Source organism: Catenuloplanes atrovinosus (assembly GCF_031458235.1).
GTDB lineage: Bacteria > Actinomycetota > Actinomycetes > Mycobacteriales > Micromonosporaceae > Catenuloplanes > Catenuloplanes atrovinosus.
Window position 1 is genome coordinate 6,538,430 of sequence record NZ_JAVDYB010000001.1, and the last position, 55,370, is coordinate 6,593,799.

Genomic DNA, 55,370 nt, shown 5'->3' on the forward strand with positions numbered 1-55,370 from the left:
CCCCTTCGCCGACGTCAGCCGCACCGGCCGCCAGCGCTACTGCTCCACCACCTGCGCCAACCGCGACGCCGTCCGCCGCCACCGCGCCCGCACCACCGCCGCCTGACGCGGCCTCACCGAGAGGCCGATCGCTCAGTCCCGCTTCGACTCCAGCCGGCCGAGGTCGCCGAGCTCGCCGTCGGCCGGTGCGTCGGCGGGGAGGTCGAGTGCCTGCCGGAGGTAGGCGGTGGTGACGCGCTGGATGAGCGCCACCCGCTCCGGGTTCTCGTCCGTCGTCTCGGTGACCCGGTAGCCGGTGATCCCGCCCAGCGAGTGTTCCGCGCCGTACAGCGTGAGCAGGCTCTTGGGGGCCGGGCTCAGGTGGTAGGCCTCGGTGAACCACTCCGGGCCGCGTACCGACAGGAAGGACTGGTCCTTGTCCCCGGCCACGATCAGCGCCGGCGTGGTCATGCCGGTGAAGTCCGGGTGCATGAACGGGAAGTGCTCGGCCGCGAACGGCGACAGGTTCTCCCCGCCGGTGCCGGTCAGCGCGAACAGCACGCCGGCGCTGATCCGCGCGTCGCGCTCCGGCACGTCCATGCCGACGACGCCCGCGCCGAGCAGCACGCTCACGGTCTGCGCGCCCCAGGAGTGCCCGGCCACCGCGATCCGGGTGCGGTCCAGGCGGCCGGGGATCAGGGTCTCCAGCGTGTCCAGTTGGTCGAGCACGCGGGTCACGTCGTCGATGCGGGTGCGCCAGATGTCCGGCGTGCGCGGGTCGTCCTGCGGCAGCCCGAGCCGGCGCGAGTCGAGATGGGTCGGCTGGATGACCGCGAAGCCGTTCGCGGCCCAGTGGTCGGCCAGCGGCGCGTATCCGATCGCCGACTCGCCGAAACCGTGCGAGAAGATGACGACGGGCAGATCGCCGTCGGTCGCGGGCGCGGAGATCCGCACCTGGAGGTCGTCGCCGCGTCCCGGCGCCGGCAGCGGGACCGGGTGCATGGTGATGATGGTGGTGGTCATGGCGTACCTTCCGATGCTGACGGCCCACGAAGCGGAACCGCGTTCCGCTCAACCGTACGGAACCATGTTCCGTTTGCCAAGCGGAGTGACGGAGGCAACGTGGCGACAGACGCACCGGCGGGCTCGGCCAGGCCACGGAAACGCGCGGACGCGGAGCGCAACAAACAGGCGCTGCTGGACGCGGCCGCCGCCGCCTTCGTCGAGTCCGGCGTCGACGTGGCCGTCCGCGACATCGCGGCCCGGGCCGGCGTGGGCGTCGGCACCATCTACCGCCACTTCCCCACCCGCGCCGACCTGATCGTCGCCGTCTACCGCCACCAGGTCGAGGCGTGCGCCGAGGCCGGCCCCGCACTGCTGGCCGCCGGCCCGTCCCCGCACGCCGCGCTCACCGCCTGGATCACACTGTTCGTCGACTTCCTGGTCACCAAGCACGGCCTCGCCGCCGCGCTGCAGTCCGACGACGCCGCCTTCCAGGCGCTTCACGCGTACTTCATCGACCGCCTGCTCCCGGTCTGCGCCGAACTGCTCGACGCCGGCACCGCCGCCGGCGAGGTCATCCCCGGCCTCGACCCGCTCACCCTGCTCCGCGGCGTCGGCAACCTCTGCATCGGCGCCGAGGACCCCCGCTACGACGCCCGCGGCATGGTCGCCCTGGTCATCGAGGGCCTTCGGCCTCGCTGAAAACCTTCCCATCCACCCGCTCCCGGCCTGGCCGCGATCCGCATGCCCGGAGCGGGCACCGGCCCCGCGGCCGGTCATCACGACCCCACGGACGCCCCGGCCGGGACGCGGGCACGGACGTCACGTGGCGCAGGTGCTCCCGGTCGATGCCGGGGCCCGGCAGCTCCGGAGGACCGCCGGGCCCCGGCCGAGCAGGTCAGTGCCGTGGGATGGAGTCCGCGTTCGCCGCCAGCCAGGTCTCGAAGGTCTGCAGCGCCGGGTTCAGCCGCCGGACCTCGTCGAGGTCCCGCACGCCGGTGAAGTAGTCGGCCGCCTCCGTGTAGTACTGGAACATGTTGCCGAGCTCGTCCGCCCCCGGGAATCCGAGCCGCCGGTACGCGTCGTGGCTCAGCGGCCGGTAGGCGACCGGCTCGCCGAGCACCCGGCCCAGCGCCGCCGCGATCTCCTCGCCGGTCAGGTGCTCACCCGCGATGTGCACGGTCCGGCCGACGTACGCGTCCCCGGCCTTGAGGATGCCGTACGCCGTCCGCCCGATGTCCTCCGCCGCGATGCCCGCGAGCCGCGCCTCGCCCAGCGGCAGGTTGAACACGAGCGTGCCGTCCGCGTCCCGGACCGGCTCCCAGCCGAAGCCGGCCAGGTTGTCCCAGTACGCCGTCGTACGCAGGAACGTGGTCGGCACCCCCAGTTCGGTGAAGACGCCGTCCGCCTCCGCCTTCGCGTCGAAGTGCGGGACCCGGTAGCCGCCCTGGAGCACGGGCATGCGGGTGTCCGTCACCGGGAGGTGGTCGCGGGTGTCCTCCAGCGTCGACCAGATGACGTGCCGGAGCCCGGCCTCCTTCGCCGCCCGCGCCAGGTTCGCCGCCTCCTCCCGCTCGCGCACCACGGACATGTGCGCCCAGAAGTTGGTGACCAGGTACGCGCCGTACGCACCCCGGAACGCCGCCGCCAGGCTCTCCGGATCGACGTTGTCCGCCTGCATCACCTCGGCCCCGAGTTTGACCAGTTCCTGTGCCGCCGGTGAGGTCGCGTCGCGGGTGAGCGCGCGCACCGCGAAGTCGCCGTCGGGGTCGTCCAGGATCGCGCGGACCAGCCCGCCGCCCTGCGCACCGGTGGCACCGACGACCGCGATGATCTTCTTCTCGCTCATGACGAGTCTCCGCATCTTCAGGCGGGCCGACTGTCTTTCGGCCCTTCCATTGACACCTGAACTAGATCGCCACATCGAAGCTTCCCGATCGATGACGCATCAACCTGTGACGCGTACCATGGGAATGTGACCATCTGGCTGACCGACGACGAGCAGCGCGACTGGCGCCGGTTCGTCACCATGCAGAGCCGGCTGATGGCCCAGCTCGCCGCGCACATGCAGGCCGAGGGCGGCATGTCGGTCCCGGACTACGAGGTGCTGGTGCACCTCACCGAGGCGCCGGGCGGCCGCATGCGCTCCACCGACCTGCTGGAGCTCACCTGCTGGGAGAAGAGCCGCCTGTCCCACCACCTCACCCGGATGGAGAAGCGCGGCTTCGTCACGCGCGAGACCCGCCCGGACGACCTGCGCTACTCGGACGTGGTGATCACCGCGGAGGGACGGGCCGCGATCGAGGCGGCGGCGCCGATGCACGTGACGCACGTCCGGTCGTGGTTCGTGGACGCGCTGACCGCGGAGGAACTGGCCACGTTCGCGGCGTTGTGCGACAAGGTGACGACCCGACTGGACGAGGCCACGCCGGCCTGCCCGGCCGGGGCGTGAGGACGGTCAGGCGCGGCCGAGCAGGCGGGCGGTGAGCCCCGCGATGACCTCGCGGCGCTCGTCGTCGGTGAGCGGGTTGCCGCGCGCCGACGGCCGGGACTGCCAGGGCAGCGGCCCCTCCGGCCGGCGGTACTCCACGCCGAGCGCGTCCAGCCGCGGGTAGTGGCCGGTCAGGCGGCGCGCGAAGTCGTCGCCGTCGCGTTCCGGCGCCGACCAGACCACCTCGGCGAGCGCGCACAGCCGCGGGAAGGCCATGTAGTCGACCGCGCGGGCGTCCGGCATGTGCTCGGTCCAGATGTTGGCCTGCGCGCCGATGATCCGCGCCGGGTCGGCCACGCCGGGCGGCACCGGCTCGAAGGCGTACACGTCCTCGACCGTGAGGCGGGTGCCGACCGGCGCGGGTTCCGCCGGGTCGTCGGACTGCCGGTAGTCCAGATAGACCTTCATGTCCGGGCACGAGACGACGTCGTGGCCCGCGTTCGCGGCGAACGCGGCGGCCTCCGGCCCGCGCCACGCCCCGATCAGCGCGCCCGCGGGCGCGCCGCCCTCCAGGATCTCGTCCCAGCCGTACGGCCGGCGGCCACGCGACGCCAGCACGGCCGCGAACTGAGCGACGAACCAGGCCTGCAGGTCGTCCGGGTCGATGCCGAGCGCGCGGGCCCGCTCCACCGCGGCCGGGCTGGTGCGCCACTCCTCCCGGTCACACTCGTCGCCGCCGATGCCGATCACCGGGGACGGGAACAGGTCGCAGACCGTGTGCAGGACCGTGCGGCAGAAGTCCACCGCCTCGTCCGACACGTTGAGCGTGTGCGCGGAGATGCCCCACGCCTCGCGGACCGCGGGCGAGGAACCGTTGCCGAGCCGGGGGTACGCCGCGAGCGCGGCCTGCACGTGGCCGGGCAGATCGATCTCGGGCACCACCGTGACGTGCCGGGCCGCCGCGTAGGCGACGATCTCGCGAATGTCGTCCGCGGTGTAGTAGCCGCCGTGCGGCCGGTCGTCGTACTCGTCGTGGATGCGTGACCCGCGCATGCTGCGCGGGCGCCACGCGCCGACCGTGGTCAGGCGCGGATAGGCCGGGATCTCCAGCCGCCAGCCCTGGTCGTCGGTCAGGTGCAGGTGCAGCACGTTGAGCTTGTGCAGCGCGAGCAGGTCGATCAGCCGCAGCACACCCGCGACCGGCATGAAGTGCCGCGCCACGTCGAGCATGCAGCCGCGCCACCGGAACCGCGGCCCGTCCGCGACCTCCACGGCGGGCAGCGTCCACGGGCCGCCGGCCACCGGCGCACGGCGCAGCGCGGCCGGTGGCAGCAGTTGCCGCAGCGTCTGGAGTCCGTAGTGGACGCCCGCCGGATCGCCGCCCGTCACGGTGACCGCGGACGGCGTGACCACCACGCGGTACGCCTCCGGCCCCAGCGCGGCGTCGAGGCGCAGCGCGACGGCGTCCGAGTCCGCGGTGCCCGGCGGGAGGAAGCAGCCGGTCGGCGGCCCGAGCGTGGCCCGCAGCCAGGCCGCCTCCGCCAGCAGCGGGGCCGGCGCGTCCAGCACCGTGCCCGGATGCAGCGTGAACGTGCCGCCGGACGCGACGACCGACACCGGGCGCGGGATCATCAGTCCTTCACCGCCCCGGCCAGGCCGGACACCAGGCGCCGCTGGACGAGCAGGAAGAAGATCAGCACGGGTACGGTCATCAGCACCGACGCCGCCATGATCCCGCCCCAGTCGTTCTCGTCCGGCTTGAAGAAGACCAGCAGCGCCATCGGCAGCGTCTGGTTCTCGGTGGCGCTGATGATGAACGTGCGCGCGAACAGGAAGTCGTTCCAGGCCGTGATGAACGAGAACACGCTGGTCGCCGCGAGGCCGGGGGCGACCAGCGGGAACAGGATGCGCCACAGGATCTGCCAGCGGGACGCGCCGTCCAGTTGCGCGGCCTCCTCGATCTCGTCCGGGATCGCGGCGACGAAGCCGCGCAGCATCCACACCGCCAGCGGCAGCGTGAACGCGAAGTGCACCAGGATCAGCGAGAACAGCGTGTTCAGCGCGCCCAGATCACGCACCAGGAAGAACAGCGGGATGGTGAGCGCCTCGATCGGCACCATCTGGGCGATCAGGAACAGCACCAGCAGCGTGGTCCGGAACCGGAAGCGGAACCGGGTCAGCGCCACCGCGGCGAGGAACGCCACCAGCCCGGACAGCGCGACCACGGCCAGCGCCACGATCAGGCTGTTGATGAAGTAGCGGCCGAAGTCGTTGACCTGCAGCACCCGCTGGAAGCTCGACAGCGTCGGGTGCAGCGTCCACGGTACGGGCGACGCGGACTGGATCTCGCCGGCCGGCTTCAGCGCGGACAGCACCATCCAGTAGATCGGGAACGCGACGACCAGCGCGACGATCAGCGCGACGGCGTTCGGGAACAGGCGACGGCTCACAGCGGCTCCCCGGAGCGGCGCAGCATGCGCAGATAGACCAGCGTGACGGCGAGCAGGATCAGCATCATCACCACGCCGATCGCGGAACCGAGGCCGTACTCCGAGGAGGCGAAGGCCTGCTGGTACGCGTACACGTTGAGGGTCAGGTTCTGCCCGGCGATGCCGCCGCCGTTCGTCATCACGTAGATCTGGGTGAAGATCTTGAAGTCCCAGATGATCGACTGGATGACCACGATCGCGATGACCGGGCGCAGCATCGGCACGGTGACGCTCCAGAACGACCGCCACGGCCCGGCGCCGTCCAGCTGCGCGGCCTCCAGCACCTGCTCCGGCAGCGCCTTGATCCCGGCGTAGAGGGTGACCATCACGAACGGGAACGAGTGCCACACCACGACCGCGCCGACCAGCGCGAACGCGGAGAACCGCTGGTACGTCCAGTTGTGCCCCTCCCAGCCGAGCACCCGGTTCACCAGGCCCAGGTTGGTGTCGAAGAGGAACATCCAGACCGTGGAGCCGGTCATCGCGGGCGCGGCCCACGCGGCCATCGCGGCGAGCGACAGTGCGTACCCGGCCCACCGGCTGACCTTGGTGAGCAGCACCGCGAGCGCGGCGCCGACCGCCAGCGTGACCACCACGCAGCCGGCCGCGAACAGCACGGTGGCCCACAGCACGGACCAGAACTTCGGCGCGGACATCAGCTCCGCGTAGTTGTCCAGGCCGACGAACCGGGTCGGCTGGCCGCCGCTGACCTGTGCCTGCCGGAAGTCCAGCACGGAGAGCAGGCCGAGCTGGTAGATCGGGTAGACGAACAGCGGCACCAGCACCGCGGCCGCGGGCAGCAGCATCCACAGCGGCGCGAGCTGCCGCCCCTTGCGGGTGCGGGCCCGGCCGGCGACGGCCGGGCCCGCGTCGATCGCTGTCACTTCTCCAGGGCCGCGCTCACCGCGGCGGCGGCCTCGTCGGTGGCGGCGTCCACGGTGGCTCGCCCGGTCGCGATGTTCTGCAGCATGGTGGGGATGACGGCCTGGCTGTCGATCGCGCCCCAGCCCGGGTCGACCGGGACGAACTTCGTGCCGGCCGCGATCGTGTCCAGGTACGGCTTGAGCGACGGGTCGGACGCGGCCAGCTCGGTGCGCGCGGCCGTGAGCGTCGGCAGGTTGCCCATCGCCTCGTACATCTTGAGCTGGTACGTCCTGCTGCCGAGCAGCTTCAGGAAGTCGGCGGCGAGCGTACGGCGCTGGGTGTTCTTCATGATGCCGAGGTTGTTGCCGCCGGCGAACGCGGGCGCGACGGTGCCGGCCTGGACGCCCGGCAGCGGCACGACCGCGTACTTGCCCTTGGCCGCGCCGGCCTCGACCGCGGCGCGGTTGAAGTTGCCGAGGATCGCCATGCCGGCCTTGCCGCCCGCGAACAGCTCGACGGTCTTGCCGCCGGTCAGGTCCGCGCACTGCTGCGGCGGGCAGTTGTCGTCCTTGAGCAGGTCGGTGTACGCGGTGACGCCGGCCCGGGACTGCGCCGAGTTCAGCGCCGTGATGTCGCCGCCGTTGGCCCACACGAACGGCAGCGCGCCGAACGTGTACTTGCCGCCGACCGCGATGCCGAACAGCTCCGGCTTCTTCTCCCGGATGGTCCGGGCGGTGCTGGTCAGCTCCGCCATCGTCGCCGGCGGCTTCAGGCCCAGTTCGGTGAAGACGTCGGTGCGGTAGTAGAGCGCGCGCACGCCGACCCACCAGGGCAGGCCGTAGAGTTTGCCGTCGACCGTGACGCTGGCGCGCAGGTCGGAGCCGAGGTCGGCGCCCTCGGACCAGCCGTCGATGTCGGCGGTCACGTCCGCGAGGCCGCCGGCCGCCACGTACTCGGCGATGTCGGTGTTGCCGAACTCGACCACGTCGGGGGCGCTGGCCGGGTCGTTGAACGCGCCCTTGAAGCGCTCGCCGCGCGTCTCGACCGCGATGTACTGCACGTCCACGGTGACGCCGGAGTGCGCGGCCTGGAACTCGTCGATCGCGGCCTTGATCACCGCCTCCTTGGGGGCGCGGTTCGGCTCGTCGAAGAGCCAGACGCGCAGCGTGCCGGTCTTCTCGTCGGCGCCGGACGACGCCGGCGAGTTGGTGGAGGGGGCGCAGCCGGTCAGCAGCGCCGCGGCGAGGGCGACGCCCGCTATCCGCTTCTTCATCGGGCCTCCGTCGGGAGAATATTCCGTGCCTGGTTCGTAAATGGTTCGTTGACGCGTGGCACATAGCGTGGGACCGGGCGGTTCAGCACGTCAAGACCCTCGGAGGTCACAAATGAGGCCGCAGCACGCCGGAAACCCGCCCGTCATGATCGACAACGGGGATCGCGCGCCACTTGTCGAACGCGGTGCACGGGTGCGAGATCCCGAACAGCACCAGCTCACCGGGGACGAGGTGGGCGCCGCCGGTGGCCACGTAGGCGTGGTGGTCGTTCACCTTGGTCACGCGCGCGCCGGTGATCTCGCGCTCGGCACCGTCGGCGCCGCGCACCCGCTGCGGCTCGGGCAGGCCCTCGTCGTAGGGGACCTCGCGCTTGCCCATGCCGACCAGCGCGAGCCCGGGCTCCGGCGTGGAGAGCACCAGCGCCCAGACGCCCAGCGCGGCGGTCAGCGCGCCCTCGCCGGCCAGCCGGCCGAACGGGTCGCGCTCCCGGTAGATGCCGTCGTCGTGGGTCACGTAGGCGCCGGAGCGCAGCAGCCCGACGATGGTGCGGCCGGGGATCCACTGGCCCTGAAGACGGTCGGCGACCACGTCGAACCAGGCGCTGCCGCCCGCGGAGACCACGATGTCGCCGTCGATCAGCGGGGCCACCGCGTGCGCGGCCTCGCGCAGCCGGTCCAGGAACGCGGCCACCGCCTCCGCGCCGGACAGGCCGCCCTCGTACCCGGTGACGCCGGCCAGCCGCAGGCCCGGGCGCGCCTGGACCGCCTCGGCGGTCCGCACCAGTTCCCGCACGGTGCGGGCGCCGGTGCGGCCGTTGTCGTGGCCCAGTTCCACCAGCACCGGCAGCGTGCCGGCCGAGGCCGCGCCGGCGATCTCCGCGCCGGTCACCGAGTCGATCGTGATCATCACGTCGTGCTCGGCCGCCCAGCGCAGCGCGACCGGGTCCATCACCTGGTTCGCGACCAGGATGCGGGGCGCGCCCATCGCGTGCGCGGCCAGCGCCTGGTTCGCGGTGGCGACGGTGACCGCCCAGGCGCCGGCGTCGAGCTGGGCCCGGACCAGCGTGGGGCTCATGTGGGTCTTGATGTGCGGCGCGATCTCCAGGCCGCGCCGGGCGCAGAACGCGGCCATGGTCGCCACGTTGGCGTCGAGCGCGGGCTGCCGGGCGAACATCACCGGGTACGTGAAGGAGCCGTCGAAGAGCGTGTGCCCGGCCGCGATGAAGTCCTCGTCGGTGATCGGCGGACCCGGGTTGAAGAAACCCTTGGTACGCCAGTCGATCGTGCTCATTGTGACACCCTTCTCGCAGGACGGGCTTGACCCGGGCGGGCCGAGGCCCCACTCTTAGTCGAGCTTTAGCGCACTATTTACGAACCTGCTCGAATATCGGTTCTGATCGTAGGTGAGGGGCGGCCCCGTGGCGATGGTCATCGGACTCGTGATTCACGCGAGTCACCGGGCCCGGTTCGACGCGGCCGCCCGCACGCTGACCGGCGCCACGCTGGAGTGGATCACATACGAGCACGAGTCGGAGATCCGCCCACGCGTCGGCGAACTGCTGCGCCGCACGCACGTCGACGGCCTGCTGCTCGGCCCGGTCCCGTACGCCCGGGCCCGCGAGGTGATCCCGAACAGCCTGCCGGTCGCGGTCACCCGCTCCGCGCCGCTCGACCTGGCGCTCGCCTGGGGGCGCGCGCTGGCCGCCGGCATCCCGGCCACGCCGGTCAGCGTGGACACGTTCGGCCAGGAGACCATCGACGAGGTCGCGGACGCGCTCGGCCTGGACCGCGGGCAGATCACCGGCCTGCCGTTCGACGAGGCGCAGACCGTGGAGGAGATCGTCGCGTTCCACCGCCGCGCCGCCGCGCCGCTGGTGATCAGCGTGCGCACCGGCGTGGTCGCGGCCGGCGTCGAGGGCGCTACCGTGCTCAGCGCGCAGCCGGAGATCGCCACCATCCGCGCGGAACTGCACCAGCTCGCGCTGCGCGTGAAGTCCAAGCAGGCCGACGAGCTGCGGTTCGCGGCCGGCGTGTTCCTGGTCGCGCCGAACTCCCCCGACCCGGACCGCGCCCGAATAGGCCTGATGAACCTGCTGCTCAACACGCCCGAGTTCGCCGACTGCTGGATCGAGAACCGGGACCGGCGAGGCGTCGTCGTCTTCGCGCACCGCGCGCTGTTCGAGGCGGTCACCCACCGCTGGGTCGACCTGGACGTGCTGTCCAGAGCCCAGGAGACTCTGGGGGTACGGGTGGTGGCCGGCTTCGGCATCGGCGCGTCCGCCCGCACCTGCGTGGCGCTGGCCGAGCGCGCCGCCGCGCGGGCCGAGTCCGAGCCGGCCCCCGGCGCGTACCTGATCGAGGACTCCGGACTGGTCATCGGCCCGATGGGCGCCGGCGGCACCGCACTGACGTTCACCTACCGCTCGCACGACGCCGGCCTGGAGGACCTGGCCGCGGAGGTCGGGCTGAGCGCGGGCACGCTGTCCCGGCTGGCCGCGATCGAGCGCGGGCTGGCCGGGCGCGCGGTGTCCCCGGGCGAACTGGCCGCGTCGTTGGGCATCACCGACCCGAGCGGGCGCCGGCTGATCCGCAAACTGAGCGAGCGCGGGCTGGTCGTGGACGAGGGCAGCGCGCAGGTGAGCCGCAAGGGCCGGCCCACCCGGCTCTACCGGCTGGCGATCACCTCCGCGGTGGCCGCGCCGTGATCCTCGACCTGGCCCTCACCGGCGGTCACGTCGTCGACGTCGGCGGCGATCACGTCGGTACGTTCGACGTGGGCGTGCGGGACGGCCGGATCGCCGCCGTCGCACCGCGCCTGGACCCGTCCACCGCGCGCGAGGTGGTCGACGTGCGCGGAAAGATCGTCACGCCCGGCCTGGTCGACCTGCACACGCACGTGCACGCGGGCGGCGGCTACTGGGGCATCGACCCGGACCCGGTCGCCTGGTACACCGGCGTGACCACGTGGGTGGACGCGGGCTCCGCGGGCGCGTTCACGCTGGGCGCGTTCCGCGAGGCGGCGGCGCGCAGCCGGGTGCGGATCGCGTCGCTGCTCAACATCTCCGCGGTCGGGCTGGCCGGGCGCACCGGCGAGGCCCGCGACCTCGCGCACTGCGACGTGGACCTGGCGATCGCCACCATCACCGCCCACCGCGAGCTGGTGCGTGGCGTCAAGGTGCGGATGGACCGGGACACGGTCGGCGGCAACGGCCTGGAGCCGCTGCGCCGCGGCCTCACCGTGGCCGCGGAGACCGGCGTGCCGCTGATGGTCCACATCGGAACGACGCCGCCGGCGCTGGACGACGTGCTGGCGCTGCTGCGCCCGGGCGACCTGGTGACGCACTGCGCGAGCGCGATCGCGGCCGGGTCCACGCTCACCCATCCGGCGCTCGTCGAGGCGTACCGCCGCGGCGTGCTCTTCGATCTCGGCCACGGGTCCGGCGGGCTCGCCTTCGACGTGCTCGACGCGCAGCTCGACGCCGGCCTCGTGCCCCACACGCTCAGCTCCGACCTGCACGCGCGCAGCCTCTACGGCCCGGTCTTCGACCTGCCGACCACGCTGACGAAGATGCTCGCGCTCGGCATGCCGCTGCCCGACGTGATCGCGCGCGCCACCGTACGGCCCGCGCAGGTGCTCGGCCTGCCCACCGGCACGCTGGCCGTCGGCGCGCCCGCGGACCTCGCGGTGTTCACCCTGCGCGAGGGCCCGTTCGAGGTGGTCGACGCGCACCAGCAGCGCCGGACCGCCGCGCGGCGGCTGGTCAACGAGGCCACCTACGTCGGCGGCCGGCTGCTTCCCGCCCGGCTGCCGGAGCCGCCACCGTCCTGGATTCCGCTGACCCCCGCACAGCGGCAGGCGCTGCACGACCGCACGGCCGCGCTCCGATCGCTGCTGCGCGATCCGCTGGTCGGCGCGGACGGCCTGACCGAGCAGTTCCCCCGCTTCCCGCACGCATAGAAAGGTTCCGCACCCATGCCCAAGAAGATCATCGCGACCGACCAGGCCGCCCCGCCCGGCGGCCCGTACTCCCAGGCCGTCGTCGCCGGCGACTTCGTCTATCTGGCCGGCGCCTGCCCGGTCCACCCCGACGGCACCTGGATCCGCGACGACTTCGAGGCCGCCGCCCGCCTCGCCTTCACCAACCTGGCCGCCGTCGCCGAGGCCGCCGGCGCGTCCCTCTCCCAGGCCGTCCGGGTCGGCGTATACCTGCGCGACTTCGCCGACTTCCCGAAGATGAACGAGATCTACACCGAGTTCCTCGGCACCGACAACCTCCCGGCCCGCACCACGCTGCCGGTCCCGCTGGAGGGCTTCCAGATCGAGATCGACGCGGTCCTCTACACCGGCGCGTAACCCGGGCCCGCCGCTCGTCACCCTCACGGCGAGCGGCGGTTTCCCTCGCGGCCCCGACGAATCGATCCAGCGGCGGCTCGCGCGGCGCGTCATCAAGGGGTACGGAGTAGACGTCCGTCCTCCGAATCCGCGAAGGTGTGTCCCTCAGGCCAGATGGCGCCGATATCCGCAGCTTCGAGTAGCTTCATCAGGTCGGCCGAGGGATGTGTCGGGACGAGCACGGCGAGATCAACGGGAAACGCGAGATAGCGGCGATAGTCGTATAGCTGCCCGACCGCGAGTCGGAGATGATTCCGGTCGGCACGGGCCTTCACCTCGATCAACACGTTCGTGAACTCATCGAACAGATCGACGCGGAGCTTGCCATCGGAGACGTCGATCTCGATGCCACTCAGCCGTTGCCCGCGAGGGTCCCGCCACTGACGGAATTGCTCCCGGAGAACCGCCTCCAACTGTCTGGCCCGACGTTCTCCGTCGTGCGCGGCGACCTCGACGGTTTCGGTGCTGGGCACCTCAGGCGGAACGATGCGCACACTCCCGCCTTCAACGTCTTGCACGCCTCGGGACAACAGGCCCAACCGTCGGCGAGCCTCGTCGAGTCGCGTCGCGAGGAGGTCGGGATCGTGGCGAATGCTCTCCCATAGCCGCAGGGCCTCACCTGTGATGGGCTTGAGACCGGTTCCGGGCTCGTCCGTACCCTTGAAATTTCCGATCCGTCGGCTGATCGACGCCGGCGTACGACCGAGCAACGCCGCGATCTCACGCACCTCAGCCGTACCGGTGCCCACCGCGCGTCCACGGCGAAGCCAGAGATCACCGACTACCACGTACTCGTCGAGCAACCACGGCTTACCCTCGCGCGACTGCACGTGCGACCTCCCCGGCTATCCGATGTGATCAGGTTAGCCGCGGCATCCGGGACTCGGTGAGGCTCGCCCGGGTCAGACGACAGCGCGGTAGTGCCGGCGGAAGTCGTCGCGAACGGGGCCGGTGCGCGGGATGCGGTGCCACCACCAATCGCGGGTCGAGTCGGGGTCGTCGGTGGCGCGGTCGACGAGGCCGTCGATGTCGGGCTCGGTGAGGGCGAGGAAGCGGGCGTCGAGGTCGGCGACGGCGCGGTCGAGGCGGTGGCGCGGGCCGGTGGGGAGCACGGCGCTCGCCTGGGCGATCCAGTCGCGGAAGTACAGCGCGGCGACGTAGTCGCGGGCGCCCCGCGCCGGGCGGCCACCGGACGGCGCCAGCAGATCGGCCTCGAATCGCGCCACCTGCGCCCGCCACGCCGCGATCAGCGTGAGCACGTCGAGCTGCCGACCCGGCGCGACGGTGACCGTGACCATGGCCAGATCCACGTCATCGCTCACGGCAGGATCTCCGCGTCGATCGCGCGCGGCACGCCGGCCCGCCGGCAGTGGTCCAGGATCGGCGCCATGGCCTCACGATAGATGGCCAGTTTCAGCGCGACCGTGCCGGCGTCGCGGAGGTATCCGCGACGCCGGAGCCGGGCGGGCCGAGCACGGCGAGGCGCACGGTCAGCGCTCGGACCAGACGCCGAGCTCGTTGCCGCTGGGGTCGGTGAAGTGGAAGCGCCGGCCGCCGGGGAACTCGTAGGGGCCCTCGACGACGGAGCCGCCGGCCGCGCGGACCGCGTCGACGCTGGCGTTCAGGTCCGAGGAGTAGAGCAGGACCAGCGGGCCGCCTCGGCGCACCTCGCCGTCGGTGCGGATGCCGCCGGCCTCGGGGGCGTCGTCGTGCGGGCCGCGGATGCCGGCGTACGCGGGACCGTAATCGTTGAACCGCCAGCCGAACGCGTCGGCGTAGAACCGCTTCGACCGCTCCAGGTCGGTGACGATGAACTCGACGTAGTCGATCGCGTGGTGAGTGTGGACCATGACGCCGATTGTGCCCGGTGCCGGCGCGCGCCGCGACGGTACCCTGACGGCACTGCCTCGCGGCCGGCTGGGCCGGGCCGCGGCCGTCGGCGACCTGGGCGGCTACACCGATCTCAAGGACCCGGTGATCGTGGCCGCGGAGGAGTGGGCGGCCGCTACCGGCCGGGCGCCGTGAACGAGGACGCGGCCTCTATCGCGTACCGGCCGGTGGGGTCGATCTCCATGATGGCGCGGCGCGCCTCCGCGTGCCGGCCGCGCGCGTGGTGCAGGCCGACCAGCAGGTAGAACGCGAGCCGGTCGCCGCCCAGCGCGCGGCGGCGCAGCGCGGTGGCGCGGCCCTTGCGGTAGAGCAGCCGGTTCAGGCAGCGGCGCGCGTGCTCGTCGGTGCGGCTCAGCTCCTCCAGCTCGGCGAGGCGCCCGGCGCGGCCGAGCAGGTCCACGTGCCAGAGGTGCGCCTCGTGCCGGTCGAGGTCGTCGCTGAAACACTCGCCGAACGGCCCGACCAGCGCGATCGCCGTGGCGAAGTCACCCCGGTCCTCCGCAACCCGTGCCGCTGCCGCATCGAACACCGCCGTCTTCACGGCGACAGTATGACGATCTTCCGGCGGGTACGGTCGGCGCCGCCCCCGGCGATTCGCCCGGCCCGGCGCGGGCCGGTCCCGGCACACTGTTCCGAATTGTATTCACACCAGAGATGAATGCGATTATTGGATACCATTACCATGGTCGAGTCAATAGCTCCGATTGCCATCCGACATTGCAATTAAATGCGATTAGAGGACTGCGGCACGGGTATTGAGACGCTGCGGCCGCAAGCGCACCAAATCCCCCAGACATACATTCTTCTATCAGTGGAGGAAATGAACATGCGTCGTATCTCCAAGGTTGTCGCTGGTTTCGCTCTCGCCGGTGTGGCGACGTTCGGCGGGCTGTCCCTCGCCGGGCCGGCCTCGGCGGGCGACAGTGGCCCCCTGGTGAACGTGGTGGTCGAGGACGTGCTGACCGGCAACGAGGTCACCGTCGCCGAGAACGTCGCCGTGCCGGTCGCGGCCACCCTCTGCAGCATCGACGTCAACGTGCTCTCGAACATCCTGAGCAACACCGAGGTCACCGAGTGCAAGGCGCTCAGCGTCGTCGGCAAGAAGGCCTGGATCAAGAAGCACTGAGCATTCTTCCCCCTGTGAACGGGCCCGGCCACCTCGCCCAGGGTGGCCGGGCCCGGCCCGTCATCGCCGGCCGCACCGACGCGCCGATCGGACGAGGCCGCCGGCATCCGGCGGTATTGAGGCGTCATGATCGGCGAATGCCGACACGCTAAAGGTGATCACACCGGCTCGCGGTGCGATCGGGATGAGCGGTGTGCCGGCGGCACGAATTCCACTGCTGACCCGGCTTGCTGGAACGTCTCTTTCTAGAGCGCGCGCAGCCCGACCAGCACGCGGCGCAGCAGCTTCTCGGTGGGCGCGGCGGTGGGTGGTTCCCAGGCGGCGACCAGGCCGGCGCCGACCAGGTCGCCGAGGAGGACGCGGGCGGTGCCGAGCGGCAGGCCGGCGTTGGCGGCGGCCTCGGCGACGGAGTGGGGGCTGTGGCAGAGGCGCAGAATCTCGCGCTGTTCCGGCGGGAGCGTGCGGCGGACCCGCGCGCCCTTGCCGGTGGTGATCATGAGGGTGACCAGGTCGAGGTCGCGGGCCGGGCGGGTGCGCCCGCGGGTGACCGCGTAGGGGCGCACCACCGGGCCGGCGGCGTCGTCGTACCAGGCCTCCTCACCGGATGACATCGACGCCTCGCCGGGGCCGGGACGGGCCGGAGCCGACCACGTGGCCGGACCGGGCCGGCCCGGCACCGGCCGCGGCGGGTTCGGTAGGTGGCGACGGAACCGTGAGCAGGTCGCCGGGGATCAGTACGGTGGCGGTGCTGCCCTGCGGGCTGGTCTGCAACGTGACCGTGATGCCACGCCGCTGGGCGAGCCGGGACGCCACGTGCAGCCCGTGCCCGCGCTGCTGCTCGGTGGCGGTCGCGGGCGCGCGGAGCAGCTCGTTCGCCGCGGCCAGCGCACCCGGGTCGATGGCCGGCCCGACGTCGCGGACCGTGATCAGCACCTCGCCGCCGATCGGCGTGCAGACCACGCGGACCTGCTGGCCGGGCGCGGCCTCGAGCGCGTTGTCGATCAGTTCGGCCAGCAGGTGGGTGACGTCGATCAGCGCCCGGCCGAGCAGCACCGGCCCGCTGACCGGGGCCACGTCCACCCGGTGATAGTCGGTGGCCTCCGCGGCGGCGGCGCGCAGCACGTCCAGCATCGGCACCGGCTTGCGCCAGCGGCGGGCCGGCGTGCTCCCGGAGAGCGTGAGGTGCTTCTCCACGTTGCGGCGCATGCGGGCGGCGAGGTGGTCGATGGTGAACAGCCGGGCAAGTTCGTCCGGGTCGGTCTGCCGGCTCTCCACCTCGTCCAGCATGGTCAGCTGCCGGTGCAGCAGCGTCTGGTTGTCCCGGCCGACGCGCAGCGCGAGCTGCTGGGCATCGCGGCTGATCGTCTCCGCGGTGACCGCGTCGACCGCGTGGCAGGCGAGCGCGTGCAGCGCCTCGCCGAGCTCCGCGAACGGCCCGTCGACCGGGGGCGGCAGCGCGGTGGCGGGGTCGACCGGCTCGCCGGCCCGGACGCGGCGGGTCAGCTCGGGGACGCGTACCGCGGCGAGGTCCTCCGCGTAGGCGGCGGCCGCCCGGACCTGGCGGGCCAGCCAGACGATCACGGCGGTGGCCGCGAGCACCAGCACGCCGAGGACGGCGGCGAACACGATCTGGAGCGAGAACGGCGCCGCGCCGGAGCCCGCGCGGGCGGCGGCGTTGCCGGCGGCGTACGCGAGCAGGCCGGCGCCGGTGGGGATCAGGACGACCAGCGCGAGCGCGGGTCCGGGGCTGAGGTTCTTCATGCCGGCGCCTTCCCGGTGGTGGTGGCGCGCAGCCGGGCCAGCAGCTCCGCGCGGTTGGGCGCGCCGAGGCGGGCGCGCATGCGGGCGACGTGGTGTTCGACGGTCTTGGGGGTGATGAAGAGCCGGTCGCCGATCTCCTTGTAGGTGAGCCCGGCCAGCAGCAACTCCGCGACCTCCTGCTCGCGGGCGGAGAGCTGGCCGGTCGGCGTGGGCTCGGACGCGCCCTCGGCGCGCGGGCCCGGCACCCGTCCCTGGAGCAGGCGCGCGGTGTCGAGCAGCGTGACCATGGCGCGGCGGTCGGCGGTGCGGGCGGCGGCCTGGCCGGCGAGCCGGGCCGCGTCCCAGGAGAGCCCGGTGCGGGCCAGGTCGCGGGCGTGCCGGACGACCTGGTCCGGGTCGATGTCGCCGGCCAGCAGGCGGCACCAGCTGGTGGCCGCGGCCGCGAGCACAGCGGTGTGCGCGGTGGCGCCCGCGTCCGCTGCGAGCGCGTCCGCGTGCACGGCCGCGGTGGCCGCGTCCTCGCCGACCACGGCGGCCTGGAGCAGGTACCAGTGCAGCGTGGCGTGCCACAGCGGCGGGCGCCCGAGCCGGTCCAGAAGATCAAGAGCCTGCCGCACCGGTACGTCCAGCGCCGCGCGCTCCCCGAGCCGGGCGCCGGCCACCGTCAGCTCGCCCAGCGGCAGCAGCGTGAGCAGGTCGACCGGGTGGCGCAGCACGGTCTCCCGGGCGGCCGCCCAGCCGCGGTGCATCTCGGGCAGGTCGCCGGTGCGCCGGGCCAGGCCGATCTGCAGCGCGGTGGCGAACAGCCCGTCGCGCAGCTGGATCGGCGCGCCGCCGGTGGTGGCCGCGGCGAGCAGTTCGTGCGCGGCCGCGGTGTCGCCGCGGAACATCCGGATCCAGCCGGCCAGCAGCCGGTGGCGGCGGGCCATCAGCACCGAGCCCATGCCGGCCGTGACCGCGCGGTCGAGCACCGCGTCGGCCGCGTCCAACTCGCCGTCGTGCAACGCGACCAGCGCGGCCAGCGCGGCCGGGCTGTCCGGGAGCAGGACCGCGGGACCGGCCGGCTCCAGCAGCGCGGCGGCCTGCACGAGCGTGGCGAGCGCGGCCGCGGGCGTACCGCCGATGCTCTCCCGGATGCCGTCGGCCATCATCGCGGCCGCGTTGGTGAGCAGCGTGGGCGGCCCGTCCACGGCGTCCGGCGCGGCCGCGTCCGGCGAGACGCCGGTGACCTGCGCCGCGAGCGCGGCGAACGACCGCGACGTGGGGGTACGCGACCAGCGGTACCGCTCCGCGCTGTGCGCCAGCTGGCCGCGGTGCGCGAGCACCGCGGCGGCGACCGCGGCGCCGGCGGCCCGGTCGGTCTCGGCCGTGGGGCCGGTGCCGGGCGCGCCGACGAGCCGGTCGGCCAGGCGCAGCGCGGTGTCCAGGTCGCCGCCGAGCGCGGTGGCGAGCGCGTGCCGGGCGCCGGTGGGCGCGCCGCTGGCAGCCGCCGCCGCGAACAGCCGCGCCGCCACCTGGGGCGCGGCGATCAGCGCCTCCTCCGCGCCGGCCTGGAACGCGGGCGCGAGGCCGCTGCCGCCGATGCCGGCGTCGAGCAGCGAGCGGGCGACCGTGAGCGTGCCGTCGCCGCGGGCCAGTTGGAGCGCGGCGAGCCGCTGCCACAGGTCGGCGCGGTGCGCGACCGGCCCGAGCGCGGCGACGGCCTGCCGGGCGGCCGGGACCAGCGTGTCGTCCAGCCCGAGCAGCCCGGTGGCGCGCGCGGCCTCCAGCAGCTCGTCGATCCGGGCCGGCTCGCGGTCGAGCAGCTCGGCGAGCACGTCGATGGGGAGCGCGCCGCCGGCCGCGGTGGCCAGCAGCAGGCGCCGGACGTCCGGGTCGAGGTGGTCGAGGTCCGCACGGAACTGGAGCAGCGACGTGTCGGTGAGATCCGGCCCGGCCGCGAGCACCGCGGTGATCCGGTGCGCGATGCCCGGGACGCCGCCGCTGAGCCGGTGCACGCGGGCGGCCAGGCCGGGCGCGGGCGCGTCGCCGGTCCAGGCGTGCACGGCGCGCGCGGTCTGGTCCGGCGTGAACGGGCCGAGCAGCACGGGCGGGCGTTCCCGGCGCAGGATCGTGGTGAGCGAGGCCAGGCCGGCCGGGCGCGGCCAGGGGCGGTACGCGAGGACGAGCCGGCGACGGCCGCCGATCAGCGGGTGCAGCGCGGCCAGACGGCCCTCGTCGAGCAGGTGGGCGTCGTCCACGATCAGCACCGTGTTCTCGCCGTCGTCGCCGGCGGCGTCGCCGAGCGGGTCGGTCCAGGCGTCCAGCACCGGTACGTCGTGCTCGCGGAGCAGCCCGGCCAGGTAGGAGAGCAGCGCGGTCTTGCCGTACCCGCCGGGCGCCTGGAGGCAGAGGCGCAGCGGGCCGGTGGGCACGGCCGCGAGGTCGTCGCAGATCCGCGCGACCTGTTCGTCGAGCACCAGCCAGGACGGTGTCATGGTGCGGATCGTCACCGTTCTCCTCAACCGATCGGTGTGACGGGCGCGAGCGCCCCTATGGCGAGTACGAGAGCGGTCGCGCTCGCGTTCATCCCCTGTGCCCGGCGGATCCGGCGACGGCCGGGCAGCTCCGGCGTGCTGATCTTCACGGGCGGCCGGGGCGGCGCGTCGGGCAGTTGGCCGCGGGTGCCGGTCGCCGGGGCGGGCAGCACGGACGGCTCCTGGCCCGGCTCCGGCTCCCAGACCGCGTTGTCGCGCCGGCCGGTGTCCGGTGGCGCGTCGTGCAGCCCGGCCGCGAGCTGGGCCGCGACCGCGGCGGCGCCCTCGGCGACCAGCGTGCTGCCGCCCGGCGGGAGCAGCGTGACGCCGGGCAGGTGGCCGGCGACCAGCTCGGCGAGCAGCGGTGTCTGCGCGAGGCCGCCGGTGAGCAGCACGCCGGCGAGGTGGTGCGGGGGTACGCCGGCCGCCTCCACCACCCGGGCCAGCGTGGCGGCCGGGTGGTCGAGCAGCGGCCGGGCGAGTTCCTCGAACGTCGCGCGGGTGACGGTGAGCCGGGCCTCGCCGGGGTGCAGCGGCAGGATGATCTCGGCCTCGTCGGCGTGGCTGAGCTGCTCCCGCGTGTACCGGCACTCGGCGCGCAGCTCGTGCAGGATGCGCAGGTGGCGCTCGTCCGCCGGGTCCAGCGGGCCGGTCTCGCGCCGGAGCTGCTCGGCCGCGTGGTGGGCGAGCGCCTCGTCCAGGTCGGCGCCGCCGAGCTGTTCCGCACCGGTGCGGGTGGCGCGTACCGCGTAGGTGATCGGGTTGGTCCGGGTCACGACCGAGGCCTCGTAGCCGGTGCCGCCGGCCGCGAGCACGGCGAGCGCGCGCCCGCCGGTGCCGCCGCGGGCCGCGTGCCCCTCGGCCGCGAGGACCGGTTCGGGCAGCGGCTCGGCGGCGAGCGCGACGTCGGCGAGCGCGGCGCGCAGCGCGGCGATGTGGTGCGCGGTGAACGTGGCCGGGTGCGCCAGCACGACGCGGACCGGCGGCTCGCCCTCGCGGCCGTGGATCAGGTCTGTGACGCGGCGGGCCACGATCGCGGTGAGCGTCTGCGGGGACCAGCGTTCGCCGCGCAGCAGCACGGGCGCGTCCGCGCCGATCCGGCCGGCGAACTCGCGGGCGACCACGCCGGGGCGCAGCACCGGTCCGCGCTCGGCCGGGTCGCCGACCTGGAGCGAGCCGTCCGGGTCGACGTGCAGGACCGCGGGCGCCTCGTCGGAGTCGCCGCGGAGGCGGACCGGGGCCGGGCGTTTCCAGCTGCCGTCGACGAGGCGGCCGATGGCGGCCGTGACGTGCGTGCCGCCGATGTCGATGCCGAGCACGTACGCCATGCCGCCCCCTCCTCGTCATCGCGAGCGGGCGCCCGTAGGACCTCGGGCGCCCGCCCCATCCCTCGTGTGTCCCCTCTCGAGCACCCCTACCCGGGAGAGGGAGCCCTCCGTGGAGGCGCGTGGGCACACGCTCGCACGGCCGGCCAGGCAGACGGAGTCCGGCCGTGCCCACGGTGGGCTCGGGCCCGCCGGAGCCGCAGCGGGATGGCTGCCGCCGCGGCTCACGATGATCGGCGAGCTGCATAGTTCGTACCAGAGAGCGTCCAGGGGACGGACCCCACAAAATCGGCGGCGCCCGGAGCCCCTAATCCCCCATCCCCCACCCCCGGGGTCCCCCAGGGGTCCGGTACGGAACCCGGTCTCGTCCCCGATGTTCCGGGTACCGCACGGCACTAGCTTCGTTCTCGGCAGCCGCTGCCGACCACCGCGTATCACTGAGAGGCTCCCCCAATGACTTCGACGCTGCACGACTTCGTGCTGAACCTGATCACCGACCCGCAGGCGCGGACGGTGTTCGAGCTGGACCCGGAGGCGGCCCTGTGCGCGGCCGGCCTGGGCGACATCACGCCGGCGGACGTGCAGGACGTCGTGCCGCTGGTGGTCGACTACGTGGCCGTGCCCGGCCTGGCCGGCCTGGCGCTGCCGACCGCGGCGGTGGAGGCGGAGGCGGGCGCCACCGTGTCCGCGACCGCGGTGGCGCAGCTGCAGTCGGTGACCGCGCACCTGTCGGCCGGCACGCACGCCTCCGGCGACCTGGGCAGCACCGCCGCCGCGGCCGGCCTGGCGATCGACCACAACGGCGTCGAGGTCGGCGTCGGCGCGCTCTCCGGCCTCGGCCTGGACGTGGCCGCGGACGCGACGGTGGAGGTGCCGCTGGAGCTCGGCGCGGAGAGCGACCTGTCCGCCACGCTGGACGCGGACGTGACCGGCGTGGTCACCTCGCCGGTCAACGAGGTCGCCGGCACGGTCTACGACGTGGCGGACACCGCGGGCCTCGGCTCCACGGTGACCGGCGTCGGCGGCACGGTCGGCGAGCTGGACGGCACGGTGGCCGGCCTCGGCGGCACCGTGTTCGGCACGGTCGGCCTGGGCCTGGACACCGTGGGCACCTCGCTGCACGGCGTGACCGGCACGGTCGGCGGCGTGACCACCGGCGTCACCGGCCTCACCGACGGCCTGACCGGGGGCACCGGCCTGGACCACACGCTCGACGGCGTCACCTCGACCGTCGACGGCCTGACCGGCACCGCCGCCGGCAGCGGCCTGCACGACGTCACCAGCACGGTCACCGGCACGGTGGGCAACACGCTCTCCGGTGGTGCCGAGCAGCACGGACCGGATCTGTCGGGCGTCACCGACATTCTGTTCTAATGAGCTTTTTTCAGCCGGGCTAGGATTGCCAGCCAGGTTGAAGAGGCTCGATCACCACGCCTGCCGCGCGGCCCCGGACTCCGGTGCCGCGCGGCAGGCGTGGGGGCGCGGAACAGCCGGTGAAAGGAGCGCGCATGGGCGGTCTCGGCTCAGTCGCGATGCCGATGTGGGTGGACGTCCTCGACGCGGCGGTGCAGGCGTGCCTGGTGCACGGCCGCACGGACCTCGCCGCGACGCTGCGGGCCCGGCGCGCCCAACTGCTCGACCCCGCGCTGTGGGTGGTGGTGCTCGGCGAGCCCGGCCAGGGCAAGAGCCAGCTCATCAACGCACTGATCAACGCGCCGGTCTGCCCGGTCGGTGACGCCGGCACGACCGGCACCCCGACCGTGGTCCGGCACGCGGAGCAGCCCGGCGCGCTGCTGGTGCGCAAGACCGCCCGGACCGCGCTCACCGTGGCCGAGGCGGCGCCGCACATCCGCGGCCGGGAGGCGCTGCGCGCGGAGATCGGCGTGCCGCGCGCGCTGCTGGCCGGCGGCATGACGCTGGTGGACACGCCGGCGAGCGCGGCCGTGCCGGGCAAGGACTGGCGCGCGCGGCTCGGCGGTCTCGGCGACCATCCGCCGGCCGACACCGTGGTGCTCGTGTCCGCCGCGACCGCGGAGCTGAGCGTCGCGGAGCTGGACCTGCTGCGCGAGGCGGCGTCGACCGTACCCAACGTGCTCGTCGCTCTGACCAAGACCGACCTGGCCGCGGACTGGCGCGCGGTCGCGGACCGCAACCGGCAGCGGCTCGCCGCGGCCGGGCTCTCCGCCGCGGTGATCCCGGTGTCCGCGGTGCTGCGCCTGCAGGCCGCCCGCACCGGCGACGCCGAGCTGAACGCGGAGTCCGGATTCCCGGAGCTGATCGGCCGGCTCAGCCGGGACGTGGCGGCCAAGAGCCAGGGGCTGGCCCGGACCGCGGCCGCACAGGCCACCCGCGCCGCGCTGGAGCAGGTCGCGACGCCGTTGCGGGCCCGGCTCACCTCCGGCTCCGCGCCGTCGCAGGCGATGGCCCGGCTCACCGAGGCGCAGCGCGCGCTGGACGACGTGCGCCGCCGGCAGGTCCGCTGGCAGAACACGCTCAACGACGACATCGCCGATCTGGTGTCCAACGTGGAGTACGACCTGCGCGACCGAACCCGGCAGATCCTGCGCAAGGTCGACGCCGCGTTCGAGACCGCGGACCCGCTGACCGCGTGGGACGAGTTCGCCGCGTGGCTGGACCGCGAGCTGAAGGAGGCCGCGGAGGCGAACTTCGGCTGGCTGATCGCGCAGTGCGAGTGGATCTCGCACCGGGTCGCGGCGCACTTCGGCGAGTACGGCCAGGACGCGCTGCCGACCTGGCGCATGCACGTGCCGGACGACCTGGACCGGCTGGTGCCGGACATCGAGCAGCCCGGCGTGGAGAAGTTCACCATCACGCAGAAGGCGCTGACCGGGCTGCGCGGCTCGTACGGCGGGATCCTGATGGTGGGCCTGGCGACCAGCCTCGCCGGCATGCCGCTGATCAACCCCGTCTCGGTCGGCGCGGGCGCGATCCTCGGCGGCAAGACCGTGCACGACGAGAGCAAGACGCTGCTCAAGCGCCGGCAGGCCGCCGCGCGCACCCGCACCCAGCGCTACGTCGACGACTTCTTCCTGCTGGTCAGCAAGGAGGGCAAGGACACGGTCCGGCAGGCGCACCGGCTGCTGCGCGATCACTTCCTGGACTTGACGGACCGCTTGCAGGACGCGATCGTGCACTCCGTGCGCACCGCGAAACTCGCCGCCGACGCGGACGTGGCCGAGACCGAGCGCCGCCAGCGGGAGATCGAGCTCAGCCTCCGCGAGCTGGCCGGCCTCTACCGCCAGGCCCAGCAACTCGGCGACATCGCACAGCCCCTACTCAAGATCGCATGAGCCTCGCCGGCACGGTCCAGGCCCTGCTCGACGACACGCTAGCCGCGTACCCCCGGGTCGTGACGCTGCGGCACCAGCGGCACCGGTGGACCGAGCCGCTGCGGGTCGCGGTCGCCGGCCGGGCCGGGGCCGGCAAGTCAACGCTGGTCAACGCGCTGGTCGGGGACCGGGTCGCGCCGGTCGCGGCGCCCGGCGACAATTGCACGGTCTGGTATCAGGACGGCTCCGGGCCGCGCGCGACCGCGTACCCGCGGGACGGTGAGCCCTTCGAGCTGCCGCTCACGGTCACGCCGGACGGGCCGCGCACCGGCCAGATCGACGGCGACCTGGTGATCCACTGGCCGAGCCGGGCGCTGCGCCAGATGACGCTGCTGGACACGCCCGCGGAGGGCGCGAGCCTGGACGACGCGGACGCGGTGCTGCACCTGACGCCGGCGGCCCGGCCCGCCGACCTGACGCCGCTGCGCGCGCCGCAGCAGAGCGCGGTCGCGCGGGCCACACCGATCGCGACCGTGCTGGTGCTGTCCCGGGCCGACGAGGTCAACGGCGGGCGTACGGACGCGTTCGTCACCGCGCGGCAGATCGCCCGCCGGCACGGCCGCGACCCGGCCGTGCGCGACGTCTGCCTGCGCGTGCACGCGCTCGGCGGGCTGGCCGCCGCCACCGCCCGCACGCTCACCGACGCGGACTTCGAGACGATCGCGCACCTGGCCGCGCTCCCCCGCACGGACACCGACGGCGCGCTGCTGAGCACGGACCGCTACCTGCGCGCGGGCCTGCCTCCGGATCTGCTGCACCGGCTCGGGCTGCCCGGCGTCCGGCTGGCGACCGTGCTGGTGCGTACCGGCCACGACACCCGGCTCACTCTCGCGGGTGAACTCGCGCGCCGCAGCGGCATCACGGAGCTGCGCGACACGATCAACCGTGGGCTGGTCGCGCGCACCGAGGCGCTGAAGGCCCGCGCCACGCTGCTGGCCATCGAGTCCGCGCTGGACGGGCAGTGGACGCCGCGCACGGACGCGCTGCGCGCCCGGCTCGGCCGAATCCTCGCCGAGGCGACCGAGTTCCGCGAGATGCGGCTGGTCGCGGCCCTGCCGGAGCTGCCGGTGCGGTTCACCGCCGAGCTGGAGGCGGAGGCGCACCGGCTGGCCGGCGGCGACGGCACCGACATCCCCTCCCGCCTCGGCCTGGACGAGCCGACCGGCGCGCCCGCCATGCGCCGCCGCTGCGACGAGGCGCTGCTGCGCTGGCAGGTGCTGGCCGAGGGCGGCACCGCCGACCGCCGCCAGCGCCGCGCCGCCGCGATCGTGGTGGAGAGCTGCGCCGCGATTCTCGACCGCCTCGGGGTGTGAGTTCATCCCCGCCCGGTACGGTTCTGCACCATGCGCATGGTCTGGACCGACGCACCCGAGGACGACTTCTATCCGGCCCGCGACCGCCTGGTCGACGCGTTCACTCGGTGGGCGCGCCGCGCGGGGCGGGACGTCGACCCGTTCATGGCCGAGGTCCTGATCGAGCAGCGCTGGAGCGTCGGCGACGGCCGGCTGTGCCGGTGGCAGCCGGACGACCTGCGGTACGCGCTGCTCGAGTACTTCCCGCGCGGCGTCACCACCCGGGAGTGGTCGGACACGATCCCCACGATGCACGCGTTCGTGGACTTCCTGTTCGACGCGGACCTGGCGGACGCGAAGTGCGCGGACGCGGACGTGCTGCACGCCGTGCTGAACGGGCTGGCCGCCGCGTTCGACGCCGCGATGGCGGACGAGACCCGGTACGGCCCGGCCAAGTTCTGGTCGATGCGCATGCTGGACGCCGGCATCAACCTCGACGACCAGGACGCGATGAGCGCGTTCATCGCGGACGTGCAGGCCGGCAAGGTCCCCTACGACCAGACCGTGCTGGACCGGGTTGTGGAGAACCAGCTGACCGAGGAGGACGAGACGCCGCCCGCGCTGCCGCCGATCGACCCGCCGACCGCGGGCGAGGTCGCCGACGCGGCCGCGGAGTCGATCGCGCTGACCCGGCTGCTGCGCTTCACCGAGTGGGTGGGCGAGGGCCGCGAGCTGACCCGCGGCGGCGCGCTCACGCCGGACGACGCGGCCGAGGTGAGCGCGCTGATCGACCCGGCGAGCGACGACGGGGCGTACGAGGCCGCGCTGGTCCTGGCGTGGGCGCGGGAGGCCCGGTTCGTCCGCGTGGTCAAGGGCCGGCTGGTGCCGGTCAAGGCCGCCGCGAAGCTGGTCACGGACCGCGTCGCCGCCGCCCACCGCGCGTTCGAGGCGTTCCACCTGATCGGCCGCGCCGTGTGCCCGCCCGACGACCGGGAGTCGATCGTGCCGTACCGCGCCGACGACTTCACGTTCGCGCTGCTGATGGCGATGTACCTGGCGCAGCGGCCGATCGAGTACGACGAACTGGAGGAGATCGTGGGCCACCTGGCCGATGACTTCGCCGGCGCCGGGCCCGGCCCGGAGGACGCGGCGGCCCGCGACGTGCAGCTCCTGCTCACCCAGCTGGACCTGCTCGGCGCGATCCGGCACGACCCGGCCCGCACGTCGCTGACGCCGTTCGGCACCGCGCTGTTCCAGCGGCACCTGCGCGGCATGGGCATCGACGTGCCCACCGTCGACGACGTGCTCGACGAGACCGCCGAGGTGGTGGTGGCACTGGCCGCGGACACGCCGACGATCGCCGGCCCGCTGCTCACCCGCTGGCGCGACCACCGCCCGGAGGCGGCGGTCGCGGAGCTGCGCGCGCTCGCCGCCCGCACGGACGACCCGGAGCACCGCGCGCTGGCCGAGACCTACGGCGGCCGTCGCCTCGCCTCCCGGCCGCACGCGGTCTCGGCCCGCCGCCCCAAGAAGCGCCGACGATAGTCACCCCGAGAGGATCGTGCGCGCCTCCGCGACCTGATCGGCGCGCATGTCCCGCCACCGGCCGAGCAGGCCCGGCGTCTCCGCGAGCACGTCCTCCTGCAGCTCGGCCATCCGCCGGTAGGCCCGGTCGAGGAAGTCGGTGTCCGCCTTGCAGCGCAGGTCGGCGCGCACGCCAGGGTCGGCGGCCGGATCGGGCCCGGACACCGGCAGCGCCGCGGGGTCGGCGGCGTCGATCCCCGCGCCCTTCATGCACTCGGCCCACTCGGCGCGCAGCCCGGCGTACTCCCCGTCGGTCTCCAGCCGGTCCAGCGACTCGCGTTCCGCGTCGAACAGTGCCACCCGGGCCTCCTGCAGCGGTACGCGGTTCGCGCCCGCGAGCCGCACCTCCGCCTCGGCCCGGCAGCCGGTCGTCGGGATGGTGATCTCAAGGCTCTCGCCGGTCACGCGCAACCGCGTGGCCTGATCGCCGTCGAGCGCCATCGCGAAGCCGGGCGCGGCCGGCGTGCTGGGCTCGGACAGCGCCGGTCCTCCGTCCCCGAGGTCGGCCGTCTCCTCGATGCCGAACGGCCGTGGTCCGAGCGCGTCACCTTCGGCGGTGGCGGCCGGGCCGGCGCGGTAGGTGTGCCCGGCCCTGGCCATGCACTCGGTCACCATCTGATCCTCGGCACGCCGCAACAGGGCCTGCTGGTCGGCGCGGTGATACAGCACCTCGTAGATCGGCGGCAAACTCCGCAGCTCGGCGAGTGTGAGATCCGCGCCCGGCAGCCGTCCCGCCGCGAGCAGCCACGCCGCCGCACCCACGCCGATCACCGCGGCGAACGCGGCTGCCGGCCTGATCCGGAGGCCGCGTTTCGTCGTGTCCACAGTTCGTCTTCCTCTCCGACGGGTCCGGCACCGGGGCCGGAACCGCACCCCGGTGCTTCTGCTACTCGGACGGGTGGTCAGCCCAGACAGTCGATCGAGGTCCGGCCACGGAGAAGGAGCGAGCTGGCCTCGTCGCCGTGCCCGGTGCCGTTGCCAGGTGTTCCGTCGGTCCACAGGCCCCGGGCCTGGGTGTTCGGGTTGAGGCAGAAGACCAGCGTGCTGACGCCCACGACCGGGTTGCTGCCGTAGAAGAAGTGACTCTCGTATCCCCCGCTGCTGCTGTTGGCCGCCGATCGGACGTTGTTGTCGACGACCGAGTCCGACTCGGCGCCGTTGCCGTTGTCGCGGTCGAAGTAGTCGTCGCTGAAGTCACGGTCCGTGTTGAAGTAGTTGTGCGACGCGCTGCTGAACGAGTCGAGGATGTACACGCAGTGGTATCCGCGCGGGCAGTTGCCGACCGCGGCCGCGGTCACCGCGGTCGTGCTGACGCCGGCGAAGCCGGCCTTGTCGGCACCCGCCGCCGAGGCCGGGGACGCCGCGGTGACGATCAGCCCGGTGACGAGCACGATCGCGGCCGCGACCGCCGCCATCCAGCGCGTCGTGGTCTCCCCCATGGATCTGGTCATGTCGACACCTCCGTGTCGGTTCGGCCGGCCGACGTGGCCGGTCCGCGTCCCACCGTGGGTCACGGCCGTCTCGGCGCGCCCCCTGTCGGGTATCGGCGGGAACCCGTGAAGCGGCCATGATCGATACCTAGGATTCGACCCATGTCAACGGGGGTCGAATTCCGGCTGCTCGGGCCCTTCGAGGTGCTCGCGGGCGGGGACGCCGTCCGGCTCGGCGGGCGGCGGCAGCGGCTGGTGCTGGCCACGCTGCTGTTGCACAACAACCACCCGGTGGCCGGCCGCGAGCTGGCCGCCGCGGTGTGGGGCGACGCGCCGCCCGCGACCGCACGGCGTCAGGTGCACATGGCCGTCTCCATGCTGCGGCGGGCGCTGGGCCGGGTGCCGTCCTGGGGCGAGTTGCGCACCGAGCCCGGCGGCTACCGGCTGTGCGTCCCGGACGAGCGGATCGACGCGGCGCGGTTCCGCGCCGCGGTGGCGGCCGGCCGGCGGCTGGTCCGGGACGGCGACCCCGCCGGAGCCGCGCAGGCGTTCCGCGCGGGTCTGGTGCTGTGGCGCGGCCCGGTCCTCGCCGACCTGGACGGCGCGGTGCGGGATCGGGCGGCCTGGCTGGAGGAGATGCGGCTGACGGCGCTGGAGGACTGCCTGGAGTACGAGGTGGCGGGCGGCGCGTCCGCGTCCGTGGTGGAGGAGCTGTCCGCGCTGGTCGACCGGCATCCGCTCCGCGAACGGCTGGTCGCGTCGCTGATGCTGGCGCTGAGCCGGCACGGCCGGCAGAGCGAGGCGATCGCGGTGTACCGCCGGACCGCCGACGTGCTCGCGGACGAGCTGGGCGTCGACCCGTCGTCCGCGCTGGCGGAACGCTTCACCGAGATCCTGCGCACGGCGCCGGCCGCCCCGCCGCCGGGCGATGCGCCCGTGGTCGTGGACTGGCAGCCGGTACGGCCTCGTCAGCTCCCCATGCCCCGGTCCGGGTTGGTGGGGCGCACCGCCGAGTCCGCGGTGCTGGACACGCTGCGGCAGCCGGATGACGACGGCCCGCGGCTGGTCGTGGTGCAGGGCACGGCCGGCGTCGGCAAGACCGCGCTGGCGCTGCACTGGGCGCACCGGGTGGCCGCGCACTTCCCGGACGGCCAGCTCTACCTCGATCTGCGCGGCTTCGACGCCTCCGGCGCGCCGGTCGCCCCCGAGGAGGCGTTGCGGCAGTTGGTCGAGGCGCTGGGCGTACCGCCGGAGCGGGTGCCCGCCGGGGTGCCGGCGCGGGCCGCGCTGTTCCGCAGCGTGCTGGCGGACCGCCGGGCGCTGCTGGTGCTGGACAACGCGCGCGACGCGGAGCAGGTGCGCCCGCTGCTGCCGGGCGCGCCGGGCTGCCGGACCGTGGTCACCAGCCGGGCCGAGCTGACCTCGCTCGCCGTCACGGACGACGCCCGCCTGCTGCTGCTCGGCCTGCTGCCCGAGGACGCCGCGTTCGCGCTGCTGGCGGCCCGGCTCGGCGAGGAGCGGGTGCGGCGGGACGAACCGGCGGCCCGGGAGATCGTCCGACGGTGCGCCGGGCTGCCGCTGGCCCTGACGGTGATCGCGGCGCGGGCCGCGGCGCGGGCGTCGTTCCCGCTGCGCACGCTGGCCGACGACCTGGCCGCGGACACCCCGCTGGACGTGCTGGCCGGTGGCGCGCCGGCCGCGGACGCCCGGGCCGCGATCTCCTGGTCGTACCGGACGCTGGGGGTGCGGGCCGCGCTGCTGTTCCGCCTGATCGGGGTGCACGGCGGGCCGGACCTGAGCGTGGCCGCCGCGGCCGGGCTGCTCGGCCTGCCGGTCGCGGCCGCGCGGGACACCGTCCGCGAGCTGACCACCGCGCATCTGGCGGTCGAGCACGCGCCGGGCCGGTTCGCGCTGCACGACCTGCTGCGCGCGTACGCGGTGGAGCTGGGCCGGGACCGGGCCACGGACGCCGCACCGGCCCTGCGCCGGCTGATCGACCACTACCTGCACAGCGCGTACGCCGCGGTCCGGATGTTCACGCCCCGGCTCGCCCGGGTCGAGCTGCCGGAGCCGGCCCCGGACACGGTGGTGGAGCGCCCGGCCGACAGCACGGCGGCGTACCGGTGGTGCGACCTGGAATATCCGAACCTCGTCGAAACGGTACGGACCACCGGCGCGCACGGGCTGCACACCCACCGCTGGCAGCTCGTCTGCGCGCTCGGCGGCTTCCTGGACCGGCGCGGGTGGCGGGACGACGCGGTCCGGCTGCACGAGTCGGAGCTCGACCGGGCCCGCGCGTCCGGTGACGTCCGCGCGCAGCGGCACCTGCATCACGCGCTGGGCGTGCTGCAGAAGCGTCACCGGCTGCTGCGGTCCGCCGACCGGCACCTCGCCGCCGCGCTGGAGCTGTGCCGCCGGTCCGGCGACGAGGGCGGGGTCGCGGACGTGCTGACGGACACGGCCGTGCTGCGCGTCCACGAGGGACGCGACGGCGACGCGGTCGCGCTGGCGGAGACCGCGCTCGGCTACTACCGGCAGCACGACGAGCCGGCCAACGAGGCGATCGCGCTCAACGTCCTGGGGTGGAGCACCGCGCAGCTCGGCGATCACCTGCGCGGCATGCTGTACCGCACGGCCGCGCTGAACCTCCAGCCGCCGGGCTCCTGACCCACCGCCGTCAGGGCACCGCGTAGGTCACGCCGGTCAGCCGCTCCGACTCGCCCCAGAGCCGGCGCTGCGCCTCGGTGTCGTGGGACCGGGGCGAGGACGCGACCCGCACCGGGTGACCGACGAACTGGTGGCGCCCACCCGGCCCGAAGAGGTCGCCGCCGCGCGCGTCCGGGTCGGTGGCGGCCCGCAGGATCGCCAGCGCACCGACCTCCGCGCTCTGCAGCAGCCACCAGGTGAGCAGGCGCAGCCGCGGGCTGGCCACGGCGCGGGACAGCGGGTCGAGGTCGCGCGGGAACTCGGTGCGGGCATTGCCCGGGTGGGCGGCCGTGGCGATGGTCGGCGCACCCGCCGCGTCCAGGCGCCGCTGCAGCTCGTAGGTGAACATGAGATTGGCCAGTTTGGACTGGAAATACGCGGCGCGGTTGGCGCCGGTGTGCGTCCAGCCGGACGCGTGGTGCAGGTCGTCGAAGTTGATCACGCCGGTGCCGTACCGGTGGCCGAGGCTGGTCACCGTGACCACGCGCGAGCCCGGCACGGTCAGCAGCCGGTCCAGCACCAGGCCGGTGAACGCGAACGGGCCCAGGTGGTTCGTCGCGAGCGTGCGCTCGTGCCCGTCCTCGGTGGTCGACCGGTGCCGGAACAGCGCGCCGGCGTTGTTGATCAGCAGGTCGACCGGGCCGGGTAGCCGCCGCGCCGCTTCCCGTACCGACGCCTGCGACGCCAGGTCCAGGTGCAGGGTCTCGACGGCGGCGCCCGGGACCGCGGCCCTGATCCGGCCGGCCGCGGCGGTGGCCCGGCCGGGGTCGCGGCAGGCCAGCACGACGGTGGCGCCACGGGCGGCGAGCACCCGGGCGGTCACGAAGCCGAGGCCGGTGTTGCCGCCGGTGATCACGGCGGTGCGGCCGTGCTGGTCGGGGACGTGCGCTGCTGTCCATCGTGGTGACATCGCGACCTCCTGACGATATCCGGTACGATCATCCCGGTTATTCGCAATATACGGGACGTCCATCCCGTTTAGCAATGGAGGCCTGTGTGCCGAGAGAGCTGCGCGCCGACGCGCGCCGCAACCGCGCCCGGGTGCTGGAGGTGGCCGGCGAGGTCTTCGCCACCGAGGGCCTGACCGTGCCGGTGCACGAGATCGCGCGCCGGGCCGGCGTCGGCACCGGCACCGTGAGCCGCCACTTCCCCACCAAGGAGGCGCTGATCGCGGCGATCCTGCTGGAACGCATGGGGCAACTCCTGGCCGAGCCCGACGAACCGGCCGGCGACTCCGGCGAGCGGTTCTTCCGGTTCTTCGGCACGCTCATCCGCGCCGGCGCCGCGAACCGCGGGCTGGCCGAGGCACTCGCCGGCACCGGGTACGACCTGGACGCCGCCGCGGCGGAGGCCGGCTACGACCTGTCCGGCCACCTCCGCACACTGCTCGCGGACGCCCAGCGGGCCGGGGCGGTGCGCGCCGACATCGAGTTCGCCGACCTCAAGGCGCTGATGGTGGGGTGCCAGTCGCACCCGGCCGCGGCCACCGATCCGGCCGCGCTCGACCGCATCATCGACGTCGCCACCACCGGGCTGCGAGCCGCCGGGAAATCTGCGTGAACTGCTTGGCACTCGCCCTCGGGGAGTGCTAAAAAAATATCTGTAGCCGCTGCCCAGAGCAGCGAGCTCCTCGGCAGAATTGGTTGTGAGCCGAGCGCCACACGCCTCGCCGGAAGGCCCGGCGGGCAGCCTCGAGGAGGTGGGTCCCGTGGTGCTGACTTTCGATCCTTTTCGCGAGTTCGACCGCCTGGCCGGTCAGATGTTCGGCGCCCCCGGCGTCGGCGGCGCCGCCACCATGGCGATGCCGATGGACCTGTACCGCTCCGGTGACCACTTCGTCCTGCACTGCGACCTGGCCGGCGTCGACCCCGGCTCCGTGCAGGTGGACGTGGACGGGCGCGTGCTGAGCATCCGCGCCGAGCGCTCCGCGCGCACCGACGCGGACGTGCAGTGGCTGCGCCGCGAGCGGGCCACCGGCACCTTCGAGCGCCGCCTCACGCTGGGCGACGGGCTCGATCTCGACAACGTGGCCGCCACCTGGCAGGACGGCGTGCTGACGCTCACCATCCCGGTGGCCGAGGCGGCCAAGCCGCGCCGCATCCAGATCGCCACCGGCGGCCGGACCAGCCCGGTGATCGAGGGCTCGTCCACCGAGACCACCGCGATCGCCCGTTCCTGACCACACCCTCACGTCGCAGAAGGCCCGCGGTTCGCGGGCCTTCGCGCTGTCAGCGCACCAGCGCGGTCACGGTCGCGGCGACGAGCGCGATCACGGTGACGATGACGACGCCCTTGGCGAACCCGGCGGCGTGAAAGCGCCAGTCCCGGCACTCCGGCATGTCCTCCGTGCCGGGCAGCACGACCAGCGCGGGCCGCCACGCGACGAACACCAGCCAGTCCAGCACCACCAGGTCGTACGCGTTCCAGGTCAGCAGCGCGATCTCCGCGGCGGCGAACGCGGTGCCGAACGTGCGCGCGTCCACCGCGGCCATCAGCGCGGCCAGCGTCGCCGTGATGGTCACCGCGATCAGCGCACCGGCGACCGCGGTGACCCGCCGCCCTCGCGCGCTCTTCGGCCCGTACCGCCGGCGGATCGGCGCGGGATGGCCGTGCACGCCGAAGTCCCGGGCGACCACGCCGCCGAGCAGCAGGATCAGCGTGAACACCCCGCTGAGGATCAGCCCGGCCGCGATCGACGGCCCCACGACTCTCATGGCGCACCTCCTCGCGCCGCGCCCTCCCGAATCCAGCCGCATGAGATAGAAGTTCGCGGATATTGACGGCCACCGGATTATCCGTAAACTCTCTTAACAGAGAGCGCTCTCACACACCCCCCACCCTCGGAGGTACGCGATGACACGCAGAATGGGTGCGCTCCTGAGCCTGATCCTCGGCGGCGGCCTGCTCGTCACCCCGCCCACGCCGGCGTCGGCCGCCGGCCCCGACCTCGCCCCCGGACAGATCGAGGCCATGCAGCGCGACCTGGGGCTCACCGGCGCGGAACTGGCCGAGCGCCTGATCACCGAGGCCGTGGCCCCGCCGATCGAGCGCCGGCTGGAGAGCACACTGGGCAGCGCCTACGCCGGCACCTGGATCGCGGCGGACGGCCGTACCGTGATGGCCGGCATCACCGACCCGGCACGGGCGGCGACGGTTCGCGCGGCCGGCGCCACCCCCAAGGTCGTCGGCCGCAGCCTGACCACGCTCAACGGACTCGCCGCCACGCTCGACCGCCGCGCCGCCTCCGCCGGGAACCGCGTCCACTCCTGGTACGTCGACCCGGTCACCAACACCGTCACCGTCCAGGCCGCGGACCCGGCGGCGGCCACCGCGTTCGCCCGCGGCGCCGGCCTGCCGCCCGACGCGGTCACGGCACGCGCGGCGGAGGCGTACCGGCCGGTCTACGACATCCGCGGCGGCGACCAGTACGTGATCAACAACAGCGTGCTGTGCTCGGTCGGCTTCGCGGTCGCCGGCGGCTTCGTCACCGCCGGGCACTGCGGCGGCGTCGGCGCCACCACCAGCGGCAGCGGCGTCGCCCAGGGCACCTTCCGCGGCTCCTCGTTCCCCGGCGACGACCTCGCCTGGGTGCAGACGAACGGCAACTGGGTGCCCCAGCCCTGGGTGAACAACTACGGCGGCGGCGTCGCCACGGTCGCCGGCTCCACCGAGGCCGCGGTCGGCGCGTCCGTCTGCCGATCCGGCCGCACCACCGGCTGGCGCTGCGGCACCATCACCGCCAAGAACGTCACCGTCAACTACAGCGGGCAGATCGTCAACGGCCTGGTCTCCAGCAGCGCCTGCGCCCAGCCCGGCGACTCCGGCGGCTCGTTCCTCTCCGGCAACCAAGCCCAGGGCGTCACCTCCGGCGCCGGCGGCGACTGCGCCTCCGGCGGCACCACGGTCTACCAGCCGGTCAACGAGATCCTGTCCCGCTACGGCCTGTCCCTGACCACCACCGGCGGCAGCGGTTCGGGCAGCCGGCTCATCGGCCTGGCGAACAAGTGCATCGACGTCCCCAACTCCAACGGCGTCGACGGCCAGTACCTGCAGCTCTGGACGTGCAACGGCACCGCCGCCCAGAACTGGACCTGGCCCGGCGACGGCACGGTCCGCGCGCTCGGCCTGTGCATGGACGTGGCGTGGGGTTCCACCGCGAACGGCGCCGTCATCCAGCTCGCCACCTGCAGCGGCAACCCGGCCCAGCAGTTCGTCCTCAGCGCCGCCGGCGACCTGGTCAACCCCCAGGCCAACAGGTGCGTCGACGTCGTCGACTGGAACACCGCCGACGGCGCCCGCCTCGTCCTCTTCGACTGCCACGGCGGCGCCAACCAGAAGTGGCGCCGCGGCTGACCGGCCGCACCGGGCGCCGGTCCTCGGACCGGCGCCCTCTCACCGTCGGCCGAACGCCCGCCCGCGGACCCGTCCCCGCGACCGCGGCCGGCATGGTCGATGGATTCGGCGGAGGCGATCGACGGGGCTACGCTGTGCCGCGCGGTCATCGCAAGATCAGCAGGTCTGCCCACAGTCGACAGACATGCACACCGGCGGCGGTCGCGCCGCATCCGCCGCCGTACCAAGGAGATTGCCATGCCGGACGCCGACCGTGCGACCGTCATCCGCGCCATCGAGGCCATGGAGAAGCACACCGCGACCGTCCCGGGATATCGGCGGGCGCATCCGCGCGGCGTGCTCTTCCACGCCACGTTCACCCCGGCGCCGGACATCGCGACGCTGACCACCGCGGCGCACCTGGCCGGGCCGCCGGTCACCGCGCTGGTCCGGCTGTCCACCGCACCGGGCAACCCGCACGCGCCGGAACGCAAGCCGGACGGCCGCGGCACGACGCTCGGCCTGGGCATCCGGTTCGACCTGCCGGCCGGCGGGCACGCCACCTGGGCCGCGGCCAGCATCCCCGCGTTCCCGGCCCGGACCCCGAAGGAGTTCATCCAGGTCACGAAGCTGCAGAACCCGGCGACCGGCAAGCCGAGCCCGTTGATCCTGGCGCACGTCGCCACCCACCGGCACATCCTGCCGGGAATCAGGGCGATCGCCGGCATGCCGGTCCAGGCCAGCTTCGCGACCACCCGCTACAACGGGCTCCACGCGTACTTCCTGGTCGCCCCGGACGGGACGCGGCGGGCGTTCCGCTACAGCTGGCTGCCGGACGCGGGCGAGGCCACGCTGACCGACGAGGACCAGCGCCCGCCCCACTACCTGATCGACGAGATCCTGCAGCGCGGGCCGGCGTCCTGGTCCCTCGTGTTCACCCTGGCGGACCCCGGAGACCCCACCGACGACGTGACCGCCCAGTGGCCGGACTCCCGCGAGACGGTCACGGCCGGCACGCTCCGCCTCGGCTCCGCGGTCGAGGACCAGGCCGCGCTCGACGCGACCGTCTTCGACCCCACCGGCGTCGTCCCCGGTATCGAGCTGTCCGACGACCCGATCCTGCACTTCCGATCCCAGGTGTACGGCGAGTCCTTCACCCGCCGTACACGGGAGGAACGCCCCCGCGCGTGACCGTGTCTTCGTCGTCGGTCCGCCGGGTGGGCCGGATCTGCGCGGGTCAGGGACCGCAGGAGCCCTCCGGAAGCCGATTTCCCGGGGGCGCCGGATGGGAAGACTCCCGGCACCTTCTGGTGGATGTCCGCGGATCTCACATCCCGCGCTCCGGCTCCGCCTCGAGGTGAGCACCGGACTGGTTCGAGACGGGCCGCCGCCGGACAACACGCCGGCGTCCTCATCTGGCCGTGGCCGGCCGCCCAGGAGACACCCACGGGGCGCGGGCGTCACGTCATGGTCGGCGACAGGCCGCACGAGGCTCATCGTTGGTGAGGACGATCTTGCCGGTGTGGGAGCTGGATTCCATGAGGTGGTGGGCCTCCGCGGCGGCGCGGAGCGGGAGGACACGGTCGATCACCGGGCGGATGGTGCCGGCGGCGACGAGGGGCCAGATCTGGTCGGTGACGTGCCGGACGATGCGGGCCTTGTCGCGGCGGGGGCGGTGACGCAAACCGGTGGCGGTGATCGAGGCCTGCTTCGCGAAGAGGGTGGTGAAGTCGAGCGTCGCGGACAGGGAGCCCTGGAAGCCGATCGTCATGATGCGCCCGCGGGGTGCGAGCGCGGCCAGATTGCGGGCCAGGTAGTCGGCGCCGACGATGTCCAGCACCACGTCCGCGCCCCGGCCGCCGGTGTGGGCGAGGGTGGCGACGGCGAAGTCATCGGTGGTGTAGTCGACGACCACGTCGGCACCGAGGGCGCGGACCCGGTCGTGCTTGGCGGCGCGAGCGGTGGCGATGACGGTGGCGCCGAGGGCCCGCCCGAGTTGCACCGCGAACGTGCCGATCCCGCTGCCCCCGCCGTGCACGAGCAGGGTGCCGCCGTCGCGGAGCCCGCCGAGGTCGACCAGGTTGGACCAGACCGTGCAGGCCGCCTCGGGCAGGGACGCCGCCTCCGGCAAGGACAATCCCGCGGGTACGGGCAGTAGCTGGCCGACCGGCACGACCACCTTCTCCGCGTACCCGCCACCGCCGAGCAGCGCGCAGACCCGCTCACCCAGGTGGTGCTCGAGCACCCCGGGCCCGACGGCGGTGACGACGCCGGCGCACTCCAGACCCGGGTACTCCGGTTCACCGGGCGGCGGCGGGTAGAAGCCGAGGCGCTGGCCGATGTCGGCCCGGTTCACGGCGGTCGCGGCGACGTCGACGAGGACCTCACCCGGACCGGGTACGGGATCGGGGACGTCCGACCAGACGAGCGCGTTGTTCTGGATCGTGATGGCGTGCATGGATACAGCGTGTGCCGGGCGGGGTGGCGCGGGCGTACCGTGGCGTCCAGCGTTCGTGTCCGATCGTCCACATCCGCGCGGGGGGCGTCATGTACGGCCGGTTCGTCGCCCGGGGGCCGTGGGCGTTCTCCGTCCCCACCGGGTCCTCGATCTGGATCATGCGGGTGGCCGAGGGGCGGGTAATGGTCACCACGCGCAGCGACGGGCGTACGGTCGGCGCGGTGTCCGGCGATTACCTGGTCATCCCGGACGGTGACGAGGTGGTGGTGGCCGACCGGCCGGTCGTCGCGGGAGACGCCTGCCCGGCGAGGAGGACTCCGGTGGTGCGCGGACTGGCGCGGCACGGCCAGGCCGGGCCGCGCACCGATCTGCAAGCCATGGCGTTCGGGGCCGCGGGCAGCCCGGTGCGGTCCGGACCGCTGCCGGCGGTGCTGCGGCTGGAGACGGACACGGAGACGGCCGCCGCACTCGACGCCACCTTCGGGCTGCTGGAGCACGAGCGGGCCCGCGGCGAAACCGATGCGGACCTGGTCACCGCACGGCTCGCCGAGGTGCTGATGACGCACACGCTCCGCGCGCTCACCGCCACCCTCAAGACCGGCACCGGCACCTCGCCGCGACTGTTCGGCGATCCCCGGCTGGCCCGCGCGGCCCGCGCCATGCGGGACGACCTTGCGTACCCGTGGACGGTGGCGGCACTGGCCCGGGAGGCGCACATGTCCCGTGCCGCATTCGCGGCGGCGTTCCGCCAGGCGGCCGGGGAGAGCCCGCTCGCCCTGCTGCGCCGCTGGCGGCTGTGCGAGGCCAAGCGCCTGCTCCGGGAAACCCCGCTGAGCCTGAACGAGATCGCACTGCGAGTCGGCTACGAGTCCGCCCCGGCGCTGAGCCGCGCCTTCACCCGGCAGGAGCGAATCGCCCCCGGCCGCTGGCGCCAAATCCGCTCCGGCGCGTAACCCGTCATGCGTTCACGGAGCTGAAGGTGCAATACCGGCCTGGGACAGCCGCGGCGGTCACCGCATCCACGAACCCACCCCGATCCTTGTCAATTGCTTGGCCACAATTTATTGACACTGGTTCAGCGCAATGCCAAGTCGGGTGAGGGTGGCCCTAGTACGGCAGCCGCCTTTCGGGATCTACGCCGAGGCGTTTCGCCTGGGCGGCAGACGTCACGGTCATTTACTAGGGCTGTACCGATGTCGGAGGAGGTGTGGTCAGACTTTGGACGCACGGGCGCAGTAGGTCGATGATTCGTTCGGGTGAGGCGTCCGCGAGGTGCGTGAGGCGTAGCAGGTATCGCTCGGCTATCACGCCGTGGATGATCGCGCTGAGCAGACTTGCGCGCAAATCGGCGTCAGGCGTCGGTATCGCCTCGGTGAGCCGGTTGAGCTGGGATTCACCGGCGGCCCGGTAGCGATCAGCGGCGTCGGCGTTGGTGAGCATCGAGCGCAGTACCGCCAGGGAGGCCGCCGGCTCGCCGGTCAGGCGCCGACCCAGCGAGGTGAGTAAGGCCTCGGCCACCTCGCCTGGAGTGCCGGCGGGCAACTCATCGGCGGGCACCTCGACGGCCCGGGCGAAGAGCAAGTCCTTGCTGCCGAAGTAGTGCATGACCAGCCCGGGATCGACACCGGCAGCCGACGCCACGGCCCGGATTGTGGTCCGGTCGTAGCCGAGCTCGGCAAAGATGTGACGGGCTGCGGCGAGGATGCGCTCCTCGCTCTGGCGGCGCTGCTGCGCCCTGGTGGGCCGGGGGCTCGATGCGGTCACGGGTTCATTCTACGGCTGTTGACCGACGGCTTTATACGTTCTACGCTCGTTCAATCAACAAGCGTTGAGCGAAGGGGACGGCCGTGGCCGCCACATCACGCGAAGTCGTCGAGCAGATCTTGCACGCGAGCCGCGAGCAGGACACCGAGACGTTCGTCAACCTGTTCGCGGCGGACGGCTATATCGAGTGGCCGTACCGGCCAGCGGGCATCCCGGCCCGTGTCGAAGGCCGCGACCAGATCCGCGAGTTCCTGACCGCGCAAGCCAACGGCCTCGTCACGTTCGACGAGTACCGCAACACGGTGATTCACGAGACCACCGACCCGGAGGTGGTGATCGTCGAGTACGAGGCTCACGGCACCGTGATCCCCACGGGCGCTCCTTTGCACCAGACGATCATTGCCGTTTTGCTGATCAGGAACGGCCTGGTCGTCGCATACCGTGACTACCTCAACCCTCTGGTATTGGCCGAAACCCTGGCCAGCGTCGGCAACGTTTAACGGCAGCCTTCGTTCGGGTTCTTGGACTGGCCCGTTGGACGCAAGGCGACCACCGCGTGATCGTCCGCATGTTGTGGACAAACATTCGAGTCTTGCGATTGCCGCTGGTCACAGCGGAGATGTTGCCGGCTGGCAGCAGGTTCTGGATCAGGTGCTGGGCGCGTTCGCGGGTCGTTTCGCTCGGGTGGAAACACGTCGCGCGGCGGCCGGGTTCGTGACCGGTCTGCTGGCCGATACTGAAGCGACTATTGACAGGTTGGTCGCCTGTTCCGCGGCGGTCGACGGGCGCCGGTCGATGGACAGCATGCAGCGAACGGAGTGCTGGCCATCGCGCCCTGTCGACGGCGCCAGCGGCCCGGCTTCGGGCCACCTCGACGACCACTCGAGATCGAATGCCGGTAAACGGCCGGCCGCCCTAAGCTCTCCGCGTCGATATCGCGGAACACGCCAGCCGCTTCGCCGAAGCCGGGCCGACCGGCCGCCTCTTCGTCGGCCCGCAGGGCGGCATCCCACGATGCCGCAACTTCGATCGCGCCGCCCGCACATCGGCCGGCATCCCGGCTGACCTTTACCTACACCGCGTCCGGGCGCCACTTGCCGGGAAAATCATACGGCGTGCTCGGGCGCTCGCGGCGAATCTCAACCTCATGGTGACCGAAGCCCGCGAATGGCAAAGGCGCCATCCGGCGCACGCAAAAAGGCCCGGACTATTCGCCCGGGCCTTTTACAAGGGTGGAGCCGAGGGGACTCGAACCCCTGACCCCCACACTGCCAGTGTGGTGCGCTACCAGCTGCGCCACGGCCCCTTGCTTCACCGCATCCCGGGCTCACCCGGGCACGGCAGCAATATTACACACCCCGACGGCCACCACGGTGGAGGGGGTCAGTTGAGGGCGGCGTCCGGGGGGAAGTGGGCGACGGCGGCCATGATGCCGCCCTGTCGCTTCAGCACCATGGCCCACAGGTCGTCGGGGCGGGAGACGAAGGCGTCGCCGGGGAGGGCGTCGAAGACGAACCAGGAGCCGGAGGAGACCTCCTCCTCGAGCTGACCGGGTGACCAGCCGGAGTAGCCGGCGAAGACGCGCAGGCCCGCGAGGTTGTCGCCGAGGGACTCGGGGTCGGCGGAGAGGTCGACGGTGCCGACGCCGCCGGAGACCGGGTGGAAGCCGGTGGGGCGCTTGACGGAGGGGCGGGTGCGGGCCAGGCAGATCGCGGACTCGGGCGCGACCGGGCCGCCCTCGAAGAGCACGGCGGGGTCGCCGGCGAGGCTGCCCCACTTGCCCAGGACCTCGGCGACCGGGACCTCGGTGGCGCGGTTCAGCACGACGCCCAGGGCGCCGCCGGTTTCGTGGGCGACGAGCAGCACGACCGTACGGTCGAAGTTCGGGTCCTTCAATGATGGGGTCGCGACCAGGAGCCGGCCGGTCAACGACTCCATGGACCGACCTCCGATGCGCTGACCTTCAGGATGCACGCGACCTCCGTTCCCCCGCGCCGGGCACGGCAAAAGGCCCGAACACGGTCCTGCGCGCAGTCAACGCCATGCCTCGCACGATAGCTTGCACCACAGCCCGCCGATAAGGTCTGTACGTGAGTGAGCGCAACGATTACCCGACAGAGCCGGACGCGCCGCACGCCGATGTGGCGGTGATCGGCGGGTCAGGTCTCTACGCCCTGCTGGACGACGCGCGCGAGCACGTGGTGAACACGCCGTACGGGCTGCCCTCCGACCCGATCACGATCGCACGGATCGGCGACCGGAGCGTGGCCTTCCTGCCCAGACACGGCAAGGATCACCGCTATCCGCCACACAAGATCCCGTATCGGGCGAATCTCTGGGCGCTGCGCTCGATCGGCGTGCGGCAGATCCTGGCCCCGTGCGCGGTCGGCGGTCTGCGCCCGGAGCTGGGCCCGGGCACGTTCGTGGTGCCGGATCAGCTGATCGACCGCACCAGTGGCCGGGCGCAGACGTTCTACGACCAGGGCGCGGTGCACGTCTCGTTCGCCGATCCGTACTGCCCGGCCGGCCGCGCGCTGGTGCTGGCCGAGGCCGAGGGACAGCAGCTCAGCCCGGTCGGCGACGGCACCATGGTGGTCGTCGAGGGTCCGCGCTTCTCGACCCGCGCGGAGTCCCGCTGGTTCACCGCGATCGGCGGCACGGTGGTCAACATGACCGGCCACCCCGAGGCCGTCCTGGCCCGCGAGCTGGAGCTCTGTTACACCTCGATCGCGCTGGTCACGGATCTGGACGCGGGCGTCGAGTCCGGCGAGGGCGTCACCATGGAGGAGGTCTTCCGCGTCTTCCGGGAGAACACCGACCGCCTCCGCACGCTCCTGCTCACCGTGCTCCCACAGCTTCCGGAGCACCGCGACTGCCCCTGCGCCACCGCGCTCTCCGGCATCACGCTGCCGTTTGAACTGCCCTGAAAACCCCTGAAGGACCAGCTTTTCCCGCTTCCGGCGTGGCCGGGGTCCGCATGCTCCCGCGGGCACCGGTCGTCGCTGGCGCTCCTCCCTGCCGGTCCCGCGTCGCAGGAGCGGGCGGTCACCCCATCGGGCGGAACCGGGGCGGCGGGCGGCTCGTCATACCCCTCATGCGTCGTTTGCCGTACCTGGGAATGCTCCTGGTCCTTCCGGTTGCCGCCTGTGCCGCGCCGGGTGAGTCGCCGTCCGCCGGAGCGCCGTCCGCCGGGGCGCCGCCGGCGTTCACCTCCCGCGCGGAAGCCGTCGCGGCGGCCTGGCCCGCGGTCGAGGCGGCCACGCCCGCGTGGACGACCGGGTTCGTACCGTTGCAGGGTCTGTTGATCGCCCCGGCGGGGCTGAGCGTCGAGCAGCGGCAGGCGTTCGACGCGGGGTGGTTCACGCTGACCGGCACACTGCCGTCCGACACGCCGTCCGGCCAGGTCACCTACGCCTCCGCCGTGGAGCGGACGCCACTGATCAGCGCGGCCGAGGCGTACCGGCTGATCGATCAGGGCGATCCGCCGCCGTGCGAGCCGGCCGGCGGGAAGCGGTCCCCCGGCCCGGCCTCCGGTGGCGGGGTCTCCGGCGTCGCACCGGGTTCGACGGGCGGTGCCACGGGTTCGACGGGCGGTGCCACGGGACCGGACGGCGGGTCGAGCGACGGCGGGCGGGAACCGGCCGCGCCGGGCCCGGATTCGCCGGTCAGCGCGGCGGACAGCGGGTGCGCGAAACTGCCGGTCACCGGCGCCACGCTCGGCACCGTGCCGCTGCGCACCAGCCGCGGCGACGCCACCGTGCCGGCCTGGCTGTTCACGGTCGGCGGCGTGCCGGGACCGGTCGCGCGCGTCGCGGTCGCGGCGGGCGACACCGCACCGGTGCCGTCGCCGTCGCTGGCGCCGCCGGAGGCCGGGAACGCCGCGAACCTCAAGGGCGCGCAGAGCCTGGTGCGGGTGGCGGGAACCACGATCGACTACCGGCTCGGCGTCGGGGCGTGCGACGAGCAGATCACGCCGCTGGCGTACGAGACGGACGAGGTGATCGTGCTCGGCGGCACCGCCACACGAAGCGCGGAGATGTGCACCGAGCAGTTGGTCCTGCAGCCGGTCACGGTCACGCTGGCCGCCCCGGCCGGCGATCGTCTGGTGCTCGACGCGCAGACCGGCCAGCCGGTGATCCTCACGCCCTGAGTCGTCAGTCGGAGCCGCCGAGGTCGGTGTGGTACGCCTCCAGCACCAGGTCCGCGCCGCGCTGACGGTGGGCGAAGATCTGGTGGACGAGCAGCCGCGCCCACGCCTGGATCTCCTCGGTGCCGGGCCGGCCCTCGTCCACGTGCTCCTGGAGCGCGCGGATCCGGTCGAGCACGTCCGTGTGCTCGCGGACCAGGCCGGAGACGCCGAGGGCGAGCCGCGGCGCGCTGTCGACCAGCGCGGCGTAGTGGCCGGCCGGGCCCTCGGTGGCGCGCATGTGCTCGTCGAACGCGCCGCGCAGGCCGCGCAGCCGGGACGCGACGCGCTCCCGCCAGGCCAGGCCGTCGTGCACGGGGTCGGCGATCGCGCGCGCCAGCTCGTGCGTGCCGCTGAGCAGCGGGTGCCAGCCCGTCGTCGTCTGCTTGCCGAAACCAGTCACCATGGCCCGCACCCCCTGGTCGGTCACGCATCAGCCCATGACTCGATGGTGCGCGTACCGGCGAAGGCCTGTCCAGGACCAATCACCCGGCCGGCGGGACCATGCGGGCACACCGGTCCCAGCGGTCCCACCGGCCACAGCGGTCAGGCCGCGTCGCGCATCCGGGGCGTGGCCAGCCGGCGGAACCGGCTGGCGTGGAAGACCAGCGGCGCCACGTCCGGGTCGGCCCGGAGCGTGTGGACGCGCAGCAGCACGATGTCGTGGTCGCCGGCGGGCACCTGCCGCTCGATCGTGCAGTCCAGCCACGCGGTGGCGCCGACCAGGAAGACCGCGCCGGCCGGGCCGGTCTCCCAGGTGACGCCCGCGAACCGGTCGCCGGTCCGGGACGCTATCTGCCGGGCGAGCCCGTCGTGGCCCTCACCGAGCACGCTGACGCCGACCCGCTCCAGGTCGCGCAGCTTGGGCCAGGTGGTGGAGGTGTGCTGCACGCACACGGAGACCAGCGGCGGGTTCATCGACACGGACGTGAACGAGCTGGCGGTGAGCCCGGCCGGCACGCCGTCGACCAGCGCGCAGACCGCGGTGACGCCGCTGGGGAAGCAACCGTAGGCCTGGCGCAGCGCGCCCGGATCGTCGCCGACGGGGCGAAGCTCGACCATGTCACTCTCCCTGTTCGAGCGGAAGCAGCGGCCGGACCCGGTCCGCGTACGCGGCCAACTGCGGATCGTCGGCGTACGTCGTGTCGAGGAGGTAGAGCCCGCGGGCCGGGGTGATCGCGCCGAGTTCCGCGAGGACCGGCTTGAGCAGCAGCTCCGGCGCGAGCGCGTGGCCGGGCCCGGCGCCGAGCATCAGCGGCAGCGCGTGCACGCCGGCCAGTCCGTCCGACGGGATCTGGTCGAGGAACAGCTTGAGCACGCCGGTGTAGGTGGCCTTGAACGTGGGGCTCGCGACGATCAGCACGTCGCTCTCGCGCACCGCGGCGACCGCCTCGGCGACGGCCGGATCACCCCACCCGAGCAGCCCGGGCCCGAGGTCGATCACGTCGATGACCAGGTCGGGGGCGGCGCCGGTGAGCGTCTGCGCGAGCAGCACGCCGGCGGCGAGGGTGCGTGACTTCGGCTTCGGATTTCCCGCGACGACCGCGATGCTCACCCGCGGACCTCATTTCCTGTTTAACCGATGGGAATAGACCCTATTGTGCCCGATCACGAGCCGCAGCGGGAGGCCTGTCCCTCCGCAGGTCCGATATGTCCATCGACCGCGCGAAGTATCCTGGCCGCCGTGCGACGCGATCGGGTGACGGTGCTGCAACTCGTGACGTCCGGGCTGCTCACGGCGCTGCTCGCGATCGCCATCAACGTCGCCACCGGTGGCGAGTTGCCCGCGCCGTTCGACGCGGTGGCCTGGCTCGCCTGGCCGATCGTCGCGCTGCTCGCGGTCACGCTGATCGTGCTGTCCGTCTGGCAGCACCGCCTCTCCACCGGTACGCCGGCCGTCCACCGGCGGGTGCCCGCCCAGCTGCCCGCGGCGCGCCCGATCCACGGCCGGGACCGGGAGCTGGCGGAGATCCGGGCGGCGCGGGCCGGCACCCCCGTGATCATGATCGCCGGTGCGCCCGGCGCCGGGAAGACCACGCTCGCCCTGCGCGCCGCGCACGACCTGCGCCGACACTACCCGGACGGGCAGCTCTACGCGGAGCTGCGCGGCGCCGGGACCGTCGTCACGCCGGACGTGGTGCTGCCCGCGTTCCTGCGCGCGCTGGGCGAGCCGGACACCGCCGCGCCGCTCGACGAGATCGCCAACCGGTTCCGTACCGTCGTGGCCGATCTCCGGCTCTTGATCGTGCTCGACGACGCGCTGGAGGAGGACCAGATCCGGCCGCTGCTGCCGGGCGGCCCCGGCAGTCTCGTGCTGGTCACCAGCCGCCGGCCGCTGACCGGCGGGCACCCGGTGCGGCTCGACGGGCTGACCCCGGACGCCGCCCGGGCGCTGCTCGCCGCCACCGCCGGTGCCGCGCGGATCGCCGCGGACCCGGCGGGTACGGACCGGATCGTGGCCGCCTGCGCGGGACTGCCGCTGGCGGTGCAGCTCGCGGCGGCCCGGCTGCGCGACCGGCCGTCGTGGACCCCCGGCGACCTCGCGGACCGGCTGGACGACGACCGCCGCCGGCTCGGCGAGCTGGCGCACGGCGACGCGGCCGTGCGCACCACGTTCCGCGGCGCCTACGAGGAGCTGAGCAGCACGGACCGGCTGGTGTTCCGCCGCGCGGGCGCGCATCCGGGGCCGGAGTTCGGCGCCGGCGCCGCGGCGGCGATGGCCGGCCTGGCGGAAACGGTGGTCACGGAGTCGCTGGACCGGCTGACCGACGCGATGCTCGCGGAGAGTCCGGCGCCGGGCCGCTACCGGCTGCACGACCTGCTGCGGCTGTACGCACGAGAACTCGGCGACGACGACGCGACGCTGGACCGGCTGCTGGCCTGGCTCACCGAGACCGCGGCGCCCGGCGGGTGGCGCGATCGGGAGCTGGAGAACGCGCTGGCCGCGGTGGACGCGGCCGTCCACACCGGACGGCAGGAGGCCGCCTGGGCGCTGGTCGAGGCGGTCCATCCGCTGCTGAACCGCGCCGGCGACCACGTCTACCGGCTGTCGCTCTGGCAGGCCGCGCTCGCCGTCGCCACCGAGGACGAGCGCCGGCTCCGCGCGCTCGGGTGGGTCGCCCACAGTCACCGCATGATCGGCGACCTGAACCCCTCGCTCGCGGCCGCGAGCGAGGCCGTCGAGATCGCCACCCGCCTCGGTGACCGTTGGGAGCTGGCGCAGGCCGTCCGCGGCCTCGGCGAGACGCGGCGTGCCATGTTGCACTTCCAGCCCGCCGAGGACGCGCTGCTCCGCGCGCTGGAACTCTTCGAGGAGCACGGCGCCGTCGAGGAACAGACCGAGGTGCGGTCCACGCTGGGCACGCTCTACAACGTCTGGCAGCGGCCGGAGCGAGCCGAGGCCGTCCTGCTGCCCGCGCTGGCGCTGCTGCCCGCCGAGGAGACGTCGACGCACGCGTGGATCCGGCTCGGGCTCTCCATCGCCCGGCGGATCCAGGACCGTCGCGACGAGGCGCTCCGCGACGCGGAGGAGGCCGCCGCCACGGCGCGCCGCCTCGGCGACGACTACGTGCTCGGCTACTGCCACCAGGAGTTCGGGCTGGCCGCCCGGGACGCCGGGCGATACGGCGATGCCGAGCACGAGTTCCGGCAGATGCTCCGGCTGCTCGACGGCATCCAGCACCGCACCGGTGTCGCCGGCGCACACCGGCAGCTCGGCATCCTGGCCCACCGGCGCGGACGCCACCGGCAGGCACTCGCGGAGTTCACCGCCGCGCTGGAGATCTTCGACCGGCTCGGCGACACCGCCCGCGCCGACCAGTGCCGGCGCGAGCGCGCCGACGTCCTCGCCGCGCCGGGCCGCTGAGCTACCAGGGCGCCTCCGTCATGAGCCGCCGCGGCCGAAGCGCAGGCGGAACACGGCGTTCGTGAGCGGGAGCGCGACCCGGGTGGCGGCGTGGAAGAGCAGCGGGTTGGCGAGGCGGCGTTGCCAGCGCAGGGCGGGGCGGGCCTCGTCGACCGCGCGCGGGGCGTAGCCGAGCAGCCGGCGCTGGTACGCGGCCAGGTCGCCGGCGGCCAGGTCGTGCGCGAGGTGGACGGCGTCCAGGATGGCGGTGCTGGCGCCGGCCCCGGCGGTCGGCGGCATCGGGTGGATGGCGTCGCCGAGCAGCGTGACCGGGCCGAGCGGCCACGGCTGGAGCGCGGCCGGGAAGTGGAACGGGAACGCGGCGATGCTGCCCGGATCGGAGCCGTCGACCAGCGCGTGGAAGTCGTCGGTCCACGACGCGGTCAGGTCGTGCACCAGCGCGGGCAGCGCGCCACCGGGATCGTCCATGGTGGCGGCCACGGACCAGACGACGTACGGCTCCTCGGCCGCGGGATCGCCGTCGCCCGCGTGGTCGTGCATGGCCAGGAACGCGCCCACGCCACCGGGGCCGATCATGAAGGCGAGACCGTGACGCAGGTCGGGCGGGACACGCTGCGGCAGCGGCGACCGGCCGGCGATGCCGACGACGCCGGACCGCACCGCGGTGGACCGGCCGACCCACTGGCGGGCCAGCCGCGAGCCGGTGCCGTCCGCCGCGACCAGCACGTCCGCCTCGTCCCCGGTGGACAGCGCGACGGTGTCCGCGGCGGCGGTGAAGCCGGTCACCGGCGTACCCCAGCGAATCCTCGACTCCAGACCGCGGGCCAGGATGGCGCGCAGCGGGCGACGGCCGATCAGCAGGATCTCCCCGTCGTGATCGATCGGGATGCGCAGCCGTGACCTGCCATGATGGTCGAGCACGGCGAACCGGCGGAACGACGAGGCGCCCGCGCCGCAGGCCCGCAGCGCGCGGGCCGACGCGTCCGGCAGCACGCGGGTGAGCACGGCGAACGCGTCCGCGGTCAGGTGCAGCCGGTATCCGTCGGTGGCGTCCGGGCCGGCGTCCCGGTCGTACACGACGCAGTCGATGCCCTGGTGCGTCAGCGCGTGCGCCAGCGTCAGCCCGCCGATGCCGGCGCCGACGACGGCTACTCGTAGCCCCATCTCCTCAGCATGTCACTCCAGGAACACCGCCACGTCGGCCGCGATCTCGTCCGGGTACTCACCATTGAGCGCGTGTGACGCGTCCGGGTAGACCCGCACGGTGGCGTGCGGCAGCACCCGGCGCGCGGTGTCCGCGGCGGCGGTGGCGTCGTGCAGGCGCGACTCGCCGGCCAGCAGCACCAGCACCGGTACGGTCACGGCCGCCATCCGCTCGCCGGACGGGCGGGCCGGCGCGGACAGCTTGCTCACGTACGCCTGGAGGCCCGCCTCGATCATGCGGGCGACCGGGACGTCCTCGACCGGCGCGCCGTTCGCGGTCCAGCTGGCGAAGTCGTCGCGCCAGGCCCGGGGCGCCCAGCGGAACGCGACCGGGATCGAGCGCAGCACCACGCCGGCCGAGAGGTCGCTGAAGACCAGCATCGGGTCGAGCAGCACCACGCCGGCGATCCGGTCCGCCCGGTGCACGGCGAGGTTCATCGCGGTCCAGCCGCCGAATGACAGGCCGACCAGGTGGACGCGCGGCTCGGGGAGCGCGAGCAGCACCTCGTGCAGCCACTGCGCGTGGTCGGCCGGCGTGCGGATCGGGCGCTGCTGGACGCTCATGCCGGGCTCGCCGAGCAGGTCGACGGTGTAGACGCCGCGGAGTTGGAGCAGCGAGGGCAGGTTGTCCGCCCAGACCGGGGACGCGGACGCGCGACCGGGCAGGAGCAGCAGCGGCGCCGCGTCCGGGCCGGCGGCGCCGGCGAAGTGGTAGACGCGCACCACGCCGTACCCGGTGCGGACGTCGATGGTCCGGTCCGGCGCCGGCATCTCCGCCATCGCCTCGCGATACGCCGCCGTGAAGCGGTCGGCCGCCTCGGCCGAGGCGAAGTAGCCGACGGGCGCGGGGTCGCGCAGCGCGTAGGCGACGGCCGCCACGATCACCACGACGGCCAGCGCCACCCATCTGATAACCATGCGGTCAGATTACTAACCGGGCGGTAGAAAATTCAACCGGTACGCTGAACGCGTGCCGACCAAGGACGCCACCAAGCCCCTCACCCTCACCGAGCGAGCACGACGTGCCCAGCTCATCGGCGTCGCGATCGACCTGGTGGCCCGGCACGGCTACGCCGGGACCTCGCTGGCCCGGATCGCCGAGGCCGCCGGCATCTCCAAGGCCGCGGTGCTGTACCACTTCCCGTCCAAGGACGCGGTACTGCGGGCCGCCTACGCCGCGGTGCTGGAGTCGCTGGTCGAGTTCGTCGGCGCCGCCGTCGGGCCGCGGACCGGCGCGCCCGCGCTGGAGGCCTACATCCGGTCGCTGGTGGAGTACATGCGCGTGCACCCGGACCACACCCGGATGATCATCGAGTCGCTGGTGGCGGAGAGCGGCGCCCCGGACGGGCCCGGACGGCAGGAGACCGTGGCCGGCCTGATCACCGCCGCGGTGGCCGCCGGCGACTACCGGGCCGGGACGGACGCGCGCGCCACCGCGGTCATCGTGAACGGCGCCATCGACGCGATCGTCTCCGCGGGCCTGGCCGACCCGAGCTTCCGCACCGCGGACGCGGCCGAGCAGTTGATCACGATGTTGAGCGGCGCCTACCGCACCTCATGACGGGTCGCGTCGAGGGAGTCGGTGCAGCGTCACCCCGGCCAGCGCGCCCGCCTCGATCACCGCGGTCAGGTAGGTGCAGTACGGCTGCCGGCGCCGGTCGGTCGGGCTGCCCGGGTTGAGCAGCCGCGGGCCGCCCGGCGCGGTCGTGTCCCACGGAATGTGCGAGTGCCCGAACACCAGCACGTCGACGTCCGGGTACGCCTCCGCGCAGCGCCGCTCCCGCCCCTTCGCGTCGCCGGTCTCGTGCACCACCGCGAGCCGTACCCCGTCCAGCTCGGCCCTCGCCACCTCCGGCAGCCGGGCCCGCAGCGCCGCGCCGTCGTTGTTGCCGTAGCAGGCGATCAGCCGTCGCGCGCGCGACTCCAGCGCGTCCAGCAGCGGCACGTCGACCCAGTCGCCCGCGTGCACCACCACGTCCGCCGTCGCGACCGCGTCCCACAGCGCGGCCGGCAGGTCCCGGGCCCGCTTCGGCACGTGTGTGTCCGCCATCAGCACCAGACGCATGCCTACCACCCTATGCGTGTTTGCGAGCCGCCTGACCGGGCATCCTCGCGGCATGGTGCTGCAGAGACTGCTGGAACGCGTCGAGAAGACCGGCGAGCTGGACCGCGCGGGCGACCCGCTGCAGCGCCGCGTCCAGGCCACGCTCCCCCGCCGGCTCAAGGACCTGCTGCACGGTGTCGGGCTCGGGCATCCGCTGCACCCGGTCGCCGTGCAGTTGCCGGTCGGCGCCTGGATGAGCACGGCCGTGCTGGACGCGCTGCCCGGCACCGAACGCGCCGCGACGATCCTCGTCGGCGTGGGTGCCGCCGCCGCGCTCCCGGCCGCGGCGTCCGGCGCCACCGACTGGTCCGAGCAGTCCCGCGAGCAGCGCCGCGTCGGCCTGGTCCACGCGGCCGCGAACACGGTCGCGCTCGGCTTCTACGTGGGCTCGTTCGCCGCCCGGCTGGCCGGCAACCACCGTCTGGGCCGGCGGCTCGCCTACACCGGGCTGGCCGCGGCCGGGCTCGGCGCGTACGTCGGCGGGCACCTGAGCTTCCGGCAGGCGGCCGCCACCAACCAGGCCGAGCCGTTCCTGCGCCAGATCGACGACGGCTGGCACGACGTGTACGGCTGGGACGAACTGGTCGACGGCCGCCCCGAGGTCGCCCGGATCGGCGAGGTCCCGGTGCTGGTCACGCGGGTCGGCGACCGGGTCACCGTGATGATGGAGCGCTGCGCGCACCAGACCGGCCCGCTCGGCGACGGCGAGATCACCGAGATCGGCGGCGCAGCCTGCGTGGTCTGCCCCTGGCACGGCAGCACGTTCCGGCTCGCCGACGGCGCCGTGGTCCGCGGCCCGTCCGCCAACGACCAGCCGCTGCTGCGCAGCCGCGTCGTCGAGGGCCGCGTCCAGGCGTCGCTCCCCTAGGGCGCGTAATCCGAGACCGCGTAGCAGCGGCCCGCGTCGACCGCCATCGCGTCCGGGTGGAATCCGAACGCGACCGGATGCCCGTCCGCCGGGTCCCACTCGCGCCGCTCGCCGCCGTCCGCCTGCCGCATCCACACGTCCAGTTCGCCCAGCGTCGGCACCGGCACGTCCGGGTGCGCCTTCGCCACGTCGTTGACCGCGGACGCCGCCACCACCCGGCCGCCCTCGACCCGCACGGCGTACCGCGCGTCGACGAACCCGCGCGTGCACCCGGTGGTCAGCACGAACGCGTAGCTCTCCGGCTCCGCCCACCGCGGCGTCGCCGCGGGAACCTCCGCCGACGGTACGACCGGAGCCGTGACCGTCTCGTCCATCCGCGAACATCCGCCGGCCAGGACCACCGCCAGCAGCAGCGGCCCGGCCCACCATCGCCTCGTCACCACGTACTCCCAACGATCTCGATGGCGCCCCGTCCGCCCCACCGGGCAGGATCACCCGGGTGAGCAGCTTCCCGGCCCAGTCGCACCGGGCCCGCGACGATTCTCTACCGCCGGTACGCCGCCCGCGCGCGCTGCGGGAGTGCGCGCCGTACGGGTTTCACGCCACCTGACACCATCGTTTCCGCGCCGCTGACGGGCCTCAGCGGGCGAGGTCGGCACCCTGCGGGCGGTGCGCGATGCGCATGGCGGTCACCGGGCGCCGGTACGGGGAATGGCCGGTGCGGGCCCGCATCGCCTGGCGGGTCGCCTGCTCGCGGCCCAGCGGGTCCTCGACGCGGAAGCCGTGCATCAGCACGGTGGCGGCGTGGACGTCGCCGGGGCGGCGCGGCGTGCCGGGCGCGAAGCCGAAGAACGTCCGCAGCGCGGCCGTGCCGAGCGCGATCGGGTCGTGCCAGACCGGGTACTCGAAGCCGTACGGGTCGCCGATGTTCTCCAGGATCCGCCGGGACGTGACGCTGAACGAGCGGACCAGCGCGCCGTGCTCCCACACGCCGAAGGCGGACCAGCCGGCCGCCTCGTCCATGCCGTGCACGATGATCCGCCGGTCGGCACCGGCCCGCAGCACGTGCGCGGGCAGCCGGGACGGGCAGTCCAGCGCGAATCTGCGGTCGCTGAGCAGCACCGCGCCGCGCAGCACCGCCGCGTAGGTGACGTCGTCCGGCGGGTAGAGCCGGTCGGCCAGCGCGCCGTCCTCGATGCGGGAGACGTCCCGGCCGGGCAGCAGACCGCGCACCGACTCCTCCGCGTCCGCCGCTCCACGGCCCGCGCCGCGCAGCGCCTCCCGCGGATCCCCCGCCACGATCGCCAACAGCGCCGTCTGCACACCCATCGCGTTCTCCCTGCTCAGAGCCCGTACCGCCGGAAGATCATGGCTCTGCGGCGGGCACGCCGCTGTCACCCATCCGTCAGATCGAGCGGGGCGCGTCCACAACGGTCCGATGAATTAACAGTGAGCGGGTGGCGAGTGAGCAGTGATCTCAGTCAGCGTGACGGGATGCAACAGAATTCCGGCGCGGCCTTCCTGCAGCGCTTCATCAAGAACCCCGCTCAGGTGGGTGCGATCGCCCCCACGTCACCGGCGGTGAGCCGCCGGCTGGCCGAGCCGATCCCGGCGACCGGCGATCCGCTCGTCGTCGAGCTCGGTCCGGGTGACGGCGCGATCACGGAGTGGATTCAGCGGCGGCTGGACGGCCGCGGCCACCTGCTGGCGATCGAGATCGACCCGGTCTTCGCGGAGGCGCTCCAGCGGCGCTACCCCACGCTGGACGTGGCGGTCGCGGACGCCGGCGACCTCGCGTCGCTGCTCGCCGAGCGGGGCCTCGGCACGGTCGACGCCGTGGTCAGCGCGCTGCCGTGGACGACGTTCTCGGACGAGCAGACCCGCCGCATACTCCGCGCGCTCGCCTCGTCGATGAGCCCGGACGGCGTGTTCACCACGATCACGTACACCACCGCGCGGTTGATGCCTCCGTGGCGCCGCGTGCTCGCCGCGCTCAACGACACGTTCGAGTCGGTCGAGCCGAGCCGCGCCATCTGGGCCAACCTGCCGCCGGCGTTCGTCTACGAGGCCCGCCGACCCCGCCCGCGGACCGCGGCCTGACCGGGCGCCGCTGGTGCCGACGTGACGTGCGGCACCAGCGGCGGAAGAACTCGGACTGGCCATTGTGCGAACTCTGAGGCAGCGTGGCGGGATGCAATCCAAGAGTGCGCCCGGAGCGACATCCCCCTCGCCCACCGGCGCCTTCGTGCAACGGTTCCTCCGCAACCCGGCCCGGGTCGGCACGCCAGCCGCCACGTCCGCGGCCGTCAGCCGTCAGATGGCCGCGCCGATACCCGAGCACGGTGACCCGCTCGTCGTCGAGCTCGGGGCCGGCACGGGCGCGGTCACCGAGTGGATACAGCACCGGCTCGGCGGCCGCGGCCACCACCTGGCGATCGAGATCGACCCGGTCTTCGCCGGCCTGCTGCGCACCCGCTGGCCCGGCCTGGACGTCGCCGAGGCCGACGCGGCGCAGCTCCCGGCGCTGCTGGCCGAGCGCGGTCTCGGCGCCGCCGACGTGATCGTCAGCGCGCTGCCGTGGACGCTCTTCTCCGAGGAGCAGGCCCGCGACATCCTCACCGCCGTCGCCGCGTCGCTGGCGCCGCACGGCGCGTTCACCACGATCACGCTGAGCCTCGGCCGCCGCATGCCGAGCGCCCGCCGGTTCCGCGACTCGCTCGCCTCGACGTTCGAGGAGGTCACGGAGAGCCGCACGTTCTGGCGCAACCCCCCGCCCGCGTTCGTCTACGAGGCCCACCGCCCCCGCCAGCGCCGGCCCTCCGCCGGCAGCTAGTCGTCGCGCGGGTACGTCGTGGCGGCGCACGGCGTACCCGCGAGGCACTCGACACGGCGCTGAGCTGCCGAAAGGCGCCGCGCGCGCTCACCCCCGCCCCCGAAGGGGGTCGCCGGGCGACCGGAAGTGCCCGGCCGAACGGAGGAACCGACCGGCCTCTATCCGGCGCCGGTCGACGGGTCGTCCACGACGAGTGACCGTGCGTCGACAGAGCCGGCACCCGCAGACGCGGTATTCCCCCTGTGACATCACTACCGTCCACAGTGTCAGTCACAGCGCGTGGTGAGGACGTGGACACGTGGACGGTCACCCTGAGGACAAGCCCGCCCCGGACACCGATGCGGAT

Annotated in this window: 57 protein-coding genes and 1 tRNA gene (2 of these 58 running past the window's edge); 27 read left to right on the forward strand and 31 right to left on the reverse strand. The window is 73.7% G+C overall.

The genetic code is table 11. From position 1 onward, the window contains the following. Window positions 1–106, forward strand: partial view of a CGNR zinc finger domain-containing protein gene (locus J2S41_RS29075; protein ID WP_310372356.1) — the end only. It extends 419 nt beyond the left edge of the window; only the last 106 of its 525 coding nucleotides appear in the window; its start codon lies beyond the left edge, outside the window; the stop codon is at window positions 104–106. Window positions 107–132: 26 nt separating this feature from the next. Here J2S41_RS29075 and J2S41_RS29080 read toward each other — a convergent pair whose 3' ends face one another. Beyond that, window positions 133–1,002, reverse strand: coding sequence for an alpha/beta hydrolase family protein (locus tag J2S41_RS29080; RefSeq protein WP_445343935.1), 870 nt, complete (start codon window positions 1,000–1,002; stop codon window positions 133–135). A 99-nt stretch (window positions 1,003–1,101) separates the two neighbouring features. Here J2S41_RS29080 and J2S41_RS29085 point away from each other — a divergent pair, with 99 nt between their 5' ends. After that, window positions 1,102–1,683 carry a TetR/AcrR family transcriptional regulator gene (locus J2S41_RS29085; protein ID WP_310372357.1) on the forward strand — a complete coding sequence of 194 codons (582 nt, stop codon included), beginning with the start codon at window positions 1,102–1,104 and terminating at the stop codon, window positions 1,681–1,683. Between the two features lie 196 nt (window positions 1,684–1,879). Here J2S41_RS29085 and J2S41_RS29090 read toward each other — a convergent pair whose 3' ends face one another. Continuing rightward, window positions 1,880–2,830, reverse strand: coding sequence for an NmrA/HSCARG family protein (locus J2S41_RS29090; RefSeq protein WP_310372359.1), 951 nt, complete (start codon window positions 2,828–2,830; stop codon window positions 1,880–1,882). 126 nt (window positions 2,831–2,956) lie between these two features. Here J2S41_RS29090 and J2S41_RS29095 point away from each other — a divergent pair, with 126 nt between their 5' ends. Then, window positions 2,957–3,433, forward strand: a complete 477-nt coding sequence (locus J2S41_RS29095) for a MarR family winged helix-turn-helix transcriptional regulator (RefSeq protein WP_310372361.1) — start codon at window positions 2,957–2,959, stop codon at window positions 3,431–3,433. 6 nt (window positions 3,434–3,439) lie between these two features. Here J2S41_RS29095 and J2S41_RS29100 read toward each other — a convergent pair whose 3' ends face one another. From J2S41_RS29100 to J2S41_RS29120, 5 genes are all read right to left on the reverse strand, one after another. Further along, window positions 3,440–5,044, reverse strand: coding sequence for a beta-N-acetylhexosaminidase (locus J2S41_RS29100; protein ID WP_310372363.1), 1,605 nt, complete (start codon window positions 5,042–5,044; stop codon window positions 3,440–3,442). Next, on the reverse strand, window positions 5,044–5,862 hold the full coding sequence (locus tag J2S41_RS29105; protein ID WP_310372364.1) for a carbohydrate ABC transporter permease: 819 nt from the start codon (window positions 5,860–5,862) through the stop codon (window positions 5,044–5,046). The genes J2S41_RS29100 and J2S41_RS29105 overlap by 1 nt, the downstream gene beginning before the upstream one ends. Beyond that, window positions 5,859–6,785 carry a carbohydrate ABC transporter permease gene (locus J2S41_RS29110; RefSeq protein ID WP_310372366.1) on the reverse strand — a complete coding sequence of 309 codons (927 nt, stop codon included), beginning with the start codon at window positions 6,783–6,785 and terminating at the stop codon, window positions 5,859–5,861. The genes J2S41_RS29105 and J2S41_RS29110 overlap by 4 nt, the downstream gene beginning before the upstream one ends. Further along, window positions 6,782–8,038: an extracellular solute-binding protein gene (locus tag J2S41_RS29115; RefSeq protein WP_310372368.1), complete on the reverse strand. Its 1,257-nt coding sequence runs from the start codon at window positions 8,036–8,038 to the stop codon at window positions 6,782–6,784. Before J2S41_RS29115 ends, J2S41_RS29110 begins: the two co-directional genes overlap by 4 nt. 106 nt (window positions 8,039–8,144) lie before the next feature. Continuing rightward, entirely contained in the window at window positions 8,145–9,329 is a 1,185-nt protein-coding gene (locus J2S41_RS29120; protein ID WP_310372370.1) for an alanine racemase, read from the reverse strand. Between the two features lie 148 nt (window positions 9,330–9,477). On the opposite strand from J2S41_RS29120, the gene J2S41_RS29125 reads away from it, so the two are divergent. The 3 genes from J2S41_RS29125 to J2S41_RS29135 are packed head-to-tail and all read left to right on the forward strand — an operon-like array spanning window position 9,478 to window position 12,392. Further along, window positions 9,478–10,743, forward strand: a complete 1,266-nt coding sequence (locus J2S41_RS29125) for a helix-turn-helix domain-containing protein (RefSeq protein WP_310372371.1) — start codon at window positions 9,478–9,480, stop codon at window positions 10,741–10,743. Continuing rightward, entirely contained in the window at window positions 10,740–11,996 is a 1,257-nt protein-coding gene (locus J2S41_RS29130) for an amidohydrolase/deacetylase family metallohydrolase (protein ID WP_310372373.1), read from the forward strand. The genes J2S41_RS29125 and J2S41_RS29130 overlap by 4 nt, the downstream gene beginning before the upstream one ends. Before the next feature lie 15 nt (window positions 11,997–12,011). Beyond that, on the forward strand, window positions 12,012–12,392 hold the full coding sequence (locus J2S41_RS29135; protein WP_310372375.1) for a RidA family protein: 381 nt from the start codon (window positions 12,012–12,014) through the stop codon (window positions 12,390–12,392). Between the two features lie 92 nt (window positions 12,393–12,484). Here the strand turns inward: J2S41_RS29135 and J2S41_RS29140 are convergent, their stop codons facing one another. From J2S41_RS29140 to J2S41_RS29150, 3 genes are all read right to left on the reverse strand, one after another. Next, the gene (locus J2S41_RS29140) at window positions 12,485–13,261 is read right to left on the reverse strand and encodes a hypothetical protein (protein WP_310372377.1); all 777 of its coding nucleotides are present in this window, start codon (window positions 13,259–13,261) and stop codon (window positions 12,485–12,487) included. Between the two features lie 72 nt (window positions 13,262–13,333). After that, window positions 13,334–13,753: a hypothetical protein gene (locus J2S41_RS29145; RefSeq protein ID WP_310372379.1), complete on the reverse strand. Its 420-nt coding sequence runs from the start codon at window positions 13,751–13,753 to the stop codon at window positions 13,334–13,336. A gap of 168 nt (window positions 13,754–13,921) precedes the next feature. After that, on the reverse strand, window positions 13,922–14,281 hold the full coding sequence (locus tag J2S41_RS29150) for a VOC family protein (protein ID WP_310372381.1): 360 nt from the start codon (window positions 14,279–14,281) through the stop codon (window positions 13,922–13,924). On the opposite strand from J2S41_RS29150, the gene J2S41_RS29155 reads away from it, so the two are divergent. Further along, window positions 14,280–14,456: a hypothetical protein gene (locus J2S41_RS29155; RefSeq protein WP_310372382.1), complete on the forward strand. Its 177-nt coding sequence runs from the start codon at window positions 14,280–14,282 to the stop codon at window positions 14,454–14,456. The two genes, J2S41_RS29150 and J2S41_RS29155, sit on opposite strands and share 2 nt — an antisense overlap. Here J2S41_RS29155 and J2S41_RS29160 read toward each other — a convergent pair. Beyond that, the gene (locus J2S41_RS29160; protein ID WP_310372384.1) at window positions 14,437–14,862 is read right to left on the reverse strand and encodes a hypothetical protein; all 426 of its coding nucleotides are present in this window, start codon (window positions 14,860–14,862) and stop codon (window positions 14,437–14,439) included. The genes J2S41_RS29155 and J2S41_RS29160 overlap by 20 nt on opposite strands. 270 nt (window positions 14,863–15,132) lie before the next feature. On the opposite strand from J2S41_RS29160, the gene J2S41_RS29165 reads away from it, so the two are divergent. Beyond that, window positions 15,133–15,447 carry a hypothetical protein gene (locus tag J2S41_RS29165; RefSeq protein WP_310372386.1) on the forward strand — a complete coding sequence of 105 codons (315 nt, stop codon included), beginning with the start codon at window positions 15,133–15,135 and terminating at the stop codon, window positions 15,445–15,447. Window positions 15,448–15,692: 245 nt separating this feature from the next. Here the strand turns inward: J2S41_RS29165 and J2S41_RS29170 are convergent, their stop codons facing one another. The 4 genes from J2S41_RS29170 to J2S41_RS29185 are packed head-to-tail and all read right to left on the reverse strand — an operon-like array spanning window position 15,693 to window position 21,052. Further along, window positions 15,693–16,058: a DUF742 domain-containing protein gene (locus J2S41_RS29170; protein WP_310372388.1), complete on the reverse strand. Its 366-nt coding sequence runs from the start codon at window positions 16,056–16,058 to the stop codon at window positions 15,693–15,695. After that, window positions 16,045–17,208, reverse strand: a complete 1,164-nt coding sequence (locus tag J2S41_RS29175) for a sensor histidine kinase (protein WP_310372390.1) — start codon at window positions 17,206–17,208, stop codon at window positions 16,045–16,047. Before J2S41_RS29175 ends, J2S41_RS29170 begins: the two co-directional genes overlap by 14 nt. Next, on the reverse strand, window positions 17,205–19,685 hold the full coding sequence (locus J2S41_RS29180) for a helix-turn-helix transcriptional regulator (RefSeq protein WP_310372392.1): 2,481 nt from the start codon (window positions 19,683–19,685) through the stop codon (window positions 17,205–17,207). Before J2S41_RS29180 ends, J2S41_RS29175 begins: the two co-directional genes overlap by 4 nt. A gap of 23 nt (window positions 19,686–19,708) precedes the next feature. Continuing rightward, window positions 19,709–21,052, reverse strand: coding sequence for an Hsp70 family protein (locus tag J2S41_RS29185; protein WP_310372394.1), 1,344 nt, complete (start codon window positions 21,050–21,052; stop codon window positions 19,709–19,711). Between the two features lie 450 nt (window positions 21,053–21,502). On the opposite strand from J2S41_RS29185, the gene J2S41_RS29190 reads away from it, so the two are divergent. From J2S41_RS29190 to J2S41_RS29205, 4 genes are all read left to right on the forward strand, one after another. After that, on the forward strand, window positions 21,503–22,423 hold the full coding sequence (locus J2S41_RS29190) for an IniB N-terminal domain-containing protein (protein ID WP_310372396.1): 921 nt from the start codon (window positions 21,503–21,505) through the stop codon (window positions 22,421–22,423). A 134-nt stretch (window positions 22,424–22,557) separates the two neighbouring features. Next, entirely contained in the window at window positions 22,558–24,360 is a 1,803-nt protein-coding gene (locus J2S41_RS29195; protein ID WP_310372397.1) for a dynamin family protein, read from the forward strand. After that, the gene (locus J2S41_RS29200) at window positions 24,357–25,712 is read left to right on the forward strand and encodes a GTPase (protein ID WP_310372399.1); all 1,356 of its coding nucleotides are present in this window, start codon (window positions 24,357–24,359) and stop codon (window positions 25,710–25,712) included. The genes J2S41_RS29195 and J2S41_RS29200 overlap by 4 nt, the downstream gene beginning before the upstream one ends. A 30-nt stretch (window positions 25,713–25,742) precedes the next feature. Then, on the forward strand, window positions 25,743–27,236 hold the full coding sequence (locus J2S41_RS29205) for a hypothetical protein (protein ID WP_310372401.1): 1,494 nt from the start codon (window positions 25,743–25,745) through the stop codon (window positions 27,234–27,236). Here J2S41_RS29205 and J2S41_RS29210 read toward each other — a convergent pair whose 3' ends face one another. Further along, the gene (locus tag J2S41_RS29210; RefSeq protein ID WP_310372403.1) at window positions 27,237–28,100 is read right to left on the reverse strand and encodes a hypothetical protein; all 864 of its coding nucleotides are present in this window, start codon (window positions 28,098–28,100) and stop codon (window positions 27,237–27,239) included. It lies immediately after the preceding gene. Between the two features lie 77 nt (window positions 28,101–28,177). Then, on the reverse strand, window positions 28,178–28,726 hold the full coding sequence (locus J2S41_RS29215) for a hypothetical protein (RefSeq protein ID WP_310372405.1): 549 nt from the start codon (window positions 28,724–28,726) through the stop codon (window positions 28,178–28,180). Between the two features lie 141 nt (window positions 28,727–28,867). On the opposite strand from J2S41_RS29215, the gene J2S41_RS29220 reads away from it, so the two are divergent. Further along, window positions 28,868–31,372, forward strand: a complete 2,505-nt coding sequence (locus J2S41_RS29220; protein ID WP_310372407.1) for an AfsR/SARP family transcriptional regulator — start codon at window positions 28,868–28,870, stop codon at window positions 31,370–31,372. 10 nt (window positions 31,373–31,382) lie between these two features. On the opposite strand, the gene J2S41_RS29225 is transcribed toward J2S41_RS29220, so the two are convergent. Continuing rightward, window positions 31,383–32,321 (reverse strand): oxidoreductase, encoded by a 939-nt coding sequence (locus tag J2S41_RS29225; protein WP_310372408.1) that lies wholly within the window; start codon window positions 32,319–32,321, stop codon window positions 31,383–31,385. A gap of 86 nt (window positions 32,322–32,407) precedes the next feature. On the opposite strand from J2S41_RS29225, the gene J2S41_RS29230 reads away from it, so the two are divergent. After that, window positions 32,408–32,971 (forward strand): TetR/AcrR family transcriptional regulator, encoded by a 564-nt coding sequence (locus J2S41_RS29230; RefSeq protein WP_310372410.1) that lies wholly within the window; start codon window positions 32,408–32,410, stop codon window positions 32,969–32,971. Between the two features lie 148 nt (window positions 32,972–33,119). After that, window positions 33,120–33,590 (forward strand): Hsp20/alpha crystallin family protein, encoded by a 471-nt coding sequence (locus tag J2S41_RS29235; protein WP_310372412.1) that lies wholly within the window; start codon window positions 33,120–33,122, stop codon window positions 33,588–33,590. Window positions 33,591–33,639: 49 nt separating this feature from the next. Here J2S41_RS29235 and J2S41_RS29240 read toward each other — a convergent pair whose 3' ends face one another. Then, entirely contained in the window at window positions 33,640–34,125 is a 486-nt protein-coding gene (locus J2S41_RS29240) for a hypothetical protein (protein WP_310372414.1), read from the reverse strand. Window positions 34,126–34,264: 139 nt separating this feature from the next. Between J2S41_RS29240 and J2S41_RS29245 the strand changes: the two genes are divergently transcribed. Continuing rightward, a complete protein-coding gene (locus J2S41_RS29245; protein WP_310372416.1) occupies window positions 34,265–35,764 on the forward strand; it encodes a ricin-type beta-trefoil lectin domain protein in 1,500 nt (499 codons plus the stop codon). A gap of 237 nt (window positions 35,765–36,001) precedes the next feature. Continuing rightward, on the forward strand, window positions 36,002–36,934 hold the full coding sequence (locus tag J2S41_RS29250; RefSeq protein ID WP_310372417.1) for a catalase: 933 nt from the start codon (window positions 36,002–36,004) through the stop codon (window positions 36,932–36,934). A 274-nt stretch (window positions 36,935–37,208) separates the two neighbouring features. Here J2S41_RS29250 and J2S41_RS29255 read toward each other — a convergent pair whose 3' ends face one another. After that, window positions 37,209–38,201: an NAD(P)H-quinone oxidoreductase gene (locus J2S41_RS29255; protein ID WP_310372418.1), complete on the reverse strand. Its 993-nt coding sequence runs from the start codon at window positions 38,199–38,201 to the stop codon at window positions 37,209–37,211. A gap of 23 nt (window positions 38,202–38,224) precedes the next feature. Here J2S41_RS29255 and J2S41_RS29260 point away from each other — a divergent pair, with 23 nt between their 5' ends. Continuing rightward, window positions 38,225–39,154 (forward strand): AraC family transcriptional regulator, encoded by a 930-nt coding sequence (locus J2S41_RS29260; RefSeq protein ID WP_310376587.1) that lies wholly within the window; start codon window positions 38,225–38,227, stop codon window positions 39,152–39,154. 226 nt (window positions 39,155–39,380) lie between these two features. Here the strand turns inward: J2S41_RS29260 and J2S41_RS29265 are convergent, their stop codons facing one another. After that, complete coding sequence (locus tag J2S41_RS29265) at window positions 39,381–39,965, reverse strand: TetR/AcrR family transcriptional regulator (RefSeq protein WP_310372419.1); 585 nt, start codon at window positions 39,963–39,965, stop codon at window positions 39,381–39,383. Between the two features lie 83 nt (window positions 39,966–40,048). On the opposite strand from J2S41_RS29265, the gene J2S41_RS29270 reads away from it, so the two are divergent. Continuing rightward, window positions 40,049–40,465, forward strand: a complete 417-nt coding sequence (locus J2S41_RS29270; protein ID WP_310372421.1) for a nuclear transport factor 2 family protein — start codon at window positions 40,049–40,051, stop codon at window positions 40,463–40,465. A 733-nt stretch (window positions 40,466–41,198) separates the two neighbouring features. Here the strand turns inward: J2S41_RS29270 and J2S41_RS29275 are convergent. Together J2S41_RS29275 and J2S41_RS29280 are read right to left on the reverse strand one after the other, a co-directional pair. Next, window positions 41,199–41,271, reverse strand: a tRNA-Ala gene (locus J2S41_RS29275). Between the two features lie 77 nt (window positions 41,272–41,348). Beyond that, window positions 41,349–41,903: a YqgE/AlgH family protein gene (locus tag J2S41_RS29280; RefSeq protein WP_310372423.1), complete on the reverse strand. Its 555-nt coding sequence runs from the start codon at window positions 41,901–41,903 to the stop codon at window positions 41,349–41,351. 152 nt (window positions 41,904–42,055) lie between these two features. Between J2S41_RS29280 and J2S41_RS29285 the strand changes: the two genes are divergently transcribed. Further along, window positions 42,056–42,892, forward strand: coding sequence for an S-methyl-5'-thioadenosine phosphorylase (locus tag J2S41_RS29285; protein ID WP_310372424.1), 837 nt, complete (start codon window positions 42,056–42,058; stop codon window positions 42,890–42,892). A gap of 167 nt (window positions 42,893–43,059) precedes the next feature. After that, the gene (locus J2S41_RS29290) at window positions 43,060–44,115 is read left to right on the forward strand and encodes a hypothetical protein (RefSeq protein WP_310372426.1); all 1,056 of its coding nucleotides are present in this window, start codon (window positions 43,060–43,062) and stop codon (window positions 44,113–44,115) included. A 4-nt stretch (window positions 44,116–44,119) separates the two neighbouring features. Here the strand turns inward: J2S41_RS29290 and J2S41_RS29295 are convergent, their stop codons facing one another. The 3 genes from J2S41_RS29295 to J2S41_RS29305 form a co-directional block, all read right to left on the reverse strand. Continuing rightward, the gene (locus J2S41_RS29295; RefSeq protein WP_310372428.1) at window positions 44,120–44,557 is read right to left on the reverse strand and encodes a hypothetical protein; all 438 of its coding nucleotides are present in this window, start codon (window positions 44,555–44,557) and stop codon (window positions 44,120–44,122) included. Between the two features lie 140 nt (window positions 44,558–44,697). Continuing rightward, a complete protein-coding gene (locus tag J2S41_RS29300; RefSeq protein ID WP_310372430.1) occupies window positions 44,698–45,213 on the reverse strand; it encodes a flavin reductase family protein in 516 nt (171 codons plus the stop codon). A 1-nt stretch (window position 45,214) separates the two neighbouring features. Then, window positions 45,215–45,706, reverse strand: a complete 492-nt coding sequence (locus J2S41_RS29305) for an NADPH-dependent FMN reductase (protein ID WP_310372433.1) — start codon at window positions 45,704–45,706, stop codon at window positions 45,215–45,217. A gap of 129 nt (window positions 45,707–45,835) precedes the next feature. On the opposite strand from J2S41_RS29305, the gene J2S41_RS29310 reads away from it, so the two are divergent. After that, window positions 45,836–48,016, forward strand: a complete 2,181-nt coding sequence (locus tag J2S41_RS29310) for an ATP-binding protein (RefSeq protein WP_310372435.1) — start codon at window positions 45,836–45,838, stop codon at window positions 48,014–48,016. A gap of 18 nt (window positions 48,017–48,034) precedes the next feature. Here the strand turns inward: J2S41_RS29310 and J2S41_RS29315 are convergent, their stop codons facing one another. Both J2S41_RS29315 and J2S41_RS29320 read right to left on the reverse strand, forming a co-directional pair. Beyond that, window positions 48,035–49,180 carry an FAD-dependent oxidoreductase gene (locus J2S41_RS29315; RefSeq protein WP_310372437.1) on the reverse strand — a complete coding sequence of 382 codons (1,146 nt, stop codon included), beginning with the start codon at window positions 49,178–49,180 and terminating at the stop codon, window positions 48,035–48,037. Between the two features lie 12 nt (window positions 49,181–49,192). Continuing rightward, on the reverse strand, window positions 49,193–50,137 hold the full coding sequence (locus J2S41_RS29320) for an alpha/beta fold hydrolase (protein ID WP_310372439.1): 945 nt from the start codon (window positions 50,135–50,137) through the stop codon (window positions 49,193–49,195). A gap of 52 nt (window positions 50,138–50,189) precedes the next feature. On the opposite strand from J2S41_RS29320, the gene J2S41_RS29325 reads away from it, so the two are divergent. Beyond that, window positions 50,190–50,780, forward strand: coding sequence for a TetR/AcrR family transcriptional regulator (locus tag J2S41_RS29325; RefSeq protein WP_310372441.1), 591 nt, complete (start codon window positions 50,190–50,192; stop codon window positions 50,778–50,780). Here J2S41_RS29325 and J2S41_RS29330 read toward each other — a convergent pair. Beyond that, window positions 50,775–51,284, reverse strand: coding sequence for a metallophosphoesterase family protein (locus J2S41_RS29330; RefSeq protein ID WP_310372443.1), 510 nt, complete (start codon window positions 51,282–51,284; stop codon window positions 50,775–50,777). The two genes, J2S41_RS29325 and J2S41_RS29330, sit on opposite strands and share 6 nt — an antisense overlap. Before the next feature lie 52 nt (window positions 51,285–51,336). Here J2S41_RS29330 and J2S41_RS29335 point away from each other — a divergent pair, with 52 nt between their 5' ends. Continuing rightward, window positions 51,337–52,191 carry a Rieske (2Fe-2S) protein gene (locus tag J2S41_RS29335; RefSeq protein ID WP_310372444.1) on the forward strand — a complete coding sequence of 285 codons (855 nt, stop codon included), beginning with the start codon at window positions 51,337–51,339 and terminating at the stop codon, window positions 52,189–52,191. Here the strand turns inward: J2S41_RS29335 and J2S41_RS29340 are convergent. Then, window positions 52,188–52,631, reverse strand: coding sequence for a hypothetical protein (locus tag J2S41_RS29340; protein WP_310372446.1), 444 nt, complete (start codon window positions 52,629–52,631; stop codon window positions 52,188–52,190). The genes J2S41_RS29335 and J2S41_RS29340 overlap by 4 nt on opposite strands. A gap of 199 nt (window positions 52,632–52,830) precedes the next feature. Further along, on the reverse strand, window positions 52,831–53,520 hold the full coding sequence (locus tag J2S41_RS29345; RefSeq protein ID WP_310372448.1) for a DUF6928 family protein: 690 nt from the start codon (window positions 53,518–53,520) through the stop codon (window positions 52,831–52,833). Between the two features lie 165 nt (window positions 53,521–53,685). Between J2S41_RS29345 and J2S41_RS29350 the strand changes: the two genes are divergently transcribed. The 3 genes from J2S41_RS29350 to J2S41_RS29360 form a co-directional block, all read left to right on the forward strand. Further along, on the forward strand, window positions 53,686–54,291 hold the full coding sequence (locus J2S41_RS29350) for a class I SAM-dependent methyltransferase (protein ID WP_310372450.1): 606 nt from the start codon (window positions 53,686–53,688) through the stop codon (window positions 54,289–54,291). A 145-nt stretch (window positions 54,292–54,436) separates the two neighbouring features. After that, window positions 54,437–55,024, forward strand: coding sequence for a class I SAM-dependent methyltransferase (locus J2S41_RS29355; protein ID WP_310372454.1), 588 nt, complete (start codon window positions 54,437–54,439; stop codon window positions 55,022–55,024). A gap of 298 nt (window positions 55,025–55,322) precedes the next feature. Continuing rightward, on the forward strand, window positions 55,323–55,370 hold the beginning of the coding sequence (locus J2S41_RS29360) for a nucleotide exchange factor GrpE (protein ID WP_310372455.1). It continues 531 nt past the right edge of the window; 48 of the gene's 579 nt are visible here — the first part of the coding sequence; its start codon is at window positions 55,323–55,325; the stop codon falls past the right edge of the window.

Bases quoted from the DNA above. Each gene is read 5' to 3' on its own strand.
- J2S41_RS29150 (WP_310372381.1), bottom strand. From the start codon at position 14,281: ATGGTCCACACTCACCACGCGATCGACTACGTCGAGTTCATCGTCACC.
- J2S41_RS29185 (WP_310372394.1), bottom strand. From the start codon at position 21,052: ATGGCGTACGTGCTCGGCATCGACATCGGCGGCACGCACGTCACGGCC.
- J2S41_RS29115 (WP_310372368.1), bottom strand. From the start codon at position 8,038: ATGAAGAAGCGGATAGCGGGCGTCGCCCTCGCCGCGGCGCTGCTGACC.
- J2S41_RS29190 (WP_310372396.1), top strand. From the start codon at position 21,503: ATGACTTCGACGCTGCACGACTTCGTGCTGAACCTGATCACCGACCCG.
- J2S41_RS29335 (WP_310372444.1), top strand. From the start codon at position 51,337: ATGGTGCTGCAGAGACTGCTGGAACGCGTCGAGAAGACCGGCGAGCTG.
- J2S41_RS29245 (WP_310372416.1), top strand. From the start codon at position 34,265: ATGACACGCAGAATGGGTGCGCTCCTGAGCCTGATCCTCGGCGGCGGC.
- J2S41_RS29290 (WP_310372426.1), top strand. From the start codon at position 43,060: ATGCGTCGTTTGCCGTACCTGGGAATGCTCCTGGTCCTTCCGGTTGCC.
- J2S41_RS29175 (WP_310372390.1), bottom strand. From the start codon at position 17,208: ATGAAGAACCTCAGCCCCGGACCCGCGCTCGCGCTGGTCGTCCTGATC.
- J2S41_RS29315 (WP_310372437.1), bottom strand. From the start codon at position 49,180: ATGGGGCTACGAGTAGCCGTCGTCGGCGCCGGCATCGGCGGGCTGACG.
- J2S41_RS29120 (WP_310372370.1), bottom strand. From the start codon at position 9,329: ATGAGCACGATCGACTGGCGTACCAAGGGTTTCTTCAACCCGGGTCCG.
- J2S41_RS29240 (WP_310372414.1), bottom strand. From the start codon at position 34,125: ATGAGAGTCGTGGGGCCGTCGATCGCGGCCGGGCTGATCCTCAGCGGG.
- J2S41_RS29215 (WP_310372405.1), bottom strand. From the start codon at position 28,726: ATGACCAGATCCATGGGGGAGACCACGACGCGCTGGATGGCGGCGGTC.
- J2S41_RS29300 (WP_310372430.1), bottom strand. From the start codon at position 45,213: ATGGTCGAGCTTCGCCCCGTCGGCGACGATCCGGGCGCGCTGCGCCAG.
- J2S41_RS29170 (WP_310372388.1), bottom strand. From the start codon at position 16,058: ATGTCATCCGGTGAGGAGGCCTGGTACGACGACGCCGCCGGCCCGGTG.
- J2S41_RS29200 (WP_310372399.1), top strand. From the start codon at position 24,357: ATGAGCCTCGCCGGCACGGTCCAGGCCCTGCTCGACGACACGCTAGCC.
- J2S41_RS29080 (WP_445343935.1), bottom strand. From the start codon at position 1,002: ATGACCACCACCATCATCACCATGCACCCGGTCCCGCTGCCGGCGCCG.
- J2S41_RS29195 (WP_310372397.1), top strand. From the start codon at position 22,558: ATGGGCGGTCTCGGCTCAGTCGCGATGCCGATGTGGGTGGACGTCCTC.
- J2S41_RS29255 (WP_310372418.1), bottom strand. From the start codon at position 38,201: ATGCACGCCATCACGATCCAGAACAACGCGCTCGTCTGGTCGGACGTC.
- J2S41_RS29180 (WP_310372392.1), bottom strand. From the start codon at position 19,685: ATGACACCGTCCTGGCTGGTGCTCGACGAACAGGTCGCGCGGATCTGC.
- J2S41_RS29225 (WP_310372408.1), bottom strand. From the start codon at position 32,321: ATGTCACCACGATGGACAGCAGCGCACGTCCCCGACCAGCACGGCCGC.
- J2S41_RS29090 (WP_310372359.1), bottom strand. From the start codon at position 2,830: ATGAGCGAGAAGAAGATCATCGCGGTCGTCGGTGCCACCGGTGCGCAG.
- J2S41_RS29100 (WP_310372363.1), bottom strand. From the start codon at position 5,044: ATGATCCCGCGCCCGGTGTCGGTCGTCGCGTCCGGCGGCACGTTCACG.
- J2S41_RS29250 (WP_310372417.1), top strand. From the start codon at position 36,002: ATGCCGGACGCCGACCGTGCGACCGTCATCCGCGCCATCGAGGCCATG.
- J2S41_RS29135 (WP_310372375.1), top strand. From the start codon at position 12,012: ATGCCCAAGAAGATCATCGCGACCGACCAGGCCGCCCCGCCCGGCGGC.
- J2S41_RS29220 (WP_310372407.1), top strand. From the start codon at position 28,868: ATGTCAACGGGGGTCGAATTCCGGCTGCTCGGGCCCTTCGAGGTGCTC.
- J2S41_RS29155 (WP_310372382.1), top strand. From the start codon at position 14,280: ATGACGCCGATTGTGCCCGGTGCCGGCGCGCGCCGCGACGGTACCCTG.
- J2S41_RS29280 (WP_310372423.1), bottom strand. From the start codon at position 41,903: ATGGAGTCGTTGACCGGCCGGCTCCTGGTCGCGACCCCATCATTGAAG.
- J2S41_RS29330 (WP_310372443.1), bottom strand. From the start codon at position 51,284: ATGCGTCTGGTGCTGATGGCGGACACACACGTGCCGAAGCGGGCCCGG.
- J2S41_RS29205 (WP_310372401.1), top strand. From the start codon at position 25,743: ATGCGCATGGTCTGGACCGACGCACCCGAGGACGACTTCTATCCGGCC.
- J2S41_RS29345 (WP_310372448.1), bottom strand. From the start codon at position 53,520: ATGGGTGTGCAGACGGCGCTGTTGGCGATCGTGGCGGGGGATCCGCGG.
- J2S41_RS29320 (WP_310372439.1), bottom strand. From the start codon at position 50,137: ATGGTTATCAGATGGGTGGCGCTGGCCGTCGTGGTGATCGTGGCGGCC.
- J2S41_RS29295 (WP_310372428.1), bottom strand. From the start codon at position 44,557: ATGGTGACTGGTTTCGGCAAGCAGACGACGACGGGCTGGCACCCGCTG.
- J2S41_RS29350 (WP_310372450.1), top strand. From the start codon at position 53,686: ATGCAACAGAATTCCGGCGCGGCCTTCCTGCAGCGCTTCATCAAGAAC.